The organism is Halanaerobium sehlinense, from assembly GCF_055379485.1.
This window is the reverse complement of the sequence record NZ_AP042443.1, coordinates 1-54,123: the sequence shown is the minus strand read 5'-3', so window position 1 is coordinate 54,123 and position 54,123 is coordinate 1. Positions and strand designations below refer to the sequence as shown.

Annotated in this window: 58 protein-coding genes and 2 pseudogenes; 13 read left to right on the top strand and 47 right to left on the bottom strand. The window is 30.6% G+C overall.

The genetic code is table 11. The features are described 5' to 3' along the window. Positions 1 to 161: 161 nt before the first annotated feature. From ACZ446_RS14095 to ACZ446_RS14050, 10 genes and pseudogenes are all read right to left on the bottom strand, one after another. A complete protein-coding gene (locus ACZ446_RS14095; RefSeq protein ID WP_464394442.1) occupies positions 162 to 356 on the bottom strand; it encodes a UPF0175 family protein in 195 nt (64 codons plus the stop codon). A gap of 5 nt (positions 357 to 361) precedes the next feature. Beyond that, positions 362 to 625 carry a hypothetical protein gene (locus tag ACZ446_RS14090; RefSeq protein ID WP_464394441.1) on the bottom strand — a complete coding sequence of 88 codons (264 nt, stop codon included), beginning with the start codon at positions 623 to 625 and terminating at the stop codon, positions 362 to 364. A 30-nt stretch (positions 626 to 655) separates the two neighbouring features. After that, entirely contained in the window at positions 656 to 1,180 is a 525-nt protein-coding gene (locus ACZ446_RS14085) for a nucleotidyl transferase AbiEii/AbiGii toxin family protein (protein WP_464394440.1), read from the bottom strand. A 91-nt stretch (positions 1,181 to 1,271) separates the two neighbouring features. Beyond that, positions 1,272 to 1,880, bottom strand: coding sequence for a type IV toxin-antitoxin system AbiEi family antitoxin domain-containing protein (locus tag ACZ446_RS14080; RefSeq protein ID WP_464394439.1), 609 nt, complete (start codon positions 1,878 to 1,880; stop codon positions 1,272 to 1,274). 29 nt (positions 1,881 to 1,909) lie between these two features. Continuing rightward, a complete protein-coding gene (locus tag ACZ446_RS14075) occupies positions 1,910 to 2,194 on the bottom strand; it encodes a GxxExxY protein (protein ID WP_464394438.1) in 285 nt (94 codons plus the stop codon). Positions 2,195 to 2,563: 369 nt separating this feature from the next. After that, positions 2,564 to 2,830, bottom strand: coding sequence for a hypothetical protein (locus ACZ446_RS14070; RefSeq protein WP_464394437.1), 267 nt, complete (start codon positions 2,828 to 2,830; stop codon positions 2,564 to 2,566). A gap of 227 nt (positions 2,831 to 3,057) precedes the next feature. Then, positions 3,058 to 3,600 (bottom strand): annotated as a pseudogene (locus ACZ446_RS14065) (HAD-IC family P-type ATPase); the annotation flags it as partial. Between the two features lie 67 nt (positions 3,601 to 3,667). Beyond that, positions 3,668 to 3,823: a hypothetical protein gene (locus ACZ446_RS14060; protein ID WP_464394436.1), complete on the bottom strand. Its 156-nt coding sequence runs from the start codon at positions 3,821 to 3,823 to the stop codon at positions 3,668 to 3,670. Between the two features lie 33 nt (positions 3,824 to 3,856). Beyond that, positions 3,857 to 4,306 (bottom strand): hypothetical protein, encoded by a 450-nt coding sequence (locus tag ACZ446_RS14055; RefSeq protein ID WP_464394435.1) that lies wholly within the window; start codon positions 4,304 to 4,306, stop codon positions 3,857 to 3,859. A 93-nt stretch (positions 4,307 to 4,399) separates the two neighbouring features. Next, the gene (locus tag ACZ446_RS14050) at positions 4,400 to 4,849 is read right to left on the bottom strand and encodes an RrF2 family transcriptional regulator (protein WP_464394434.1); all 450 of its coding nucleotides are present in this window, start codon (positions 4,847 to 4,849) and stop codon (positions 4,400 to 4,402) included. 191 nt (positions 4,850 to 5,040) lie between these two features. Here ACZ446_RS14050 and ACZ446_RS14045 point away from each other — a divergent pair, with 191 nt between their 5' ends. From ACZ446_RS14045 to cysK, 4 genes are read left to right on the top strand one after another with little or no spacing between them, the layout of a single operon-like run. Beyond that, positions 5,041 to 5,832: an ABC transporter ATP-binding protein gene (locus tag ACZ446_RS14045; RefSeq protein ID WP_464394433.1), complete on the top strand. Its 792-nt coding sequence runs from the start codon at positions 5,041 to 5,043 to the stop codon at positions 5,830 to 5,832. Beyond that, positions 5,813 to 6,592, top strand: a complete 780-nt coding sequence (locus tag ACZ446_RS14040) for an ABC transporter permease (protein ID WP_464394432.1) — start codon at positions 5,813 to 5,815, stop codon at positions 6,590 to 6,592. The genes ACZ446_RS14045 and ACZ446_RS14040 overlap by 20 nt, the downstream gene beginning before the upstream one ends. A gap of 58 nt (positions 6,593 to 6,650) precedes the next feature. After that, a complete protein-coding gene (locus ACZ446_RS14035; RefSeq protein ID WP_464394431.1) occupies positions 6,651 to 7,625 on the top strand; it encodes an aliphatic sulfonate ABC transporter substrate-binding protein in 975 nt (324 codons plus the stop codon). Continuing rightward, positions 7,622 to 8,539: a cysteine synthase A gene (gene cysK / locus ACZ446_RS14030; protein ID WP_464394430.1), complete on the top strand. Its 918-nt coding sequence runs from the start codon at positions 7,622 to 7,624 to the stop codon at positions 8,537 to 8,539. The genes ACZ446_RS14035 and cysK overlap by 4 nt, the downstream gene beginning before the upstream one ends. Positions 8,540 to 9,425: 886 nt before the next feature. Here cysK and ACZ446_RS14025 read toward each other — a convergent pair. The 3 genes from ACZ446_RS14025 to ACZ446_RS14015 form a co-directional block, all read right to left on the bottom strand. Continuing rightward, entirely contained in the window at positions 9,426 to 10,226 is an 801-nt protein-coding gene (locus tag ACZ446_RS14025; protein WP_464394429.1) for an ExeA family protein, read from the bottom strand. Then, the gene (locus tag ACZ446_RS14020) at positions 10,219 to 11,481 is read right to left on the bottom strand and encodes a transposase (RefSeq protein ID WP_464394428.1); all 1,263 of its coding nucleotides are present in this window, start codon (positions 11,479 to 11,481) and stop codon (positions 10,219 to 10,221) included. Before ACZ446_RS14020 ends, ACZ446_RS14025 begins: the two co-directional genes overlap by 8 nt. A gap of 156 nt (positions 11,482 to 11,637) precedes the next feature. Next, complete coding sequence (locus ACZ446_RS14015) at positions 11,638 to 12,162, bottom strand: DUF6431 domain-containing protein (RefSeq protein WP_464394427.1); 525 nt, start codon at positions 12,160 to 12,162, stop codon at positions 11,638 to 11,640. Positions 12,163 to 12,530: 368 nt separating this feature from the next. Between ACZ446_RS14015 and ACZ446_RS14010 the strand changes: the two genes are divergently transcribed. After that, complete coding sequence (locus ACZ446_RS14010) at positions 12,531 to 13,439, top strand: nucleotidyl transferase AbiEii/AbiGii toxin family protein (RefSeq protein ID WP_464394426.1); 909 nt, start codon at positions 12,531 to 12,533, stop codon at positions 13,437 to 13,439. Here ACZ446_RS14010 and ACZ446_RS14005 read toward each other — a convergent pair. The 9 genes from ACZ446_RS14005 to ACZ446_RS13965 form a co-directional block, all read right to left on the bottom strand. Continuing rightward, entirely contained in the window at positions 13,434 to 14,324 is an 891-nt protein-coding gene (locus tag ACZ446_RS14005; protein ID WP_464394425.1) for a type IV toxin-antitoxin system AbiEi family antitoxin domain-containing protein, read from the bottom strand. The two genes, ACZ446_RS14010 and ACZ446_RS14005, sit on opposite strands and share 6 nt — an antisense overlap. A gap of 315 nt (positions 14,325 to 14,639) precedes the next feature. Beyond that, positions 14,640 to 15,239, bottom strand: coding sequence for a hypothetical protein (locus ACZ446_RS14000; protein WP_464394424.1), 600 nt, complete (start codon positions 15,237 to 15,239; stop codon positions 14,640 to 14,642). A 363-nt stretch (positions 15,240 to 15,602) separates the two neighbouring features. After that, positions 15,603 to 15,842 carry a DUF2188 domain-containing protein gene (locus ACZ446_RS13995; RefSeq protein WP_464394423.1) on the bottom strand — a complete coding sequence of 80 codons (240 nt, stop codon included), beginning with the start codon at positions 15,840 to 15,842 and terminating at the stop codon, positions 15,603 to 15,605. Continuing rightward, complete coding sequence (locus tag ACZ446_RS13990; protein WP_464394422.1) at positions 15,823 to 16,386, bottom strand: hypothetical protein; 564 nt, start codon at positions 16,384 to 16,386, stop codon at positions 15,823 to 15,825. Before ACZ446_RS13990 ends, ACZ446_RS13995 begins: the two co-directional genes overlap by 20 nt. Positions 16,387 to 16,607: 221 nt before the next feature. Further along, positions 16,608 to 18,317 carry a UvrD-helicase domain-containing protein gene (locus ACZ446_RS13985; RefSeq protein ID WP_464394421.1) on the bottom strand — a complete coding sequence of 570 codons (1,710 nt, stop codon included), beginning with the start codon at positions 18,315 to 18,317 and terminating at the stop codon, positions 16,608 to 16,610. After that, entirely contained in the window at positions 18,290 to 20,338 is a 2,049-nt protein-coding gene (locus ACZ446_RS13980; protein ID WP_464394463.1) for an ATP-dependent nuclease, read from the bottom strand. The genes ACZ446_RS13985 and ACZ446_RS13980 overlap by 28 nt, the downstream gene beginning before the upstream one ends. 301 nt (positions 20,339 to 20,639) lie before the next feature. Next, on the bottom strand, positions 20,640 to 21,575 hold the full coding sequence (locus ACZ446_RS13975) for a hypothetical protein (protein WP_464394420.1): 936 nt from the start codon (positions 21,573 to 21,575) through the stop codon (positions 20,640 to 20,642). Positions 21,576 to 21,743: 168 nt separating this feature from the next. Beyond that, the gene (locus ACZ446_RS13970) at positions 21,744 to 22,223 is read right to left on the bottom strand and encodes a hypothetical protein (RefSeq protein ID WP_464394419.1); all 480 of its coding nucleotides are present in this window, start codon (positions 22,221 to 22,223) and stop codon (positions 21,744 to 21,746) included. Beyond that, on the bottom strand, positions 22,204 to 22,983 hold the full coding sequence (locus ACZ446_RS13965) for a ParA family protein (RefSeq protein WP_464394418.1): 780 nt from the start codon (positions 22,981 to 22,983) through the stop codon (positions 22,204 to 22,206). The genes ACZ446_RS13970 and ACZ446_RS13965 overlap by 20 nt, the downstream gene beginning before the upstream one ends. 1,437 nt (positions 22,984 to 24,420) lie before the next feature. On the opposite strand from ACZ446_RS13965, the gene ACZ446_RS13960 reads away from it, so the two are divergent. Beyond that, on the top strand, positions 24,421 to 25,002 hold the full coding sequence (locus ACZ446_RS13960; protein WP_464394417.1) for a hypothetical protein: 582 nt from the start codon (positions 24,421 to 24,423) through the stop codon (positions 25,000 to 25,002). Between the two features lie 385 nt (positions 25,003 to 25,387). On the opposite strand, the gene ACZ446_RS13955 is transcribed toward ACZ446_RS13960, so the two are convergent. Together ACZ446_RS13955 and ACZ446_RS13950 are read right to left on the bottom strand one after the other, a co-directional pair. Then, a complete protein-coding gene (locus ACZ446_RS13955; RefSeq protein ID WP_464394416.1) occupies positions 25,388 to 25,600 on the bottom strand; it encodes a hypothetical protein in 213 nt (70 codons plus the stop codon). A 1-nt stretch (position 25,601) separates the two neighbouring features. After that, positions 25,602 to 26,426: a hypothetical protein gene (locus ACZ446_RS13950; protein WP_464394415.1), complete on the bottom strand. Its 825-nt coding sequence runs from the start codon at positions 26,424 to 26,426 to the stop codon at positions 25,602 to 25,604. A 257-nt stretch (positions 26,427 to 26,683) separates the two neighbouring features. Between ACZ446_RS13950 and ACZ446_RS13945 the strand changes: the two genes are divergently transcribed. The 3 genes from ACZ446_RS13945 (at position 26,684) to ACZ446_RS13935 (ending at position 28,606) form a co-directional block, all read left to right on the top strand. Continuing rightward, entirely contained in the window at positions 26,684 to 27,016 is a 333-nt protein-coding gene (locus ACZ446_RS13945; protein WP_464394414.1) for a YolD-like family protein, read from the top strand. A 152-nt stretch (positions 27,017 to 27,168) separates the two neighbouring features. Then, positions 27,169 to 27,762 (top strand): type IV toxin-antitoxin system AbiEi family antitoxin domain-containing protein, encoded by a 594-nt coding sequence (locus ACZ446_RS13940; RefSeq protein ID WP_464394461.1) that lies wholly within the window; start codon positions 27,169 to 27,171, stop codon positions 27,760 to 27,762. Positions 27,763 to 27,826: 64 nt separating this feature from the next. Next, positions 27,827 to 28,606 carry a nucleotidyl transferase AbiEii/AbiGii toxin family protein gene (locus tag ACZ446_RS13935; RefSeq protein ID WP_464394460.1) on the top strand — a complete coding sequence of 260 codons (780 nt, stop codon included), beginning with the start codon at positions 27,827 to 27,829 and terminating at the stop codon, positions 28,604 to 28,606. Between the two features lie 104 nt (positions 28,607 to 28,710). On the opposite strand, the gene ACZ446_RS13930 is transcribed toward ACZ446_RS13935, so the two are convergent. Further along, entirely contained in the window at positions 28,711 to 28,953 is a 243-nt protein-coding gene (locus tag ACZ446_RS13930; RefSeq protein WP_464394459.1) for an AbrB/MazE/SpoVT family DNA-binding domain-containing protein, read from the bottom strand. Positions 28,954 to 29,749: 796 nt separating this feature from the next. Then, positions 29,750 to 29,899 carry a ribbon-helix-helix domain-containing protein gene (locus tag ACZ446_RS13925; RefSeq protein WP_464394458.1) on the bottom strand — a complete coding sequence of 50 codons (150 nt, stop codon included), beginning with the start codon at positions 29,897 to 29,899 and terminating at the stop codon, positions 29,750 to 29,752. A gap of 305 nt (positions 29,900 to 30,204) precedes the next feature. Between ACZ446_RS13925 and ACZ446_RS13920 the strand changes: the two genes are divergently transcribed. Continuing rightward, positions 30,205 to 31,449: an RNA-guided endonuclease InsQ/TnpB family protein gene (locus tag ACZ446_RS13920; RefSeq protein ID WP_464394457.1), complete on the top strand. Its 1,245-nt coding sequence runs from the start codon at positions 30,205 to 30,207 to the stop codon at positions 31,447 to 31,449. A gap of 44 nt (positions 31,450 to 31,493) precedes the next feature. Here ACZ446_RS13920 and ACZ446_RS13915 read toward each other — a convergent pair whose 3' ends face one another. From ACZ446_RS13915 to ACZ446_RS13865, 11 genes are all read right to left on the bottom strand, one after another. After that, positions 31,494 to 32,234 carry a hypothetical protein gene (locus ACZ446_RS13915; protein ID WP_464394456.1) on the bottom strand — a complete coding sequence of 247 codons (741 nt, stop codon included), beginning with the start codon at positions 32,232 to 32,234 and terminating at the stop codon, positions 31,494 to 31,496. A gap of 4 nt (positions 32,235 to 32,238) precedes the next feature. Continuing rightward, positions 32,239 to 33,045, bottom strand: a complete 807-nt coding sequence (locus tag ACZ446_RS13910; RefSeq protein WP_464394455.1) for a hypothetical protein — start codon at positions 33,043 to 33,045, stop codon at positions 32,239 to 32,241. Between the two features lie 1,025 nt (positions 33,046 to 34,070). Further along, a complete protein-coding gene (locus ACZ446_RS13905; protein ID WP_464394454.1) occupies positions 34,071 to 34,517 on the bottom strand; it encodes a hypothetical protein in 447 nt (148 codons plus the stop codon). Positions 34,518 to 34,692: 175 nt separating this feature from the next. Then, positions 34,693 to 36,639, bottom strand: coding sequence for a copper-translocating P-type ATPase (locus ACZ446_RS13900; RefSeq protein WP_464394453.1), 1,947 nt, complete (start codon positions 36,637 to 36,639; stop codon positions 34,693 to 34,695). A 210-nt stretch (positions 36,640 to 36,849) separates the two neighbouring features. Further along, entirely contained in the window at positions 36,850 to 37,152 is a 303-nt protein-coding gene (locus ACZ446_RS13895) for an SHOCT domain-containing protein (protein ID WP_464394452.1), read from the bottom strand. Positions 37,153 to 37,154: 2 nt separating this feature from the next. After that, positions 37,155 to 37,826 (bottom strand): hypothetical protein, encoded by a 672-nt coding sequence (locus ACZ446_RS13890; RefSeq protein WP_464394451.1) that lies wholly within the window; start codon positions 37,824 to 37,826, stop codon positions 37,155 to 37,157. A 126-nt stretch (positions 37,827 to 37,952) separates the two neighbouring features. Then, positions 37,953 to 38,849 carry a PepSY domain-containing protein gene (locus ACZ446_RS13885; RefSeq protein WP_464394450.1) on the bottom strand — a complete coding sequence of 299 codons (897 nt, stop codon included), beginning with the start codon at positions 38,847 to 38,849 and terminating at the stop codon, positions 37,953 to 37,955. Positions 38,850 to 38,881: 32 nt separating this feature from the next. After that, positions 38,882 to 39,271 carry a DUF302 domain-containing protein gene (locus tag ACZ446_RS13880; RefSeq protein WP_464394449.1) on the bottom strand — a complete coding sequence of 130 codons (390 nt, stop codon included), beginning with the start codon at positions 39,269 to 39,271 and terminating at the stop codon, positions 38,882 to 38,884. Between the two features lie 131 nt (positions 39,272 to 39,402). Further along, a complete protein-coding gene (locus ACZ446_RS13875) occupies positions 39,403 to 39,693 on the bottom strand; it encodes an SHOCT domain-containing protein (protein WP_464394462.1) in 291 nt (96 codons plus the stop codon). A 565-nt stretch (positions 39,694 to 40,258) separates the two neighbouring features. Further along, a complete protein-coding gene (locus tag ACZ446_RS13870; protein ID WP_133960326.1) occupies positions 40,259 to 40,492 on the bottom strand; it encodes a type II toxin-antitoxin system MqsA family antitoxin in 234 nt (77 codons plus the stop codon). Between the two features lie 243 nt (positions 40,493 to 40,735). After that, on the bottom strand, positions 40,736 to 40,948 hold the full coding sequence (locus ACZ446_RS13865; protein ID WP_133960327.1) for a hypothetical protein: 213 nt from the start codon (positions 40,946 to 40,948) through the stop codon (positions 40,736 to 40,738). 395 nt (positions 40,949 to 41,343) lie between these two features. Here ACZ446_RS13865 and ACZ446_RS13860 point away from each other — a divergent pair, with 395 nt between their 5' ends. After that, positions 41,344 to 41,964: a recombinase family protein gene (locus ACZ446_RS13860; RefSeq protein ID WP_464394448.1), complete on the top strand. Its 621-nt coding sequence runs from the start codon at positions 41,344 to 41,346 to the stop codon at positions 41,962 to 41,964. A gap of 161 nt (positions 41,965 to 42,125) precedes the next feature. Here the strand turns inward: ACZ446_RS13860 and ACZ446_RS13855 are convergent. The 3 genes and pseudogenes from ACZ446_RS13855 to ACZ446_RS13845 all read right to left on the bottom strand — a co-directional run. Further along, a pseudogene (locus tag ACZ446_RS13855) lies at positions 42,126 to 43,128 on the bottom strand (HAD-IC family P-type ATPase); the annotation flags it as partial. A 241-nt stretch (positions 43,129 to 43,369) separates the two neighbouring features. After that, a complete protein-coding gene (locus ACZ446_RS13850) occupies positions 43,370 to 44,716 on the bottom strand; it encodes a dihydrolipoyl dehydrogenase family protein (RefSeq protein WP_464394447.1) in 1,347 nt (448 codons plus the stop codon). Positions 44,717 to 44,792: 76 nt separating this feature from the next. Continuing rightward, a complete protein-coding gene (locus ACZ446_RS13845; protein WP_114489565.1) occupies positions 44,793 to 45,206 on the bottom strand; it encodes a (2Fe-2S)-binding protein in 414 nt (137 codons plus the stop codon). Positions 45,207 to 45,338: 132 nt separating this feature from the next. Here ACZ446_RS13845 and ACZ446_RS13840 point away from each other — a divergent pair, with 132 nt between their 5' ends. Continuing rightward, on the top strand, positions 45,339 to 45,746 hold the full coding sequence (locus ACZ446_RS13840; protein WP_464394446.1) for a MerR family transcriptional regulator: 408 nt from the start codon (positions 45,339 to 45,341) through the stop codon (positions 45,744 to 45,746). 155 nt (positions 45,747 to 45,901) lie between these two features. On the opposite strand, the gene ACZ446_RS13835 is transcribed toward ACZ446_RS13840, so the two are convergent. The 4 genes from ACZ446_RS13835 to ACZ446_RS13820 form a co-directional block, all read right to left on the bottom strand. Then, positions 45,902 to 46,270 carry an ArsR/SmtB family transcription factor gene (locus tag ACZ446_RS13835; RefSeq protein WP_073158292.1) on the bottom strand — a complete coding sequence of 123 codons (369 nt, stop codon included), beginning with the start codon at positions 46,268 to 46,270 and terminating at the stop codon, positions 45,902 to 45,904. A gap of 112 nt (positions 46,271 to 46,382) precedes the next feature. Next, positions 46,383 to 47,003: a class I SAM-dependent methyltransferase gene (locus tag ACZ446_RS13830; protein WP_108138729.1), complete on the bottom strand. Its 621-nt coding sequence runs from the start codon at positions 47,001 to 47,003 to the stop codon at positions 46,383 to 46,385. 107 nt (positions 47,004 to 47,110) lie between these two features. Next, positions 47,111 to 49,339 carry a heavy metal translocating P-type ATPase gene (locus tag ACZ446_RS13825; protein ID WP_464394445.1) on the bottom strand — a complete coding sequence of 743 codons (2,229 nt, stop codon included), beginning with the start codon at positions 49,337 to 49,339 and terminating at the stop codon, positions 47,111 to 47,113. Between the two features lie 148 nt (positions 49,340 to 49,487). Next, complete coding sequence (locus ACZ446_RS13820) at positions 49,488 to 50,618, bottom strand: LysM peptidoglycan-binding domain-containing M23 family metallopeptidase (RefSeq protein WP_464394444.1); 1,131 nt, start codon at positions 50,616 to 50,618, stop codon at positions 49,488 to 49,490. A 244-nt stretch (positions 50,619 to 50,862) separates the two neighbouring features. On the opposite strand from ACZ446_RS13820, the gene ACZ446_RS13815 reads away from it, so the two are divergent. Beyond that, complete coding sequence (locus ACZ446_RS13815) at positions 50,863 to 51,630, top strand: undecaprenyl-diphosphate phosphatase (RefSeq protein WP_076544514.1); 768 nt, start codon at positions 50,863 to 50,865, stop codon at positions 51,628 to 51,630. A gap of 39 nt (positions 51,631 to 51,669) precedes the next feature. On the opposite strand, the gene ACZ446_RS13810 is transcribed toward ACZ446_RS13815, so the two are convergent. From ACZ446_RS13810 to ACZ446_RS13800, 3 genes are all read right to left on the bottom strand, one after another. After that, positions 51,670 to 51,807, bottom strand: a complete 138-nt coding sequence (locus ACZ446_RS13810) for a hypothetical protein (RefSeq protein WP_159437152.1) — start codon at positions 51,805 to 51,807, stop codon at positions 51,670 to 51,672. 190 nt (positions 51,808 to 51,997) lie between these two features. Further along, a complete protein-coding gene (locus ACZ446_RS13805) occupies positions 51,998 to 53,086 on the bottom strand; it encodes a cysteine desulfurase family protein (protein ID WP_464394443.1) in 1,089 nt (362 codons plus the stop codon). Between the two features lie 113 nt (positions 53,087 to 53,199). Further along, a complete protein-coding gene (locus tag ACZ446_RS13800) occupies positions 53,200 to 54,000 on the bottom strand; it encodes a cation efflux transmembrane domain-containing protein (protein ID WP_114489542.1) in 801 nt (266 codons plus the stop codon). Positions 54,001 to 54,123: the final 123 nt, after the last annotated feature.

Here is a 54,123-nt window from a genome sequence, read left to right as displayed (position 1 = left end):
TCTTATCATAAGGCCATAGTTATAAAAACAAAAAGCCCCAGAACCCCAGAAAAGCTCCATCAATAACTGAACAAAATGAAGCCTCTCTAAGGGTAAATCATCTCCAATTGAAATGCTGATTTTATTCGATTCTCCACCGTGATTTCACCGCAGTAAGACTCCTACCGGGGGCACCATTTGTTTATATCACCTCGATCCATACCTACCATTTCTGCAGCTATTCCAGAAGATAATCTTTTTAATTCAAAAAGTTTAACCACCAATTCCATTTCAGCTTCTCTTTCAAATTCTTCAGAACTCTTCTGAAGTAAATCAAGCAGATTATCAGGATATTTAATTATTATTTTATTAAACATCTATACTATTTTGTAATCCATCTACTTTTCTCATTATTCCAGTAACCTGTGAAAACTTCATCATTTAATATACTTTGATAAACTGGCTTTAAAAAAGATCTAATCTGTTCCATTACTAAGTTAAAACCAATACTTTCCTTCCCTATTTTCCTTAGATAACCCTGCCACAATCGATTTCTACTCTCATCCTGAGCAAAATCCTCATTAAAGATTACGTGGTCTTCCTCAATAACAGTTCCTCTATTTTTTACAGTAGCTGCAATAGCCATTGACAGAATTTCACCCTCAAAAGACTGTGATTATGATAAAGTTAAAATATCATAAAAATCTTTCATCCTACTATTGATCACTGATAGGCTGAGCATAGCTTCAAATTTTTCTGCAATCACTGATTCTATGGAATAAGCTTTAACGCTGGGAATTTCAAAATCAAGCAGCCCGGGATACTCCATATTAACTTCACCAGGTACAATAACATCTCCAAAACCTAAATCAAGCTGAAGATTCTTGCGCGCATTACTAATAAAACCTGTTATCTTTATCCTCACTCCATCATAATCTGCTCCTTCAGTTATCTTCTCTACTTCTATAGAATCTTTATCATAACTAACACCATCATTAATTGGAATCTGACTTATCTGAGTAAATAACTGTTGGATCTTCTCCAGATCATTTAAAACATTCTGAGCTAGAAAGTCAATATCTCTTGTTGGTCTTGTTTTTATATTTAAAGTACTTAAGATTAAAAGTCCACCCTTTAATACAAATTGATCCCTATATTCAGAAATAGATAACCTGTATAATAGTCTTTCCTGCATAAACATTAGTAAAATGAAATCAAAATTAAGCTTTTCTTCTTTTGCTATGTTTAAAGTCTAGCTCTAACAGATGTTTCCATATTTTTAACATTATCACTCATACAAGTACCTCCAGGTATCTTTTTACTATATTCTTAACCCCTGTAACCTCTGCATACTTAAGTAGTTTGGAGATGTTCTTATCCTTCCTCTTTAAATAGTTCTGCATTGCCTCTTTTACAACATCAGTACCCACTTTGTTTCTCAGTCTAATACAATCACAGATTGTTTTCTCCTCATCATATATTTTAACCTTACTACAATCAATATTAACCTCTTTAATCCCGGTATTGAACTGTTTATCAGCAAAATAGAAAATAGAGATCGGAGGATAATCAGGCAGTTTAGGCCTGTGTTCATCTCGGTGAATGGCAATATAATATTCCCGGGGGTTGGTTGTAGTGAGATCATAATACGAAAGAGCTGAAAGCAGACAGATTACACCATTAGGAACTATATTACTTACTTCGATTAGTTCTGTATTGCTATTAGATTCATCATCATTCCAGCGGTACAGCCCTCTTTTGATCCTGGTGATCTCTTCCTCATCCTGAAGTTTATATAGATGTGATGTATGAATATCTGCCTCAAGTATGTCTTTAGTTCGAGCATATCCATTGTTTCTCTCAAATATATTTTTTATCTTGTTGTAAATAGTAGGATCCATAATAACACCTTCGTTATAATTATCCGCACTTATAGATAGATGCGGAGGTTTTTAACACTTTTCTCTGTTTTAAGTTTATCATTAAAAATCAAACGATAACCCTGATCCATATTCTGGCTTTCTAAATAATCAGCCAGCTGCTGTAATCCCTGCTGGTGATATTCTTTACCCCGCCAGATTTTTAGTTCTACTATATATTTCTGATCCAGATAGGTAATTACCACATCAAGCCTTTTTTCCTGAGAAATCTGCACTTCTTTAAAATCAAATCCTTTACCATTAATAATTGGCTTTAAAAAAGCGAGGAAGATCAAACGACCATTTCTTTCTAAAAATCATCTATCCCGATCACTATATTGTTCTATTATGAAAACCTGAAAACGATCCATTACAGCTTTTAAATTCAGCTGACCATTGTCTATAAAGCTGTCTCTGAAATCAAAGGCATCACTTTCCAGAGAATTCTCTATTTTAGAAATTAAATAATTTATATTCGCTGTTCATAAATTCTGTTATGAATTTTTAAGCTACCGCCATCTGGATAGGGTATAATCTTGTAATATTCTTAAATTAAGTTCCAGGGGGCCTCACTCCTTTCTTTTTAAATTATCCCTGTGAGGCTCCTTCTTTATTTATCTTAAAATTCCTGCATATTTAAATAAATCAATTCTTAAATCCCACTTTTATTTTACACTAACAATAATATAGTCTTTTCTTTCCCACTTCTCCAGAAACCAGTTATTGCGGTGATTGACAAAAGCCAAAATAAAAAAGAGTCCCAAAGCAATCAGAAGATCACCAAAAGTTGCCTGAATCATTAATAGCTGATGCTCGATAAACTCCTGACCTTCCATTGTATAAAAAATACCGCAGGCAGTATATTCCCAGATTCCATGAAGTATAAGTTCGACTATAGAAAAAATTGAAATTAATTTAATTGTTTTTGACAAAATATTCTCCTCCCATTGTTAATCTTTGCAAACATATTTAAGCGGTTACTAATCCTGAACAGGTTTAAGCAGAAAAAATTATTTCAATATACAGCAGTTCCGGTCAAAGTCTCAACTTTATAAAAAAACACCCCGGTTAATTTCAGATTTTGGATCTATGAAATTAACTGAGGTTATTATCCATTAATTAGCTCTACCTATTTAATTGAATAAATTCCATTATTAATTTAAAATTTAAGCAGTTTGGCATTAATAGCAACAATAACAGTACTCATAGACATTAAGACTGCACCTACAGCAGGGGAAATCATAATTCCATAACCTGCAAGAACTCCGGCAGCCAGAGGAATAGCAAAGGCATTATAACCTGTAGCCCAGAAAAGATTCTGGATCATCTTTTTAAAGGTTAAACTCCCGAAGTTAACAAGCTGGACAACATCTTTGGGATCACTTTCTACCAGAATAATATCAGCAGTTTCGGCTGCTACATCTGTACCGGAACCGATTGCAATTCCAATATCTGCTCTGGCAAGGGCAGGAGCATCGTTGACTCCATCACCTGTCATTGCTACAAAAGCGCCCTCATTCTGCAGTTCTCTAACCTTCTTTTCTTTCTCATCAGGTAGGATTTCAGCAAAATAATCTGTTAGATCAAGTTCATTACTTACATAATCTGCAATCTTCTGATTATCTCAGGTCAGCATTTTAGCTTTTATTCCTCTATCTTTTAGTTTTTGTACTGCATCATAGAAACTTTCTCTAATCTGATCTCCAGTCTGATCATACCGATTAAGTTTCCAGCTTCTAAAATAAAGATTTAAGTAAATGGATCTTCCCTTAAAGCAGAAATAAAAGATACTGACTACCTGTAAATTCAAGACTGTAAGCAAAAAAACTTTGAATCATGGGTGAAAGTACTAAAATCGGTACAGTTATAATTAAAGAAATTTTAAATCGCTTTTTAAAATCTTCTAACATCTTCTGATGATCCATTTTAATACCTCCCCTTAATTCCTTTAACAAATCTTAATTTAAATATTTAAATTGATAAGCTTTTTTTGTAAGATAAAAAATTAAAGGAATTAAAATAATAAGAAATAATACAGGAATCAGACCAATAGATGTTCCAAATACTAAAGGCATTGATTGATTATAACCCCAGCGTCCAGTATGCAGAGCATGAGCCTCAAAATAAAAGGCAAGTAAAGTAGAATATAGAAGGTGTATCACTATATCTTTGCGCTCCCATTTATCTAAAAACCAGTCACTTCTTTTATTAACAAAGGCCAGTAGCAAAAATAGTCCCAGCGCAATAAACATATCACCTGTAAAAGCAGAAAACATCAACAGCTGATGTTCAATGAACCCCTGACCTCCCATCGAATAAAAAATGCCACAAATAGCATACTCCCCTGCAGCAAAAATAATTAAAGCTATCGCAATAAATATTAAAATCAATCTAAATGTTTTGTTCAAAATATCCCCCCCTGCTACCTGATAATAAATCTTTTATATACCCCTGCAATGTATCTTAAATGCAGTATAACACTTATAATTAAATGAATCAACTCAAATATAATACATATAACCATCACTTTTTTCTTTTTTAACTTCCTTGGTTCTGTTTTTTAAATCAGCAAGTGTAATAGAATCCATTAATTCTTTCATTCTAAGTTCTAACTTCATCCAGATTTCCTGAGAGACAGCTTTGAAAATTGCTTCCTCACTCTGATCATCTTCAATCTGTACTTCAGGAACCAGTTTTCCTTCTAATATAATTAAAATATCTCCCAGACTTATTTCCTCAGGTGGTTTATTTAGTAAATATCCCCCATGGGCCCCTCTGACACTTCTGATTAAACCAGCCTTTTTTAACTCAGCAAAAATCTGTTCCAAATATCTCTCTGATATATTCTGTCTTTCTGATATTTCACGGAGTGAAACTGCATTTGAACCATCATTGACTGCTAGATCTATTAAAGCTCTAACTCCATATCTTCCCTGAGTTGAAATTTCCATTTTTATCAACACCTCGTTATTTATTATAAATGATAAAATTAGTCTTTTATGTAAGTACTTTTACTACTAAAATTTTACTACAGCAGGAAATTAAAATCAAATTAGACTTGACAAATTATAACACTCTATATATAATTTAAACAGTATAATAGTTAATTCCTATAGACTTACCGTAGGTTAGGAGAGATAAAATGAATTTACTAAATATCAAAGGTTTAAATAAAAATTTCAAACAGGAAAATGGCAGTCAATTAGAAGTACTGAAAAATATTGATTTAAAGATAAAGAAAAAAGAATTTGTAACTTTTATAGGTCCTTCCGGCTGTGGTAAATCCACCCTTTTAAATATTCTGGCAGGACTAACACCAGCTTCTTCCGGTCAGGTAATGCTTAAAAATAAAATGATAGATAAACCTGGAAATGACCGGGTAATGGTTTTTCAGGAAGCAGCTCTTTTTCCCTGGCTTACAGTTATAGAAAACGTACTCTTTGGTTTAAAGATAAAGAAAACGGAAAAAGATAAGGCATATCAAAAAGCTTTAAAACAGTTGAAAGCGGTTCATCTTGATAATTTTAAAGATTCTTATCCTCACCAGCTTTCTGGAGGTATGAAACAGAGGGTTGCAATTGCAAGATCTCTGGTCTTAGATCCAGAAATTTTACTGATGGATGAACCTTTTGGAGCTCTTGACGAACAAACAAGACTAATGCTGCACAGTCAACTAATTGAACTCTGGCAGGAAACTAAAAAAACAATAGTTTTTGTAACTCATAACATTAGGGAAGCAGTTAAACTTTCTGATAGAATTATTGTCTTTGGCAGTAACCCCGGCAGAATAATTGGAGAATTTAAAATTGATAATCCTCAACCACGAAATAGAGAAAATCCTTCTTTAATCAGAATAGAAAATAAAATTTTAAAATTATTAGAAACAGAAATTAAAAAACAGGGTGAACAAAAATATGAAAAAATTGCAACCTAAAATAAAAAAAATACTGCTTAAAACAATCTTTATTCTTTTTATTCTAGCAGTCTGGCAGTTCCTATTTCAATTAAATATCTGGCCTGACTTTCTCTTCCCCTCTCCTCAAATGGTAACCTCAACTCTGATTGAAGGTTTTAGAGATGGTAGTTTTACTTCTGCTATTACAACAAGTTTTAGAAGGCTGCTGATTGGTTATAGTATTTCTATTCTTTTTGGAATCACACTCGGTATATTAATTGCAAGTTTTCAATTAATTGAAGATACTATTGGTCCTTTTATTCTGGCTTTACAGAGTGTTCCCAGTGTTGTCTGGCTTCCTCTGGCCCTACTCTGGTTTTCAATGGGAGAAAAGGCAATTATTTTTGTTGTAGTTCTTGGTGGAACCTGGAATATGGTGATTAATGCCAGTACGGGAATTAAAAATGTACAGCCTGTTTTAATAAAAGCTGCTAAAACAATGGGGGTTAACAAAATCCAACTTTTCTGGAAAGTTATTTTACCAGCAGCTGTTCCCCATCTTATAACAGGTATGCGTTTATCATGGGCATTTTCCTGGCGGGCTTTAATGGCTGGAGAATTAATTGGTAGTGGAGATGGCCTTGGACAAATATTAATGTGGGGAAGAGACATGGGTAACATGAGTCTCGTAATTACAGTTATTTTGCTTATTGGAACTATTGGATATTTAACAGATAATTTTTTATTTAAAAAGGCAGAATCAGTAGTTCTTAACCGCTGGGGATTAAACACTAACTAATTATCTGGGATTGAATTTAAAAATTATCAATAATTTAAATTATAAAGGAGAATTTAAAATGAATAATCTTAATATGAAAAGTAAACTATTTGTATTAATAATTTTAACTCTTATGATTTTCACAAATCCAGGAGCAGAAGTTTCTGCAGAGGAAGAAATCACTCTTGGTTATTTTCCCAATATTACTCATGCACCAGCAATTGTCGGCGTGAGTGAAGGAATTTTTGTTGAACAGCTAAATGGGATTAAGATTAAAACTAAAGTTTTCCCTAATGGCTCTCTCTTTATGGATGCTTTAGCTACAGGACAGATTGATCTCGGCTATGTTGGGCCTGGTCCAGCAATTAATCGCTTTCTGCAGGGAGCCGATGTAAAAGCCCTGGCAAGTGCAAGCACAGGGGGAACAGTTTTAGTTACTCGTAAAGATTTTAAATATAATTCTGTGACAGATTTAGATAACAAAATTATAGCAACTCCTGCTCTGGGCTGTACTCATGATCTGCTTTTTAGACAGTTAATTAAAGAACATAACTTAGATACTAATCGGCGTGGTGGAAATATTGATCATCGGGCCCAGAAACCTGCAACAATGGTCGGTCTTTTTGCAACCAGCCAGCTTGATGCAGCAGTTGTCTCAGAACCATGGGCGGCAAGAATGGAAGCTGATCTTGATTCGAAGGTAGTAGTTAACTGGGACCAGATGCCCTGGGAAGGTAAGTTACCTGCAACTTTAGTTGTTTCAACTAATAATTTTATTGACAATAATCCGGAATTGATGGATAATTTTATTAAGGCACACCAACAGGCAGTAGATTATATTAATAATAATCCAAAGCAGAGTAGTAAAATTCTTCAGCAGGAAATTAAGAATATAACCAGACAGAAATTATCTTTAAATATAATAGAACGTTCAATGGAAAGAACTAACATTACATCTGAGCTTGATAGTTCTGTAGTACAGAAACTAGCTGATCTTTCTGCAGAATTAGGTTTTATCAAAGGGGATTCAAATTTGAGGGGGTTTATAGAATGAAAGTAGTAGACAATATCACAGAACTAATTGGTGAAACTCCGGTGGTTAAATTACAAAATTTAAATGATAAAAATGGTGCAGAGGTTTATGTAAAACTGGAATATTTTAATCCAAGTGGAAGTGTTAAGGACCGTCCGGCTTTGAATATGATTAAGGAAGCTGAAAAAAGTGGTAAACTAAAGGCTGGTGGTACTATAATTGAACCAACAAGTGGAAATACCGGAATTGGTCTGGCAATGATAGCTGCAGCAAGAGGATATAAATGTATTATCATTATGCCGGATAGTGCTTCTCAGGAAAGAATAAATATTTTAAAAGCTTATGGTGCAGAGGTAGTACTTACTCCTGCTCAAAATTTAATGCAGGGAGCAATTGATAAAGCACATGAAATAGAGAATGAAATAGATAATTCTTTTATTCCTAATCAATTTGAAAATCCAGCCAATCCTGCGGTTCACAAAAAAACAACTGCTCTAGAAATTTTAGAACAGATGAATTATCAGCTCGATGCATTTGTTGCTTCAGCAGGTACAGGTGGTACTATTTCTGGTACCGGACAAAAATTAAAAGAAGAACTGCCTGAGTTAAAAATTTATACTGTAGAATCAGAAAATTCGCCTGTACTTTCTGGAGGAAAACCTGGTCCTCATAAAATACCCGGAACAGGACCTGGATTTATACCAGGAACTCTGGATACTAAGATATATGATAAAATTTATCATATTTCTGATCAAAAAGTTATAGAAATCACCAGAAAACTGGCAGCTGAGGAAGGTCTTCTGCTCGGCCCTTCTTCTGGTGCAGCTGTCTGGACTGCAATAAAAGTAGCTAAAAATTTAAGCCCAGAAAAGAAGGTGCTTGCAATCGCAGCAGATACTGGCCAGAGATATCTTGGGGGAGAATTCTTTAGTTAATTATCTAGTAAAAAAAATATCAATATATTACTGTGCTTTAGCTTAATCAAAATATAATAATAGGATCTAAGACACCCTAAAAAGCCCTTTTTAATTAAGAAGGGCTTTAAATTTATATATCTGAACTATTTAATTAATATTATGATTGCATTGCAAAAAGTCTAAAATAATTCAAAAAATAAAAATTCAAAAAATTAAAGAGCTAACCTGATTCAAACGGTGCTATTTAGATTTCACAACATTTGTCAAAGAGCCCCTTTATTTCAAATTTTAATTAAATATTTCTTTTTTATTCAATTGATATTCAGTCAAAAGATGATCTTCTCCCTTAAAAATCCTCCCTCTTCAAATTGAATTTATCTCTTTAATACCCGGTATTAGATATTTTATTTTTAAGATTCCCGAAAAGTTTAAATTGACCGGCCCTATTAAATATCTCATAATCAATATTTTCAGAGTTACTGGCTTAAGTTTGAGGTTTACTTTTTTTTAATAATTAACTAATACAGATTCGATATCAATGGTAGCTGTCTTTTTTCAGAAAATATATTGATTATTCTAAAAATATATAGTAAACTTATAATATATTTAATTTACTTAGTAAAATTAAGTAAACTATTGTATATTAAATTTCTATTTTTTTAATTGCAAAAAATAAATTTAAGTAAAATATTATTAAAATAACCTGAGGAGGTCTTATTATGTCAGAAACCTGGAGTGTGAATTAGCATTTTAATCCAGAAAAATTAATCATATTAAATTGAGCATAAATATATTGAATTATAGAATGTTTTTTAAATTAATTTAGTAAATAAAAATATTTTTTGCAGATTAATTAAGTAAGGGACTTAAATTAAGTCCCTTTGATTTAGTAAATATTTTTAGTTTAAAATGTTTCATCCTCACAGGCTTTAAATACGATTTCTTGATTGATTTGTTCTGCCTGCAGCTGATAGCCTAATAGCAAAGAATTGACAGCTATGTTGTTAATTAATCTGGGTAAACCTCTGGATCTTAAAGTAACAGCTTCTAGAGCCTGTTCTGAAAAAATAGGATGATTAGCACCTGCTAAATTTAGTTGATGTTCAATATAAGATTTAACTTCCTCTTTGTTTAAAGGAGTTAAATGATACTTCATAATAATTCTCTGGTTAAGAGATTGGTTTTGATTTAAGTTAAGTTTAGTCATGAAATGAGGCAACCCGACAAGTATTAAAACAAAAGGGTTTTGAGAATCCATTGCAAAATTAAATAAAATACCAAGGTCATTTAAAAATTTATTGGGAGCAAGCTGCATTTCATCAAGGATAAATATAGGAGTAATTTTCTTTTCATTGTAAAACTTTAAGACAGCACTCTGTACCTGATGAAATAAATCAACCTTTCTGAATTTAGGTTCTTCTCCCAATCCAACAGCAAGACCTCGGTAAAAGTCCATTACTGTGCCTGTAGATAAGGGGAAATAAATAACTTTAAATAAGGAAGGATTAAGACTCTCAGTTAAAGCTCTTAGAGCAGAAGTTTTCCCACTTCCAGGTTCACCAACAATAACAGCAATACCTTTAGTTTTTTTAAGATAATTTAATCTTGCAGTGAGTTCTTTAAGATTTCCAGACTGATATAAATCTCTGCTTTTGATCTCTTTGCTAAAGGGATTACGGGATAAGGAATAAAATGATTTATACATTTTTAGTACCTCCTCTGGTCATTTCAGTAAATGAAATGGCATTATCTCTTTTGACATGAGCATTGTCTGATAAAATTACGGGTTCAGCTTTACCAATGCATTTACCATTTTCATAAATAAAAATATCTTCATAATTGTTTGGATCATAGCGAATCTTTAACTTTTGTCCAATGAAGATAGGAGGTACCTGGTAGAGCTTGGTATTAACAGAAATAGTGCCGTCATGTCTGACTTTTCTGCTAGCACGATTGAGAAAAAGCATTTTAAGCTTTTGAGGATCATCATATGTTCTAACCTGGCTGATCTGAGACATATATTTATCAAGTGGAGTCATTTTTAAAGCAGAATGAATACGGCGATGATAGTCTTTTTCTAGCCACTTAAAAAAGCTTTTGTTTAGTTTATCTAAAGAAGATAAATCTTCATCAGTCAATAGAGGTAAAAATCTCTTTCTGACAGTGAGAAAAAATCTTTCAATTTTACCTTTACTCGCTGGATCATAGGGTTTAGTGTGGATTAGGGTAATACCCAAAGAAGCACAGGCAAAATGCAGATTATCAGCCCGATAAACTTTTCCGTTATCAACATAGAGCAATTTAGGAAGGCCTCTTCTTAAAATGGCCTCTGAAAAAACATTTTGTACAGCAGAAAATTTTTCAGTTGTTAAAAATTTTGCATAAGTAATAACTCTGGAACAGTCATCAATAAAAGCAAAAAGATAGGATTGGACTTTTTTGCCATCCAGATTGAGATAAGGCCCATACATTTCATCTCCCTGCCAGAGCATATTAACCTGGTCATAAGAAAAACGAAGTCTGTTTTCTTCTCGGCGAGGTGAGTTAACCAATAGGTTTTTCTTTTTCAAAAATCGATAAACTGTAGAATAAGAAGCCTGAGAAGGCAGCATTTTCTTCTCAGTAATCAACTGATCATAGAGTAAGGATACTGATCTATCAGGATGTTCTTTTCTTGCATTTAAAATGATTTCTTTAAGTTCAGGTGTTAAGATTCTGCTTTGCCCTTTATCATTTCTAGATTTAGGTTTAAGACCGTTAAAGCCATGTTTTCTGTATTTGCGAACCCACTCTTCCATTGTTTTAGGCGAGTATTCTCTAACACCATAATAGGGAACATTATGTTTTTGAGTTGCAATTTCAGCTAAATACTGGCTTTGATTTTCTACCTGTCTGTTTAGAATTGGTGAAATGAGAGAAAAACGAAATAGAGCTATCTCTTCTCTGTCATTATCAGTCATTAAAATCAGCTCCTTTAAGCTTGAATTTTAGCATTTAAGATTAAATTTATCCTTAAACTGCTGATAATAACATTTTAATCAGTAAAATAGCTCTTTTTTAGTGAAAGCTTTTGTGTTTAAAAAAATAGTTCCAAAACTTTAATCTTTATAGTACAATTAAAGTGCCATAAAACTTTGATTAAAGTGATCCTGATACTCTTTTGAGAGTATCTGAGCGTCCGAGCTCCAAATCATTTTAATTAGTTTTGTGGCTTTTTTTATTCTTGCTAATTTAAAGGGAATCAGTGAGTGGTATTTATCTCTAAAAAAAGCAATCAAACCAGGAATATTGTGGTTAAATCTATGCAGATAAAAATATACCGCCTGTTTGTAGAGAAGCAGTTTTTTCTGCAGCAGATATTCTTTGATACAGCAAATAATATAATTAAGAGACCTCTGAAATTTAGGAAATAAAAAGGCTGGAAGAATAGAAACAGTTTTTTTGCAGTGATGGCATTTGTATCTTCTAATTAGTATCCAAAAGCATTTGCCATCGATTGTAATAACATAGCGGTGGTAAAATCCATGTTTATGGAGTTTGTCATGGCAGTGAGGACATTCTTCAGGGTGAGGAAAATTATTATTCTGGCCAAGTTCAGAATAATTTTTAACAGGTATTTTAAAGTCATGAATGATTTGCATCTGATCACATCCTAAATATTCTGACAATATTCTATCAGATTATTTAAGGAAAAGGAAGATGCAATACTAAAATATTTTGAAAGATATTTATTGTTTTCTAATGAATTAATTTGATAGATAACAAATAATATCAAGTAAAAAAACAGCAACTGAAGTAAATTTTAAATCAGTTGCTGTTCTTTTATAAAATATTTCATTAATATCTGTTCAATATCTTTAGGAGGCATTACAAGATTTTTGCAAAAGTAGGATTTGAAGTAAATATACTTTAGCATATTCAAATTTTTATTAACTTTTATTTTCGAGATTTATTCTGTATAATTAACTTTAGATGACAATTAATCTAACAAAATAGGAGTTAATTAATTATGCAGGATTTCAATCAAGAAAGACTAGATAAAATACGGAAATTAACTATAATTTCAATGTTTGCTGCTTCTGATGAATTAATGGATCTTTTCGCATTAAAGGGCGGTAATGCATTAAATTATATTTATAATCTTAATCAAAGATCATCAATTGATATAGATATTTCAATGGAAAATTCTTTTGAGAAACTGGAAATGAAATTAAAAGAAGTAGAAGAGATTTTGGCAGATTCTTTTGAGAGAACTTTTAAGGAAAATGATTTGAAAGCATTTGATATTATACTGGAAAAGAAACCCCATAAAATGAGTCCTGATAAAGAAGGTTTCTGGGGGGGATATATGCTATCTTTTAAAGTTTTAGAATATGAGAAGTGGCTAAATCTTAAAAACCAGGAAGGTAAAGATATTAATGATATGAGAAGGCAGGCTATACCCTTTAATAAGGATTTTAAAAGAGTTTTTACCGTTGATATCAGCCGTCACGAATATTTTGAGGATAAACAGCTTAAGCTCTTAGATGATTACTACATCTATGTCTATTCACCCCGTATGATAGTTTTAGAAAAGCTAAGGGCTATCTGCCAGCAAACGAAAGAGTATGCAGAAATAATAGAAACACATAAACCCAGGGGGCGTGCTCAAGATTTTTTTGATATCTATATTATTTTAGAGAATTTTAGTGAGATTGATTTGAGCTCAAAAAAAAGTTTAGAAGAATTAAAAAAAATTTTCAGTATCAAAAAAGTCCCTCTTTCCCTATTGAACAAATTAGAAAATTACAGAGATTTTCATCGTGATAGTTTTACTGCTGTTCAAGATACAGTTTTCAATTCTGATCAACTAGAAAGTTACGATTTTTACTTTAATTATATTTTAGAGAAAGTAAGGCTAATTATTCAAAATCTATAAATGCTGAGGATAATATAATTTCCATCTTTTTGAGAAAGATGGATTTTCCATGTTGTAATTTAAATAAAAATCATATTCAATATCCATGCTTTCTAAAAGTTTTAACTGACTTTCTTTATATCCGGCTCTTTCCAAATAAAAACCAAGCACCTGATGGTAAGGATAAATGTAATCTACTTTTCTTAAATAAGCTAAGAGTCTATTGATTGATATTTCACCTTTAGCATTGGTGAATGCTTTCAAAATTTCTTCTATTCCTCCACCGTACCCAGGTCTGATGCTTACATCAAGCAAACTCCTTTCAATATCTGTTACAGGTAATAGTTCACCATCAACTTCAATTTCTGTAACTCCCATTCTTTCTGTATTCTTTCCATTTAGCATATATGCACTAAAATTATCGAAGAAAGCTATATTGTTAGTTTTCCTCATTGGCTTAGAAAATGCCCTATTAATACTTGACTGCTGCAGATCATAACTTTTATTTGAAGGCTTTTTTGATTGTTCCTGGTTAGTGTAAACATTTTTTGGTACATTTTCAGTCAGATTATGAAGATACATGGCCGTATAATGACTCAAAAATGATTTCCCTCTTAATTTTAACGGTGTTTTATATTTATGAATTTCTCTAAAAGCATATTTGGTAGTCGATTTATTTTTAGATAGCTGATGCTTAAACGGTATTAAGATTCTATTTTCAACTAAAAATTTTATTAGATCTTTAACCCTTGTAACATTCGGTAAGACAGAAAGTAATTTATTATATTTGAGCATATTGTTTATATCTTTAAATAGAACAATATCTCCCTTATTGAATTTTTCATCAAATTCATTGATTAACTCTTTTTTTATAATCTTCATCATCTCAAATCTGCTTCTAGACATATTTTCACCCTTTCGATACATGTATAAGTATATATACTTATACATGTTTAGTTTAAATCAATTAAATTATACCATGTTATTGCTTATTTGACAAGCTTAGTTTAATATAATATAATATAATTACTCATTGATATATATAGTATATATACTATATATATTAAATTTTATATTTTTTTATGAATTTTAACGCTGAAATAGTAACCTTTGAAATCTAACTGATACAGCAAGGTATCTAACTTCGCTTATCGGCTCTTTTGCGAAGATTTAATACCCTACTATCTGATCAAAAATAAGTTGTTCTAATTGGGCTATAAGTTAAAACAAATTACTTAGTATATTTAAAAAGCCATTCCATATTTTTTTTAATTCAAAAACTCCTTCTAGTAAAGTTAATAGAGTTAATAAGGTTATTAATTTGTTAGTATTTTTTTGGTGTCTTTCCATTTCGCCTTTGATTAAAAAGAAGTCCCCCCACTCATTAGGAGAGCTTTCGTAAAGTTCATCTTCTAAATTTTTTTGATAGGTTTTAATTTGCTGATTATCATTTATTGGTTTAACATCACACTCAAACCATGCCATTCCTTTTAGGGGAGAACATTTTTTACCAAGCAAAATAGTTGTTTCTTCCTTAGGATTCAAACTTTTTATTTTAAAATCTTTTTTTATTGTTTGAGTTAAAGTTCCTATTCCTTCACCTCTAAACTTTATATTTTTGATTTCCCCTCCCGGAAAGATTTTATCACTTTTATTTTTAATTTTTAATTTTAATTTGAATTTTTTGTTTTGTCTTGGGATGTAATTATTATTTAAAAAGTTTAGATTGTAAAAGAAATTAAAAATTTTATTTGCAGGAGAAAAAGCAAGCTGTATTAATATCTTATCAATTTTAATATTTGATTTTTTTTCTTCAGTCAATATATCACTCCTTAAATTAATTTTTAATACTTTCAAAGTTTCACAAAACAATTCTTTTCTGATTAATTTCTAGTAAATTTATCATTGCAATTTAAGTTTTAAATTTAACATACTAATTTAACATGTTAAATTTGGCGTTAGTATATGGCGTTAGCTCATACTAACGGTAATCACTAACTTACTTATTTATTTTATTTTAATTTATATAAGATCTTTGAAATAACAACAAGTATAAGCTAACTCAATTTACCGACTTTAATTACTAACGCCATATAATAAACTTATATTTTAAATCAGGTGAGATAATACTAAATTTTAAAAATTAAATAATCAATGTTTCTAGTAGATCTTTATTTTTTCCATTTAACCTTTAGAAGAGGTTGGATCATCTTTTCTTTGGTAAGTTCTTTCTTCTTGATATTTTCCATCTTTTTTATGAATTTTAATAGAGCCTACTTTATCATCCATAAAATCTTTCATATAATCTACTACTTCTTGTTTAGTCTCTGTATTTTTTATAGAACGTTTAGAACCTTGCTTTTTAAAAGCATTATCCCACCTAAATATGCTATTAAATATAAATTTATTCGTCTTCTTTTGCAACTTTAAATTTTCCTTTTTTTATCCTACTTTCTATTACTTTTTTAGCGTCATTAATTTTCCTTTGATTTATCATTTCAAATCTTTTTTGACAACTAGGACAATATAAATAATATTTATCTATTAAATTACTGTCATCTATTCCTTTTGACAATTCACAATGGCAATCTGAACATATAGGTTTTAAATTATTAATTTTATATTTATTAAACTCCTTAATATAATTCCATTCAAACCATATACCGTTAACATAATCTCTCTTATAATCAAGCCATAAAGGTTTTGATGACTCTTTTAATCTCAAAATAATTTCAATTATAATTAATATTCCAAGAAAAGTTAATAGATAAATCCATACCGCTACTTTAAATAAAAGAATAGATGTAACAAAATCAAATAAAGAAAAGTAAACAAATTTTACACCTTCAACAAAATTTATATCAGCTTTAAATGATTTTAAGGCTGATATAATAAAAAAAACTATTATTGGTGCAATTATTGCTATTAACCATGGATTTTTTTTATATTTTTTTAATTTATTCTTCATATATTTTCTCCCTAAAAAATTTTAATAATTTCATAAAATATAGATTTGAAGCAAATAAAACTAAACTTTTAAATATAAGCACTCATTTAAATTAAAAAGATGATCCCCACAAAAAAATTTTTATATAAAAGTCTATAATTTTTAAAATAAAGCTTATATTAATAATTTCTGTAGAACTATTTATTTTTACAAATTATTTGAATCGCAATTTACTTCTTCTTTCATTCATGAATATCAAAACCAATTTTAGATAATAAACTTTCTTCTTCATCATTAATTTTAGGCAAATTAACAAACAATTTCTTCTTTGCCCTACTCAAAGCCACATAATAAAGACGATGATATTCTTTTTCCACCAAATTAGGTTCTTCAACAAAATTAATAAATTTATCTTTTTCATCAAATGGAATAACTAAAAGTATATTTTCAAATTCATCACCTTTAGCTTTATGAATAGTTCTATAAAAACTATTATCATTATCTAACTTAAAAGATAATGCCAATTCGAAATAATTTATATTATTATATAACTCATGAGGCCTTCCTCTACTTCCAATTTTACTGCTAAATTCATCAGTCTGATAACTCCCATGGATAAAATTATTATAAAATTTTTTTAATGTAAATTCACTAAACACAGCATACTTGTTTATAAGTTTATGGAGAAGCTTTAAAGCATCTTTCTCATTAAAATTTTTATTTTTTCTATAAGCTTTTAAAATAAATTTTATTGCATCCTGATAATTATTATCTCTTGCTACTTCAATAGCTTTAACAATATTTACAATTAAAAGTTTTCTGTTATAACATCCATCCTCCCCCAATAGCTTCTCTACACTTACAACATCATAATCATCTTCAAGATTTAATTTCATCCTGTTTACTATACTATTGGTATAACTTAAAGTATAAAAATCCTCATCACCCAAACATTTTTCTGAAATTTTATAACCTTTATGAAAATCACCAACTATTACTTCCGGTTTAGGACCTTTAGTTTCCTCCGGACTACTTTGTTTAAAATCTTCATTATTTCTAATATTATTTAAAACTTTAATTATTTCTTCTGTACTTCGGTGATTATTTTCCAGTTTATATAAAATCATATCTTGTAAATCAAAGTTAATAAAGCTTTTTACATTGGCTCCAGTAAAAGAAAATATTGACTGTGCTGTATCACCAATAACTCCAACAACTATTTCTTTTTTAGCTAAAAGATTTATTATTGCTGCCTGTACAGGATTAGTATCTTGGAATTCATCAATAAACATATATGGAAACTTTGCTCTTAAGGTTTCTCTTACTCGCGGATATTTTTCTATTAGCTGGTAACTTAAAAATAGAACATCATCATGAGTAAGAAGACCTTCCTGCCAACACATTTTTTTATATTCAATTATAGTTTCAAATTTAATTGCAGATTTACAAGGTTGTTTTATTTCCCATTTAGGATCATCATCTTCATAACGCAAAATAATACTTCTCATATCTTTTTGAACTTGAGTAAAATCAGTATCACTTCCATAATATTGGCCAGTCTCAAATATCCAATCCTTAATTATACCCATTCTGGGAAGAAATTCTTCATGGCCATCAATTTCTGCAAGATTGAGATTATATTCATCCTCCAGTAACCAGGCAAATGGTTTAATCACATTCATATATAAAAAACTATGAATAGTAGAAATTTCAACATCATCAAGAGAATTTTCTAACCTTTCTGATAAAGTATCTACTCCTATATTCGTATATGTTATACAGGCTATTTTTCGAGTCTTTTTTAATCTATTAGAATTAGCAATTATATTTTTAATATGGTTAACTAAAAATCTAGTTTTACCTGCTCCAGGTCCAGCGCAAAGTTTAAAATGTTTTTCAACCCCAATTAACTGATCACTATCTTCTAAGATTTCTGCTCTGGATAAATCCATCGTATCGCCTCTTTTATATATTCAGGAATTTCAATTTTTAGATTATCTGCAACTAATTTAAAAGCTATTTCTTGTGCTGCCTCTGCTTTACTGGTTGAATCAAGGTATCTAGCTGCTATAATATGCTTTTTTATCTCAACATCATCCAAATCCGAATTGAAAATATCTTGTTTCAGTTCTTTTTTGAACGAATTACTTTTCATTTTAACTAAGATTTTATCAATTGAAGATCCCTTTTCAGCTAATTCCATTATTGTTCCAACCTCATTTTTATTGCTCATTGATTCAGTTATTAAATCCTGATTAAAAGGATTTGCTAAAAGTAAATCATATTCAAAAGTAGAACTTTCTTTTTCTTTCTGAGAAAAAACTCTAATATGATATTCTTCATCATCATAATTACCAACTAAATCATTAGAACAAGCTTTATATTCGAAATTTTCATTAGTATCAACTGCAAAAGGATTACAAGCTTTCCACCTTGCATTCTTTTCATCTTTTTTTCTAACAGGATCTAAATCAGTAATACAGGCAATCTTTTTAATAAGTGCATTAGGGTTTTTCTCAGTATCAAATAATTTTAGAAAATGTTTGAAATATCTGCCCCCTAAATTAATTATAGAAATATGTTTATCCGTTAAATCTTTACCCATTATTTTTGCAAACTCAGGAATTAAGATTTGCTCAGATATGCCTTCTACAAAAATAATACTTTCCGCAAAAAATATGTCAGATTTTGTAACATCTAAAAATCGCTCAATATATTTTTTTGAAGCTTTATCTTCTTTTTCTTCACCAAAAACTTCTGCAGGATAGGAAATAGCAACATGTCTTTGGGTCTTATTTATAACTATAAGTTTATCTAAATCAACAGCAGCAGTAATATTTGGAGAATGAGAAGTAATAAAAGTCTGTCTTACTTTATTTTTTTGATTGTCATTTAAAAATTTCAAAAATAAATACTGCATATTCGGATGAAGATGTGCTTCTGGTTCTTCTATTGCTAAAATAGAATAAACTTTAGCATTACTGCCGAGATATACACCTGAAGCATCTTTCTGCATCTTAGCGAGTAATAAGGAAATATAAATCAAGTTATTATAACCCAGCCCATTTTGATCTGCTGGAATTTTAATACCTGTTTTATTTTCAACCATTAATTTTAAAGCGGAATAAAGTTCAGTATCCAAAATTTTTCCAGCAAACTCGGGTTTAGAATCATCAAAGGAAGCTCCTGTTCTTTCTGCATATTTAAGAATTTCTTTTTTGCCCGCTTTCATTCGTTGATGAAGTTGATTAATTAGGGGTTTAGTTCCTTCACTAAATTTATTTTTATTTTTTTTAATTTTTTCTTCCTTTTCTTTATTAGATAACTTATCATTAGTCTTGATATCATAATCCATAAAAAAATCTATTATTTCTTTTAAAAGAGTATTACTACCAGTATATAAGTCCCTCTCTACATCTCTAATCGGTGATAGAAACTGAAAATCAAATTTTTTTAAATCTGAGCTCTCAAGTGAATTTTTATGCTCAGGATTACCTACATATCTTTTATATTTATATTTTTTCAAAAATTTTCTTTCAATTTCCTTCCAATATTCATCAGGATCTTCTACAGATATATCTTTTATACTATCCATATAATTATCTATTTCTTTTTCTGGTAAATAATAATGATAGTTGATTTTTGCTTTATACGGACTCTCTAAATCAACCAACCAATCAGAAACTGTTACCAAGTCATCAGAATATTTTTCTTCATCATCTGATTCTTTTATAACTGCACTAATTTTAATTTCTGGGGGCTTTTCTTTAAGTTCTTCAATAGTTATATTTTTAGAAAAATCATTAATTGTCATAGATTTACTAGAACTTTGATCAAATAGAATAGAAAGAGCCTTTATAATTGTTGTTTTACCAGAATTGTTTTGTCCAATTAAAACATTCATCTCAGAATTAAATTTTATTTTAGTTTTCTCTTTAAAAATCCTATAATTTTCTAAGTAAAGCTCAGCAATATAAATAGTTTAACCTCCCTCAGGAAAATTGAATCTAGATTCTTTAAAAGTTTAGCAGTATAAAATTCTCCAAATTAAATGTTTTTGAAAACTGCATGGGTGAACAAAAGAACAAGTATGGCTAATTAAGTGGTGTGTAGCGGGAATTTATAGCCCTTATAGACCTCTTGTTTTATTTTATGTAATAAACTATATCTCATCAATAACCCCTTCTAAAATCGATTTTCAGCCTTTTTGGTCGGATTAAATAAACACATAAGAATGATTGTAGAGTTTTGTTTTAAATTATCGAAGTGTTTGGTTATTCTTTGTATTTATCAGGATCTATAAAAAAATCTTTCCACTTGTAATTAGATTCATTTGATTTCTTTTTGACTTTAGTTTCTTTTTTTGAGCTGCTAGAGTTATTTTTTAAAGACTTACCCTGAGATAAAACAGATTTTAGCTGATCAACGGTGTAAATTTCATCTTCTACAAGCATAGATAAGCGGTTAAAGAAAAAAGATTGATTATGTCCTCCAAGGCCACAGTGTTCAATTGTTTTTAAAACAAGATTCTTAGATACTCCCTTAAGCATGTATTCTTTTATTTTTTCTAGCTGAATATGGTTAAGTGAGGTAGAGAATGATTTTTGAAATTCCTGGTTTATTTTTTCAAGCTGGCTTTTTTTATTATTTTTTTTATTATTATTAATTTCTGTAGTAATTTCTGTTAATGTTTCGTTGGATTCAACGATTCCATTTGTTGATTTCAACGATTCCATGTTATCACTGGGAATATCCGTCTCAAATCCATTTGTTGATTTCGAAGATTCCATGCTATCACTGGTTTCGTTGATTTCAACAAATCCATTTGAGGAATCCTCTTCATTTTGAAGAAATTTCATGAATAATTCAGTGAATTTTTGTTTTTTCAGCTTATAATGAGTAGTTGGAGCACCGTTAGCTTTGATCAGTTTAGTTTCAATAATTCCTTTATCTTCTAAGCACTTTTTAGCCTGACGAATAGCATAATCACTTAAGAAATAATCTTTTTTCCATTCTTTGTTTGACTTATAGATAAATCCATCTTCTCTACTCCCTTTATCCGATAAGTAAATTATTTGAGATAGAAAAAGACCAGTATAGAGATTTTCGTCACAAAAACGGATAAAACTTTTTGGTATTGCTAATATATTTTTCTCGCCTGCAAATGATTTGATTGTCTGAAAAATTTGGCTTTGATATGTAATACTCATTTATAGTTGTCACCCCATATAGAATCTGAAAGTTATCAATATACAGCCTAATCTTATAATTGAGAAATAGATTAGTCAAAAAATTGTATGTAATTACATAATTATGCATTTACGTAAATATGCCATTACATAATTACGTAATTAAATATTTTATAAAATTCAAACAACTTAATAATATTCTTCGATAACTTCTTTTAGAGCTTCAACGAGATCATCATCAGGAGAAGAAGTTTTTCTTACTTTTTCAAAATCACTATCTTTTAATTTTTTTAATAATAGCCAACCTAATTCTATTGCATTTTGTTTACTCAGGTTCATTCTTAATTCTCTTCTGAATTTTCTTTTACAATCTTCAAAATTAGTTTCCATTTTTGGCTTAACTATAAATGAAGATCGATACGGTTCTTGTTCATCAAACCAACTATCTTCTGAAGATTCATCATTTGAATCATTTAATTTTGTATTTTGACTAAATTCATATTCAGTCTCTTTTTTATTTGTAGAGTATTTAACATCATTTTTACTTTCGTCATTCTTAGAAGAATCTTTTTCCTTTTCATCATCTTTGCTTTTCTCTCCACCTAATCTCTTTCCAATATTTTTTATTAGATCACCAGAGTTACCAGTCCTATTCTTCTTTTTCGACATACTCCATAACCTCCTTAGCCAGACTCATATAATTTTTAGCACCTCTTGCTCTACCATCATATTCAAAAACAGTCTGGTTATTGCTCTGAGCTTCTTTTAAAGTGGTATTAGTCTTAATAATAGTTTTAAAAACTTTCTTTTTGAAATACTCATTAATTTTTTCTGTCATTTCTTTATGTAAGGATAGTCGAGCATCATGCATGGTTATTAGAACACCCATTATTTCTAAATCATGATTAACCTCTTCCTGGACTTCCTCATAGGTTGATAAGAGCATTTCAATACCATATAAACCGTAGACCTCAGGCTGCATGGGAATGATAACATAATTTGAAGCACTTAAAGCATTAATAGTTAATATTCCTAAAGATGGTGGACAGTCAATTAAAATAAAGTCATAGTCCTCTTTAAGTGAGTTCGAAAAAGATCTGGCTAGTAAAGAAGCAGAACTGATTCTCCTAGCAAATTCAAGTTCGGCACCTGTAAGTTCAAATGCTGATGGAATAATATCTAAATTTTTATGTTTGGTAGTTTTAATAATGCTGCTTAGTGGAAGTTCTTTATCATTCAATACATCAAATATAGAATTCTTTTGAGCGTAGCAGTCTATCCCGAGTGTTGTTGATAAATTCATCTGTGGATCTAAGTCAATTAATAAAACCTTGTTACCTTCTTCAGATAAAGCATATCCAAGGTTATGAGTTGTAGTTGTTTTGCCAACTCCACCCTTCTGATTTACGATTGAAATTATTTTTGCCATTTTATAGCCTCCTAAATGCAATCTTATCTTATCTTTTATGCTATCATATTAATTCTATACAGACAACAAACTTCCTGCTTAAAATGAAATAAATTTTCTTTTAATAATTTATATTTCATGTATTATCACTATCACAGCAGTTTTTACAGCTATAAATTTTAGAATGATAGCTTAAATGATAAGAAAGCAACTGTGCATTTTTAGAGTTTAAATCAGAAAGACTATATCAATACTTGCAATAATACAATGCAAAATATGAAAAGATATAATTAAACAACTAAAAAATGAAGAAACTATCTTAAATTACGTAATTATGCTAATATGCTATTATGTAATTATTTATTTACGTACTTACGTAACTACGTATTTATGCTATTACATATTTTATAATATTCAGAAAACAATTCTGTTTTATAGGTATATATTATCTATTTTCCTAAAAACAGCGAACAATCAGGTGATTTTATTATGCTAATACATAATTATTTAAATATGCGATTACGTAAATACATTTTTTATAATATTATAAAAAATGTATTTACGTTAATATGCTTATATGTAATTACGCAATTATGCTATTGCATATTTTGTAATATTCAGATAATTAGTCAATATTGAGTTAATTATCAAAAGAAAACTCGGTATTGTTAATTAGTACTTAAACTAGTTTTGGTACTAATACTGACACTAATATTGAATTTAATATTAAAACAAGTGTCATCTATAGTACTTGATCAAAGATTAATTTCAATATGGATGATGACATTTAAATTATAATTGGTATTAATGGTGATAAAAGTAATAATATTCTGAAATAAATAATTATGCTTTTATGTCAGTATGCGAATACGTATTTACGTAACTATATATATTATAATATTCTGAATATTTATTATGGGGAATTTAATTTCTAAAGTTTATCTTCACAGTAATAATTAGTACTAATATTGGTACTGGTACTAATACTGACACCAGTATTAAATTAAAACTATAATTAGTTTTGTCTACAGGTATAATCCAAATATTAGTATGCGAATAGTTTAGTAGTTAAAAAATATTATAATAAAGTTAGAAAACACATAAATAATTGCGATGGAGAGAGTTTAATAAATAGTTTTATTAAATTGGGTTAGATTAGTATAACTCAGTTATTCTTCGTATTTTAGATGTTAGACGAAGTTTGACTAATTAAATGTTTTATAAGGTAGCATGTTAAAATTCTAAAGAAGATGTTGAATATTATGGAGAAAGGGATCAAAATAATCAATTTCATCATGCTAACCAACTTAACTCAAATAATAAATTTCAGGTCTTAAAATTAAAACCAGATAAAAAAACAGGTATCAGCAAAATTTTAGCAATTTGAAGGAAAATAATTATTCAATATAAAGGGAAAAAAGTCTTTATATTGAATTAATTAGTAAAGGAGATGATTTTATGGAAAAATATTCAAAAGATAATATTATCTATAATAAATACCTACCTATTATTTTTCTCACTATTGTTTTGTTATTTTCAATTAACCTTTTTGCTCAAGCTCAAGTAAAGGAAGGTGTAGGAGATTGGTTTATTAGGACAGAAGAAGATCCAATGACAGATGAAAAAGAAATGTATTTTATTTTGGCTGATGAAAAAAGTTTAGAAACTTTTGATAGAATGATAATGAAATCTATAGTTATTCGAAAAATACCAGATAGTTCTCCAGAACTTATAATAGAATGGTCAGATTATTTAGCAGACAATAACTCGATCAGATGGAGATTGGATAAAGGAGATATTAATAAGGATAACTGGACAAGTAGTGAAGGCGGTGAAGCACTTTTCTTTCCTGATTATAGAAAAGATTTAGTGGAGTTTGTAGAACAATTAATTAAATCAGAAAAAATAGCTATTGAATTAAAACCATATAATCAAAAAGCAGAAGCTGCAGTCTTTAACTTAAGTGGTTTAGGAGAAAATTTAAAACCACATTTAGAATATTTAGGTTGGGAAGAATTAAAATCAATAATTAATAAATAGAAAGATAAAAAGAAGGAAATATACCTTTAGTTATTGAGAGGAATAATTGACCATTGTAAAAGATAGATATTTATGATTTGATAAAAGAGTTATTATAAAAATATATAGAAATTTAAGCCTCTGAATTTATTCAGGGGCTTTTTAGATGTCATTTATATTAATCTTCGCAAAAGAGGCAATTAACGAATTTAGTTACAAAGACAAAAAACCCACTCCAGGGAAGGTAGTGGGTTAAAAAGTAGGGAATTATCGAGCACATAAATATATATAATAGTTGCCTCTAGTGCATCTTCAAAAGGGGATCAAATTTTTTCATTTATTCTATTTATAATAATATCAGCAGGCTATTAAAACTCCTTTAAAGACAAATTAAAAAATAATTAGATTAATAATCATCCAGTGAGTCTTTATTTTCATCAGTAACTTCTATGATTTTTCTGATATATACATTGCTTGAGTCAACAGTCCCTGGTTTTACAAACTGCTTATAGAATTCGTCATAAGCCTGGTCCTTGTTTTCCGCCCAGACCATCTTTCTTAACTGGTTATTGCCATGCTTAACAGCTGAATTATATGCTTTAATATAAAACTGCTTCACCTTAATTGTCTCCTTTTTCTTGCCGGCCTAAAAGGACCTGGACCTTCTCATTATATTCATCTCTAACATCCTGCAGCTGCTTTTGGAATTCTTTTTCCTGCTCTAACAGCGCCCGTTCTTTTTCGTTAGTTAGTTTTTCCTTCATATTCTCCATAGCAGAATCTTTATCATCAAGCTGTTTATTAAGTGACTTAATTTCACTTTCCAGCTTTTCATTCTCTTTCTGCTGTTTTTCTAACGACGATCCAAGTTCTTTTAAACGGTCCTTCATTTTAGGCAACTCTTCCAGCTGATCATCTTTGCGGTGGATCTCATATTTCAGTTCTTGTTTTTGCTCTTTAAGATTAAATATCAGTTCATCTTTAGTTTCGACAGAATTTTTCAGCTGTTCATTGTCCTTTTCTAATTCCTCTAAATCATCTTGAAGAGAAGAGATCCTTTCCGATAATAAATCCTTTTCTTCTTTAGAATCTTTTTTTAGTTCCTGACGCTTTTCTTCCAATTCATTAAATTCATTCTTTAATTCTTCTATTGTTTCATCTTTCTCTGCCAGCTGCTGAAGGTAATTATTATCTTTCTCCCTTAAAGCAACAGCCATTTTTTCTCCCATACCGGTAAATATATTGGTAATCTCTTTGGTAATAGTCTGAAGAGAGGACAGATCACCACTTAACTCAGGCACCTCATCCTTAACAGCATTGATATTGTAAAGTCCCAATAAGTGCTCTACAAAGTCACCTCGGTTGTCAAAACCACTCATATCAGCCAGTTCATTAATCTTTTCTTTAGTTTCCTTGCTTACTTTAGCACTCCAGGTTTCTGACATAATAATACCTCCTCAGGTTATTTTAATGATATTCCATCGAAACTAAATTTTTGTAGTCAAAACTTTTAATTTTTAAATATACTATAGTTTACTTAAGTTTACTTTGTAAACTAAATTATAATATAAGTTTACTAAATATTTTTACAATAGTCAATATAAATATGGAATGAGGTATAAATAACCCAAATATGATATTATAACATAGAAAAACGAACACATGTATGATAAAATAAAGGGGAGAAAGGAGCTGAACAGATATGAACCTGAAGGATAGAGGCAACAAGAAATGGACTGCTATGATGCTGATCGAACACAGAAAGCGGTTAAAAGAACTGAAGGAAAGTGAAAAGGACAGAGAAAAGCCAATTTTAGATGACCAGGAAAAAGAAGAAATAAACTATAAGCTGCAGCAGGCTGTTCAAAATAATCTGCCGGTAGAAATAAAGTATTATGAAGATAAGAGATTTAAAACAGTCTCAGGGGTGATCAAAAAAGTTAATTCAAATCGAAAAGAAATAATTATCTTAGAAAAAGGAGGTGAGCAGCAGAAGATATCTCTTAATAATCTATTAGATTTAAGACTGAAATAGAGAAATTAAATTCTGATAAAGCAAGAAGTAATATCAGCTATAATCCAATTAATCTTTAGAATCAGAGGTTTAGATGTTAGCAAATATATTTATTTTTACTTTTAAACTAAAATAAGATATAATATTAGTATATTAGTAAAAGAGGTGGTATGATGAATTATCGTCAAGATTTAAATAATTTGATTAGAAAGAATGACGGCCTTATTTTAACTAAAGAATTGAAAGAAGAAAATATCCCTCGAGAATATTTATCGATTTTTTTAGAAGAAGATAAGTTGGAGAGAATCAAAAGAGGAGTTTATACAACTCCTGATACTTTTAGTGATGAAATGTATATTATCCAGCAAAAAAATACCAGGTTAATTTATTCTCATGAAACAGCTCTTTATCTACATGATTTAAGTGATAGAGATCCTCTAGAATATACAGCAACTGTTCCGTATGGTTATCATAATCCTTATTTAAAAGACGAGAATATCAAAGTTCACACAGTTAAAAAAGAACTTCATTTATTAGGGGTCATGGAAAAGGAAACTATCTACGGCAGGAAGATTAAAGTATATAATAAAGAAAGAACTATCTGTGATATTTTAAAAGATCGCAATAACATGAATATTTCAACGGTGAATGGAGCTATTAGAAAATATTTAACTGGTAAAGATAAGGATATTCATTTACTTTTAGATTATGGAGACGAGTTAAAAATCAGTAGTGTCTTAAGAAAATATTTGGAGATGTTTGTATGAAAAACTTAATGCAATTAAAAGATTTAATTAAGAATTTGGCCAAAGAAAAAAAATTAATAGCCAGGTGCTTTTAAGAAATTACATGATGCAGCGATTATTATTAAAAATTGCTAATTCTGATTATAAAAATAATTTTATTCTTAAAGGTGGTATGCTGGTTGCTGATCTAGTAGGTATTGAATCAAGAAGTACAGTAGATATGGATCTAACTATGAAATCTTTTAGCCTAAGCAAAGACAATATTACAGAAGTTTTCACAGAAATATTTTCAACCAAAACTGAAGATGGAATTGAATTCAAACTAAAACAGGTAGATAGTATAAGAGAAGAATCTGAGTATAAAGGGTTTAGACTAACTATACTAGCATTAATGGGTAAAGCAAGAATTCCTTTGAAAATAGATTTAACAACAGGAGATAAGCTCACCCCATCTGAAATCAATTACAGATATCAGTTATTATTTGAAGATGAGAAAATTGAGATTTTATCTTATAATTTAGAAACTCTACTGGCGGAAAAATTAGAAACTATTGTTAGCAGATCAAAAACAAATACTAGAATGCGTGATTTTTATGATGTTTATATTTTAGCTTTGGAGTTTAAAGAAAAGATAAATACAGAATTATTAGCAGCTGCTTTAACTGAAACTTCTAAAAATCGTAAGACTTATAAGGCTATTAAAAATGGTAAGGAAATACTCATTGAAGTTTTCAAAAGTGAAATTATTTTAGACCATTGGAATAGGTATAGGAAAAAATTTAAATATGCAGAAGAAATTGAGCTTTCAAATCTGGAAGAACAGATAATTAAGTTGTGGAATGAAATTGAAGATAATGGTATTTAAAATAAAAAAAACTGGATAAATTAAAATAACTCTAATTTAATTAAACCCCCAATATTATCTTGATAAGATTTTATAACTCAAGATTTATTGAGGGTTTTATTATTTTATTTTTCTGCTATTTTTTCTTTGCAGCTGCCACAAATAGTTCTTCCTTCAAACTCAATAACATCATCAGCACTGTTACAAAAAATACAAGCAGGTTCATATTTACTTAAAATTATCTTATCGCCATCAACAAAAATCTCCATAGGATCCTTTTTACTAATATTCATTGTTTTTCTAAGTTCAATTGGAATAACCATCCTACCAAGGTCATCAATTTTTCTAACAATACCTGTAGATTTCATTAATTATCATCTCCTTAACTAAATTTGTTATTACTATAGTTCACGAAAAGAAAAATATTTCCTTTATTTTCTTTAAAATATATATTATTTACTTTTATGTAATAAAAATAAATTATACCCTTATATTCTTACTAATAAGGGCTTTCAAATCGCAAAAAGTTTTTCTTTTGTCGGGGAATTGGTAAGCTTTTTATTTCTAATCGTTGTTCATTTCTGAAATATTACTATTAATCATCAAATTTTATTCCAACATCCGGTCTATCTATGCTACATTTAGGACAAAACTTTTTCAGGTTTTTATTACCTGGATCACCGAAGTTATTATAGATAGACTGAAATTGAGTTCCAATTCTGAAATAAGGTTGTTCAAATGAAATGTTACTAAATAAATTTTTCCTGAAGCAAAATAAAAAGCTTAAAAATGTAACCTTTTTCAAAGCCTAATTTTTCTTCATAAATAGAATTAAATTTTTTTATTAATAAGCAAATAAAAAAGATCTATATAATACTATTATGCAAAAACTACACACCCTTTTATTATATTGTGGATAACTTTTTTAGTAAAAAATATAATCAAATGATATTTTAAAATTATGTGTGAAGGTTTATAAGAAAGTTAAGATAAATTAGCAAAAGTATTAATACGGGGCAATACCTAATAATCTGAATCAATTTATTATGATTAGCATACTAAACTGTCAGCTCCGCTGCATCAAGCCAGCAAAATTGAAGAATATATATTTTTTTAATTAAGTTAAAAAACCAAAATATATAAAAAGAACTTAACTCAATATTCTTATTCAGAAAGCCTATCATATTTTTCTAAAAGATCTTCAATTGCTTCCTGCATATATTGGGCTATTGGCACTCTCGTATCGTCAGATAACTTTTTTATTTTTTCATAAGCTTCTTCTGTTACATAAGTGGTAAATCGCTTTTTAGACATACTATCAACTCCTGGAAAAAGCATAACATACAATAAAATGTTTGACAATGTCATAACTTTATGATATCTTATGACTATAGAGAAATAATCTGTTCGAAAATACGGTGTATATTTAAATAAGTTTTCAGTTTTTGAAAAAGGAACTCTCAAAAATGGAGAGAGTATAAGCATTCTTTCTATGCTATCAGGGCTTATAGCTCTGTAAAGATACTAAAAATAATTTTTTAATTTTAAATTAATAGAGTAGTATCATGAAAGATCGCTAATCCAAGTCAAAATTATTTAATTTATAGAAGGAGGCAGGTATGAAACTAAAGGTAAGGGTAGAAACTCATCAAATAACTAAAAGTCATAAATTATATGAATTTTGTGATAGAAAATGCTATGAAAGTAAAAATTTATATAATGAAGTTAACTATATTTTGAGACAAAGGTTTACTAACCAAAAAGAATTCAATAAAAATAAATTCACCTCGAACTATTATGATCTTATAAAAGAATTTAAAAATTGTGATGCTTCAGAACATCTAACTAATCAGTTTTATGAACCAATTTTAAAATTACTGGGAGAGGATTGGAAATCATTTTTTAAAACAATAAAAGATTGGAAAGAAAATAAGAATAAGTATAAAGGCCGGCCCAATTTACCAGGTTATGCTCCAACAGGGGAAACCGGAAGAAAAATAGCTATTAATAGAAAGATATATAGAAGAAAAGATGGTAAATTTAAATTTGCGGGAGAACCAGTAGATTTCAAGCCACAAACTGAAAATAAATTAAAACAGGCTAGAATAGTACCAAAACCTAATGGTAAAAATGTTGAATATTACAATCTAGAAATAGTTTATGATAAAGAAGTACCAGAAACAAATGAAAAACGAGAAAATATTGCTGGTATTGATTTTGGCCAAGATAGGTTAGCTTCAGTAGTTAATAATATAGGAGAAAAACCCTTTGCAATTAATGGCAAGCCTATTAATAGTATAAATGCCTATTTTAATAAAAAAAGAGCTAAATATATGTCTTATGTAGATAATAGAGGAACAAGTAATAAAATAAAAAAATTAACTAGAAAAAGAAATAATAAGATAAAATACTTTTTTCATAATGTCAGTAAGTATATTGTAGACTGGTGTGATGAGAACGATATAGACACTTTAGTGATTGGCAAAAACAAAAATTGGAAAAATGAAAGTAATATGGGTAAAAAGAATAATCAAAATTGGATCTCAATACCACATAATATGTTAGTAGAACAAATAGAATATAAGTGTGAAGATATTGGAATTGAGGTCTTAAGGCAAGAAGAAAGCTATACATCTAAGGCTAGTTTTTTAGATAAAGATAAAATTCCAGTATATAAATCTGGAGAAAAAAATGCTTATGAATTTAGTGGAAAGCGAATAAAAAGAGGACTTTATAAGGCGAGTGATGGGACAATAATTCATGCTGATTTAAATGGAGCCTACAATATAGTAAGAAAAAAATTAGGCAATGTATTTAATAAAAAAATATATTTACATCCTGAAATAATTAATATAAATAACTAGAAATAATTTATAGCTGCTCATTTGAGCAGCTATTTTTACTTTAATTAATTTTTATTACCTATAATTAATTTTTCTTTAAGATCTCCCATTATAGTTTCTAATTCAATATAATTTTCTTTGAAATCAGAATAAAGACCAAAATAGTATTTGTCATCACGAGTTGTAAATAATTTTTTGAAGCCTTTAGTTATCCTTGGTCTTTTAAAAATAAAGATAACATTTTCAACTAAATTATTTTTATAAACTGTAACTGCTTTTTTATATCTCCTGTAGCTATTATTGAAATCAAATTCTAAAAAATATCTAGTACCATTGTATTCAAATTTTCCATCAGGAACTAATGAAAAATCTTCTCTATCTCTATTTAATAAAGTTCGACTCTTCCAAAAATCAACACCTAATTTCTCTAGCTTTAATCTTACTTTGATTAATTCTAGATCATGTAATATGGTTCTTACATCGATTCCGTCTGCGACCTTATAATTATTAAGTTCTAAATCAGAAAGTATAGTATTATCTTTTTGATATCCACCTCTAAATACTTCTTTTTTCATATCCAAAACTAATTTAGCCTTTTTAGTAGCTGCTAATAACTTAGCATTTTTTCTAGCAGGATGAAACTCTTTTTTTAGATAATTAGCATTTATAAGTTGAGCCAGGCGGTTATCAATATAAGAATTACCTCTATTCTCCCATATGTATTTTTTTATTGTTTCCCTTTCTAAAAAGTTCTCTTCAAAAAGATATTTAAATAAAACTAAATCATTTTCAACTATTCTTAGCATTTTATCACCCTAAATTTCCCTTTTTATAACTAATATATTTTTCCAGATCTTTTGTGGCATCCTTTTTTTTGTTTTTTTCTATAGGTCTATAAGTTATAAAAATCTCCTTTTCAAAATCTTTATATTTTGCTACAGCATATTTTTTCTTCCATTCTGGACCAGATAATTCAGGAATAAATATTTCTTCTATTAAATCAGATAAATCATGGAAAACCGAATTTTTTGTAGTTATATAAATAATTCTTTTAAAATCAATTTTATCAACTTTATCAAACTTCATAAAATCATCTCTGTATTTTTTCTCTCCTTTAAATTTTGTTTCTAATTCAACAGCATAATTATTACTATCAATTTTAAACGTAGCATTGGGATTTTTAGCATATTCATTATAATACATAGTATTTCTTCTCCAATGATCAACTCCTAAATCTTCCATCATAAATCTTAACTCAGTAAGTTTGATATCTTCCAGAATTGTATTAAAATTAATATCCTTTTTAAGATTGTACTTTTCAGGATTGTTATATCCAACTAAACTATTACCATTCAATATAACTTCCTCTTTTAATTCTTCATATTTTAATTTATAAACTATTAAAGCTTTTTTAGTCGGGAAAATATAATTTCTATGACTAAGTGGATCCCCTATATACTTAATATATCCTTCCTTTCTTAGATCTGCTAATCTTCTTCTATAGGAACTTTCTTCATAATTTCTTCCTAAATATTTTTTTACAATATCAATATGTATAAATTTTTCTTCCATCAAATATTTAAATAAGATTAAATCATTTTTAGTTATTCTAAGCATTAACTCACCCTTTTTTAGGTATTTTAAATCTAATAATCATTAACATAATAAATATTTTATTTCATTTTTGATCATTAAACTCCACCAGCAGCGGCAACAATTAATCATCTGCTTTTATTAAAAAGCCCCCTTCGACTCCAGACCTCAGCCAACCATAAGAGTTTAGCTCGTTGGGTGGGTGAGGTCTGGAGTAAATCATCTGCGCAGCAGTGATTTAGAATGGTGGGGCTTAAAAGCAGATGATGGCTGTTATATAAACAAAGCCGCTGCTGGTGGAGTGACTATTATATAGAACATATTATAACACAATAAACATGAAAACAGTAACACTCATAAATGTGGCCTCTCTTTTACATCTCTTTGTTGCAATTAAACATGAACTATTATTTGCTAAATTTGATTGTTTTATTAACTAGAAATAAGTTTTTAATATCTATTTTTATGATTCAATGATAAAGAATAAATATATTATGTTATTTAATAAATTAAACAAATAATGAAGGTGGATCTTTATAATTTGAAATATAATTTTTGCTTTGAAATGTTTTCTTAAATTGCAATGTTAAATTGAACTAATTTCAAAGATATAAATTTAGGGGTAATTTAAATCCAAAAATCAGTAAATCCAGAGTAACAACTAATTTACTATTAAATATTTATTACCTTCATCTTTAAGAAAAAATTAGACATTGGCAACATATAAAGGCGATTTTTCTAATGAGTATCAATATTAAGTATCAAGTATCATAGTCAATACTTAATAAACAGTATTAATAATGATTGTTAAGTATTATTATTAAGTATCATACTTGATACTAACGAGTTAGACTGAGGTTTATACTAACGAATAATGCTAACGATTACTTTAATAGGTTAATTATTGATTCTAACAATTTTGAATTGCTGGTGATAATAGACTAACGATATAAAGTACAGCAAATATTAATGGTATAAATGTTTTTTGCAAATTAAAATTATTCAATTTTTAATAGTTTTACTAAATCTGAATAAATGCTGGAAGTCTATCAGGTAAATTTAATTTGATAGATTTTTCTGGTTATTACAAAGCCCAGCGGCAGCAGTAGAGCAAGCTGTAAGACTGGTAATACTGCAATGGAAGTGCCATAAACAAGCGGCATATTTTCCTGGTATCCCCAGCGATCTAAGTGCAGAGCATGCACTTCAAAATAAAAGGCAACTAAAACTGAGTAAAGAAGAGAAATTATTAAATCTTTTCTTTCCCAGTGCTCCAGAAACCAGTTACTACGGTGATTGACAAAGGCTAAAATCAAAAAAAGGCCTAAAGCAATCAGAAGATCGCCAAAAGTTGCCTGGATCATTAAGATCTGGTGCTCTATAGAACCCTGACCCTCCATTGTATAAAAAATACCACAGGCAGTATATTCCCAGATTCCGTGAAATATAAGTTCTACTATAGAAAAAATTGAAATTAATTTGATTGTTTTTGACAAAATTTTTTCCTCCTATCAAATTTTGTAAAATATATACTAGTCCCGGTCAAAATCTCAATTTTAGAAAAAAAACCTCAGTTAATTTCAGATTTTGGATCTTTAAAATTAACTGAGGTTATTATCTATTAATTAGTTTTCATATTTAATTGGAATATAAATTCCATTATTAATAAATTTAAAATTTAAGCAGTTTGGCATTAATAGCAACAATAACAGTACTCATAGACATCAGTACAGCACCTACTGCAGGAGAAATCATAATTCCATAACCTGCTAGAACTCCGGCGGCTAAGGGAATCGCAAAGGCATTATAACCGGTAGCCCAGAATAAATTCTGAATCATCTTTTTAAAGGTTAAACTGCCAAAGTTAATCAGCTGTACTACGTCTTTAGGATCACTTTCAACTAAAATAATATCAGCAGTCTCAGCAGCTACATCTGTACCGGAACCGATTGCAATTCCGATATCTGCTCTGGCAAGAGCTGGAGCATCATTGACTCCATCACCTGTCATTGCTACAAAAGCTCCCTCATTCTGCAGTTCTCTAACCTTCTTTTCTTTCTCGTCAGGTAGAATTTCGGCAAAGTAGTCAGTTAAGCCCAATTCTTTGCTGACATAGGCAGCTGTTTTTTGATTATCACCGGTCAGCATTTTAACTTTAATACCTTTATCTTTAAGTTCTTGAACTGCCTCATAGGAACTTTCTCTAATCTTATCGGCCAGTCTAAGCATACCAATAACCTGATCTTTAATTACTAAAAAGACCTCTGTAAATGGACCTTCTTTTAAAGCAGAATCCGGTATTTCTAAATTATTTTCTTCAAGATAACCGGGTGAAACTACAAACATTTCCTGACCATCAAGTCTCGCTTTAACTCCTTTTCCTTTCATTATCTCAAAATCCTGAACACTATCTATCTTTAGATTTTCCTCTTCTGCCTTAGCCACAATTCCGGCCGCTATTGGATGTTCTGATTCCTGCTCCAGTGCTGAAGCTATTTTCAGGACTTTTTCTCTATCATAATCAGCCGCAAAAATCTCTATATCCTGCACCCCAAATTCTCCTTTAGTCAGGGTTCCTGTTTTATCAAATAAAACTGTATCTATTTTGCGTGCATTCTCAAAAGCTGTTCTATTTCTAATCAAAAGACCATTTTTGGCAGATAAAGTTGTAGAAACCGCAACTACCAGTGGAATGGCAAGACCAAGAGCATGGGGACAGGTAATAACCATTACAGTCGCCATTCTTTCAATAGCAAAAGCAAGGTCACCGCTAATCCCATACCAGACCCCAAAAGTAGTTACTCCGGCAGTAATTGCGATTAGTGTCAGCCAGAAAGCAGCTCTGTCGGCAAAGCCCTGGGTTTTTGATTTGGCTGCCTGTGATTCTTTAACCATATTAATAACCTGTGATAGATAACTATCTTCACCGGCCTTTTCAATCTTTATTTTAATTGAACTATCACCATTTACTGAACCACCAATAACCTCATCATCAATTTCTTTTTTTACCGGTTCAGATTCTCCGGTCAGCATTGACTCGTTAATATAACTATTACCTTCGAAGATAATTCCATCTGCCGGAATTTTTTCACCGGGTTTAATTAGCACTTTATCTTCTTTTTGAAGTTCTTTAATTGGAGTGTCCTTAACCTCACCATCAACCAGCTTATGAGCTGTATCGGGCATCAATTTGGCCAGTTCTTCTAAAGCCCGGGAAGCACCCATAACCGATCTCATTTCTATCCAGTGTCCGAGTAACATAATCACAATTAAAGTTGCCAGTTCCCAGAAAAAGAATCTACCCTCAAGTCCAAATACAACAGCAGTACTATAAAAATAGGCAACAGAGATAGCAAGAGCAATTAAAGTCATCATACCCGGATTTTTATCTGAAAGTTCGTCTTTTAAACCACTTAAAAAAGGCCAGCCTCCGTAGAAAAATATAATTGTAGAAAGCAAAAATAAAACATATATACTTCCAGGAAAATCAAAACTGTAGTTAAAAAACCCCTGGAGCATTGGAGAAAGAATCAAAATGGGTATAGTTAGAACCAGTGAAATTTTAAAGCGCTTTTTAAAGTCGTTTAACATTTTTTGATGACCATCATGATGTTCCATTATTATCACTCCTATTATCTTATTATGTTCTCTTTGTAAAATTATATCAATTTGATAATTTTTTTCAACTTTTTTTCCTGCTGCCGGAGCATTACATTAATTCTATCAGCTTTGATTTTACTTCATTATTAAATATCAGTTTTTATTTAACAAGAACTAAAAACTATCCCTAAATAGAGGCAGGGATAGTCTCAAAAATATCTGCTATTTTTATTTCAAGTCATTCAATATTTTATCCAATTCTTCTTTGCTAATTTCTCCTTTAGCATAACGTTCTCTGGCAATATTAACAGCGGAATCTTCTTTTTGGTAATTATTCTTTATTTGCCGATAATTATTATCCCTGCCGGTATTATCATTCTTATTGCTTATATTTTTAACTAAATAGACTATCCCCACTATAATTAAAGCCCAGAATACTATCATTAGAATACCACCCAAAAAACCGCCACCAGAGAAACCATTCATCCCAAATCCATTCATTCCCCATCCATGACCAAAACCGCCCATCATAATTATTCCTCCTTTGAATGTTCTTCTGCTAATTCAATTATTTTTTCCAGATTACCATGCCAGTTATGATACCAGATCTCACCTGTTATTGCATTTACACTTAACATTCCACTTGCTTTATCGTCTCTAAAGGTATGAAATGTATAATAGCCATAAAATTCGTGACCTTCATTATCCACCTTTATCTCCCGGTTATTTCTGGCCAGATATTGTCTGGCATTTTCTAAGGCATTCTGACGTGAAATTTGATTATAATTATTATAGTCATAGTGTATATAATCACGATTTGTACCCCTCCAGCTTCTAACCTGCCCCATTCCGTATTTCCGGTTCCAGATCATATTTGGCCCCGGTTCTGGCTGAAATCGACCGCTGTTCGGGTTGAAAAGAAGCTCAAAGGCTCCCTTTCCACTTTCTTTTTCCACAACAGAAATATAATAGGGGCTATTGCTAAAAATAAAGATATCAGCTGCCTGATAATTATTTCCAAATTGCCTGCTCACAAATTCCTGCACATAATTTATTAATTCCTGATCAGTTCTTACTCTCTGATTGGCTGAAAAAGAATTGAAATAATTAGTTCTATTTTGATTTAGGAAAAAATAAGTCCCCGCTATTCCAATAAGCACTAATAAAATAATTAGTACTATAGAGGTATTTCTACTAATTTTCATTTAGTCATCACTTCCTATCATTTGGCTGTGATTTAAAGATATACTGTCAATAACTAAAAACATTAGGAATTAACCCGACACTGAAGCTGAAAACTTTCTCTGCTCACAGTGCCAGGTTGATTCTGACTAGTTCTTCAGTTCCATAACTTCAACCAGATTACCATGCCAGTCATGTGACCAGACTTCTCCTGAATATGAATTGATACTTACAATCCCTACAGTTTGGTTGTTATTCTCAACATAAAAGGAATAGTAACCTGCAAATTCATAACCATCAGCTTTAACATTTAAACCACTGGCTGCGGCAAAGTCTTTTGCATTTTCCAGAGCCTGTTCTCTATTGATTTTTTGACCTTTTATTCTATTATTCCAGCCCATCATAAATCCCATACCATAATTTTCATTCCACATCATATTGGGACCATACTCCGGATAAATTATTCGGCGGGCAGGGTCAAACATTAATTCAAAAGCAGTCTGATCTTTATTTTTTTCCTTAACTATCAGATAATAGGGACTGTTACTGTAGACTGCCATTTCCATTATTTCAAATTGACTGCCGTAACGTTCTGCTACTAATTTTTGCGCCATATTTACTACTTCATCTCTATTCATATTTAGATCACTATAATGGTAATTTCTATTATTTTCACTCGGTCCATAATCATTCATAAACTGATTATAGTTATTCATCATGCCAGGATAAGCATTTTGGCTGCCATAGTTATTAAAGCCCATCATGCCGTAGCCCATCATTGTACCCATCATCTGATTAAATTGGTGACCAATTGAATTATTCCAGCCTTTATTAAAATCACTGCCGTTACCCATCATTCCCTGTTGATATTGGTCATCATCCATCATTTCCTGTTCATATTGATCATCATTCATCATTCCAGATCCCTGCTCATAGTTATTGTCATGCCCATCATTATTGCCACCACCGTGTGCCATAATTGCTGAAGAGAGAGTAAAAACAAAAGTTAGTGCCAGAAACAACGCAATATATTTTTTATTAAACATTATTATTAACCTCCTGTTGTCTTAAATTCTATTTAAAGTTTAGAAATAACCCTTTCAAGTCTGTCAGATACCTCATCAGCTATTGGTTCTAACTGTTCATTATGGGTAATTCCAAGCGCTTTACTGGCATCTATTGCTGCTGCAATGGTATCTCCTTCATCATTTTGATAGACAATTACATTACAGGGTAGTAATAATCCCAGCTCGGTCTCCTTTTTTAAAGCTTCAAAAGCAAAGTTAGGATTACAGGCGCCCAGAATCAAATATTTATTAAAATCCTTATCCAATTTTTCTTTTACAGTCTTTTTAACATCAATTTCAGTTAGAACTCCAAATCCTTCTTTTTTAAGCGCAGCTTTCATCTTTTCAACTGTTTCGTCAAAACTCATATCAACTTTTTTACTAAAACTATAGTTACTCATCATAAACCTCCTTAGATTTTTTGAATCACCTTTATTTTTACCCATTTCTTTCAAAACACCTACATTTTAATAAAACTAGACTATTGTATTATATACCCTAATGGGGTATATTTTTATTAAAAAAATTTTACTTAATCTAAATTTCTTTTTATTTCTTTAAACTCTTCTTCTGTCAATTCCCCGGCTGCATATCTCTTTCTTGCAATTTTTAAGGCCTGATCATCATTATTATCATAAATTATTTTGTTACGATTGTGTTCTGGATTCTGGCCGCTGTTAACAAAGCCGGAACCATCTTTTTGATGACCAGAGTGATATGGCCGCTGATTATGATTGCGATTGTTGTGGTGTGAGTTAAAATATCCACTTTCTCTACCGAGATAATAAATAACTGCTATAATTAAAACAACCCATAAAATCATCACAATTTAGCCTCCTTTAATTTTTGCAGGACAATTTAACATCTCCTCGTCAACTGCTTAACCACAGTATAATATTAAAATATGAAGGAAATATGAATTTTTATAATTTAATCAAAATACCATGTAGGGGTATATAAAGTTTAAAATTTTTACTGTTTTTAAGTCTATATATAGAATAGCACTTCTGAATTCCTATTATTAGTAAATAGTTTACATTTAAATTAGCGTCTGTTCAATATCTTTATGGGATGTTACAATAGATTATTTAATCTAATACATTAATTTTATAAACAATATATTTACAAAATACTTGACGTTACAGTTATGAAGATAATTATTAATTTTGCTGATTTAAACCGGATTCAAGCGGCAGAAAGCCGTCAAAAGTCAGAATATTGGTTAATGAAATGAATAATAAAAAAAAATTAAAAACCCCTAAAATTGATAGGGGTGTTAAATTATTAAAATCAATTTGACTTTTTACTTACCGAATTCAAGTTAAAATAAAAAGAGAGCAGTATACTTTTTATAATCACCGCTCTCAGCCATCTATCATATTAAATTACTAAGCAACTAAATCAAAATAATTAATAATTATTACTTCCACAGCATTTTCTCTATAATTATCAATAATCTTTTCAATTTCTAAAGCAACTTTATGCTCTAAATAATATTCACCACATTGTTTACAAACATTACCAGGAACATTTTTAATAATAATAATGAAATTATCAAGATCAACAATATGATTTACATTTCCTTTTTCTAAATCACCTTTGCACATCAAGCATTTTTTCATACTGCTTCTCCTCCAATTTTAAAAATTATCTTTCAAGATTTCTTCATCTATGTTAACTTCTATTGATTTTTTCAGATTCTAATAATTGAATTATTCTATATATTATGCCCTTAACAATAAATTTAATTAATGATTAGATATCTCAAGATGTATAAAAAAGGGGCTTAAATCTTAGAAAGTTTTTATTTTCCCGGCTAAACTAGTCAGCTTTTCATTTCTAGAAACCGTTTATTCTTCGTATTTTTAATATTCATCAAGTTTTACTCCAACATCAGGTTTATCTATGCTGCAGTTAGGGCAGAACCATTTTAATTCTTTAATATTTGGAGCATCAGGGTTATCATAAATAGTCTGGATCGGAATAAAGTTTCTATTCTCGGGTATATGTTTTCTTGTGGCTATATTCCACTCCATAGCAGACAAAGATGAACCACATGCTTTGCATTGAAATTTCATATTCTAAAAACTCCTGTCGTTTGTAGATTGTGTTTATTATAAATTTATAATGATAACTGCTATTAGAATATCAATTTTTATTGCACTTTACAATAATTTCTTTTAATATCTTCAACTTTGGATTTAGCTTTCTCCCATCATATTTATTAATATTTTTGAAAAAAGAAATTATATTGCTTCTCAAAACCTATACCTTTAGAAACTCTTTTATTAGTAGAACTTTAAACCACTAATAAAGCCAATGATAGCAGTGAATCTAACCTGCTATTTTCTTTTTGTTAAATTCGTATCAAAAGGTGTTAAATAAAATTTTGAGATATTCCAAAATAGCCATGTACCTTTTGAAACTTTTATGATATACTATAACTAATAATTGGAAATAGAGGTGGAATAATATGAGTGGTAGAAAATATGGTTACATTAGAGTTTCCAGTAAAGAACAGAATCCTGCCAGGCAGGAAGATGCACTTTTAAAAGCCGGAGTTGAAAAAGATTATATTTTTATGGACAAAATGAGTGGAAAAGATTTTGATAGGCCTGAGTATCAATTAATAAAAAGATTGCTCAAAGAAGATGATGTTTTATTCATTAAAGATTTAGATCGCCTGGGAAGAAATCATAGAAAGATTAAAGAGGAATGGAAAGAAATCACAATGGATATCGGTGCGGACATAGTTGTCTTGGATATGGACTTATTAGATACCAGAAAGTTTAAAAATGGAATGGAAGAACTAATTTCTAATATTGTTTTGGAGCTACTCTCGTATATGGCTGAAAAAGAAAGAGAAAAAATCAATAAAAGACAGGCTGAAGGTATAAAAAAAGCTCGCCAAAATGGAATCCATCTTGGCAGGCCTAAGATTGAAATAGATGATTTTGAATATTATTATGATCAGGTTTACAACAAAGAAGAAATGACTGCTGTCGAAGCTATGGAAGAACTGGATGTTAGTAAGAGTACATTTTATAGAAGAAAAAGTGAGTATGAAAAACATTTCAAACAGCAGAGCTTTTAAATAAATTTTTATAAGATTATTATTAAAAAAATTTTTAACTAAATGCGATAACTTTCTTGACAAATACCGCTAATGTAGGAATTCTATTGTCAAATTTATTGATAAATACTATAACAGAATACCACCAGCAATTTACCATAGAAATATTTTAAACAACTTAGTTTCAGGACTTTTTCTCTATCATAATTATCTGCAAAAACTTCTATATCCTGGACTCCAAATTTACCTTCAGTTAGAGTACCTGTTTTATCAAAAAGAACAGTATCTATTTTGCGGGCATTCTCAAAGGCCGTCCGATTTCTGATCAAAAGACCATTTTTGGCAGAAAGTGTTGTCGAAACAACAACCACAAGTGGAATAGCAAGACCAAGAGCATGAGGACAGGTAATAACCATTACAGTTGCCATCCTCTCAATAGCAAAGGCTAAATCGCCTCTAATTCCATACCAGACAGCAAAAGTGGCCACTCCGGCGGTAATGGCAATTAAAGTCAGCCAGAAAGCTGCTCGATCGGCAAAATTCTGAGTTTTCGATTAGCCGCTTGAGATTCCTTAACCAGATCTATAACCTGAGACAGATAACTCTCATCTCCTGCTTTTTCAATTTTAATTTTAATTGAGCTGTCACCATTAACAGAACCACCTATTATTTCATCATCAACTTTTCTTTCAACCGGTTCTGATTCTCCGATTAACATTGACTCATCTATATAGGAATCTCCCTCGTAGATTTACTCCACCTACCGGGACTTTTTCTCCCGGTTTAACTAAAACCTGATCTCCTTTTTTTAACTCTTTTATTTTAATTTCTGTAACTTCTCCATCTACAATTTTTATGAGCCTGATCCGGCATTAATTTAGCCAGTTCTTCTAAAGCATTAGAGGCTCCCATAACCGAGCGCATTTCAATCCAGTGACCTAAAAGCATAATTACAATTAAAGTCATCATGCCCGGATTTTTATCAGCTAACTCATTTTTCATTCCACTTAAAAATGGCCAGCCACCATAAAAGAAAATTACTGTAGAAAGTGCAAATAAAACATATTTACTGCCTGGAAAATCAAGACTGTATCCCAAAAAATTCTGAATCAAAGGTGAAAGCACTAAAATAGGTACTGTGATCACTAAAGATATTTTAAATCGTTTCTTAAAATCATCTAGCATTTTTTAATGATCCATTTTTGTACCTCCTTTTATAACTACACACTATCAAAATGTCCATATTTATAAATATATTCAAACATTTTGATATTTTGTAATTTGAGTATATCACTATAATTAAATTTATATAAATTACATTCAGGACAAATTATGTCAAGTAGATTTCGGATATAATATAGGCCATAAGTATCTATCTACCTGATAGTACTATATTATTTAACTCGGATCCTAAAACTGCTAACTTTTACAGCATATAAGAAATATCGGAAGCTAAAGTTGGATAAGAAAATATCATTTTCTTGATTTCTGTCACCCTCATCTCTGTTTTTATAAACACTGCAAACAGGTTAATTATTTCTTCAGCATTTGGGCCAATTAAATGAGCACCTAAAATGGTCTTAGTTTCTTTATCTATAATAGTTTTAAAAGCATACTCCGGCGCCTGCAGTCGGCGTGCATTAAACCAATTTTCAGCCTCTTTATAATTAACACGGTAATTATAACCTCCTGCTTTCGCTGCTGCTTCAGTTAATCCTACCGAAGCCATTGTAGGTAGAGTAAAAACTACAGTAGGCATAGGAGGATACTCCACTATTTTTTGCTCTGCTTTAATTATATTACTGGCAGCTGTATATCCTTCCAGAACTCCAACAGGGGTCAGAGGTAGTCCCGGAGAGTCAGCGGCATCTCCTGCAGCATAAACTCTAGGATTAGTTGTGCTCTGAAGATACTCATTAACTTCAATTCCTTTTTTAGTATAAGAGATATTAGCTTTTTCTAAATCCAGATCAAAGATTTTAGGAGGTCTTCCGGCTGAATTAATCACCATTTCCGCCTCAAAAAATTCAAATTCTCCGTTTGTTTCTCCTTTTACTTGATAACCCTGTTCTAACTTCTCTATCCCGCAGACTTCTACCTCCAGAACGAGATTAATTCCCAGTTCTTCAGTGGCCTTAACCAGGTGGTCAACAATATCCTGCTCAAAGTTTTTCAATGGAGCTTGACTGCGGTGGACAATTGTCACTTCAGCACCACAGCGAGCAGCTATATGAGCAAATTCAAAGGCAATATAACCACCTCCAATAAAAAGTAGAGACTCCGGCATTTCCTTCATATTAAGAAAGTCTGTGCTGGTCTGCGCATACTCTGCTCCTAGAAAATCAAGTTCTCTCGGTTTGGCACCGGTAGCAATCGCAATTTTATCAGCTCTGATCTTTTCCTGCCCAACCTGAAGAGTGTATTCAGAGAGAAAACGAGCATTTTCATGATACATAGCTATTCCCTTGTTCTCATAACCAGCCTCGATCTTCGGTGGCATTTCATCTACAAATTTCTGCTTAAATTCCATCACATCTTCCCAATTTATTTCAGGCACCTGGTTAATTCCTTTACCCAGAAGGTGGTCAGCATGGTAGTGAGCCTCAGTCGGCCCAATTAATACCTTTTTGGGGTCACAGCCCCGAAGAGCACAGGTTCCACCATAAGGTAGTTCATCAGTAATAGCTACCTTTAGACCTTTAGCCGCTGCTTTCTGAGCAATACTCATCCCCGCCATCCCTGAACCAATAACAAATAGATCGTAATTTTTCATAAATAATCTCCCCCTTATTCAGTTTACTAAGTTTATTAAATTTAATATTTAAACTCTGATCAGTTTAGAAATTATTTTAATTAGAATATCTTGCTATTTCATCAGCCAGCGCCCGATGACAGCATTTACCAGTCGGATTTTCAGTTAAACAATTTCCTGTAATTGATTTCCCGGTATATTTTCTGATTTCAGCAGTAGTTTTATAACCTTTATCAACTGCTTCCTTTATTTCTCCTCTGGTTAAATTAGAACAATAACAGATTGGAACCTTATCATCTTCTAAATCTTTATACCAAACTGCTACTTTTAAATCTTCTTTACTGTAGTAAATCGTTCCAGAACTATTGAAATAGGCAACTTCGCAATCAGAATTTAAACATATTTGATAAGATCCATTCTTTTCAACTTCTTCCTCAACCAGACTTTCTACTGTTACTACATTAACTTTTTTTCCTTTTGTTCCGCATTGTGGACATGATATCTCTTCCATTTGCCTTTCCTCCCCTTAAAATGCTATACTTTCATTATAAACCATGTAGTATGGTACAGAGTCAAGGATTTAATGAATTTTTCTTGTCAATATTATAAACTTTTTGGAATATAAGAGTTGTAAAAAAGAAGGGTGATTAAAATCGAAAAAATGACCACTGGTAAATTAGCTGAAAAAGCTGGAGTAAATGTTGAGACAGTTCGTTATTATGAACGGGAAAAAATAATTCCTGAACCTCCAAGAAATAGCTCCGGGTACAGACAATACTCATCAAAAGACCTGAAACGCCTTAAGTTTATTAAGTCAGCTCAAAAATTAGGGTTCTCCCTAAAAGAAATATCAGAATTACTATCTTTAAAGGCAAATTCTAAATCTGCATGTCATGAAGTGAGAATTATGGCCGAAGAAAAAATAACATTAATAGAAGATAAGATTAAAGAATTAGAACAAATGAAGAATATATTTGTCAATCTAACTGATGATTGTATTAAAGCAAAAGACAGTGATAATTGTCCAATAATAGATATTATTAACAAATAACCCCCCCAGAAAAGCTCCATCAATAACTGAACAAAATGAAGGTTTCTCTGAGGGTGAATAATCGCACCCAAATTTATAGTTCAATAATAAAATGCATTGTTTCTGAAAAATCCAGTAAGTTTAATTTTTATAAACTACATCTAAAGATAAAAATATTAATCCTCTAAAACGTGATTCAAACCCTGTCCAAACAAACATAAAACATGATTATCATCCAGAGAGTAATAAACAGACCTACCTTCCTTTCGATATTTAACTAGGTTATTGTTCCTAAGAACTCTTAATTGATGAGATATTGCAGAAGAACTCATTTCCAGTATTTCAGACAAATCACAAACACATAACTCCCTATCTTTTAAAGCATATAAAATATTTATCCGTGTTGGATCTCCTATGGTCTTAAATAGTTCTGAAAGCTGATAAACAATATTTTTTTGAAGTTTACGGTCTTTCATTAAATTTACAACCTGCTCATCCGGGTCAAACACTTCACACATATCACAAAAATTTTTGTCTTTTGCCATTAAATCATCTCCCCCAAATCAAAACTAGCACCTTATATTTATTTTAACATAGATTAATTTCTAATAGAAGGCATTTACTTTAATCTAAATTATACAGCAGCAATTATTGGGGTTAAACTTTATATCCTGAAGCAACAAAGACACCGCCATTTTTAAAACTGTGATTTAAATTAAAATCTTTCACTTCTTTTCTGCTTTTTAAATACTCCCAGGTTGGTCTAGTAACATCAGCATTACCAATTAAGTCTATAAAACGGCCCCATAAATTGGGTTCTTCCATATACCAATCCATAATAACAATTTTACCGCCAACCCTTACAAGCGAAAGACTTTTATCAATAACTTTTTGCCATTCAGGCATAGCTGATAAACCCAATTCGAGATAGATAGCATCAATATTTAATTCTTCTTCTGAAATAGATGCAATATCAGATTTATTAAATCTAGCAGCATCTTCATGTAAAGTTATTATATTATCCCAACCTTTTTTTCTAATTTTTTTTCTGGCTTTTGTCAACATTCCTTCAGAATAATCAATACCAATTATTAAACCATTACTTTTCAACTGATTTTTAAGATATTTAAAACTTTGTCCAGTTCCACAGGGTAAAACTATTATATTACTGTTTTTTTTAAAATCCAGTTTTTCAATAGCAAATTTTCGCGGCTTGTGATAATACCAGTCAGGTGCTAGTAGATCATATAGATAAGAAAAGATATCATAATATTTCATTATAATCCCCCCACAGCCTTATAAATGATTTCCCCCTGAAGATTTTATCCAAACATATTTCTGATGAAATTATTTTTAAGCTTCAGAGGGATTTTTTACTTGCTTAATTAAACATTACGGCTAATTCTCATAGCATTAAAGACAGCAATTAATGCCACACCTACATCGGCAAAGACTGCTCCCCACATGGTTGCTAAACCCACAGCACCCATTATAAGTACTATACCTTTTACACCTAAGGCCAGAATAATGTTCTGCCAGACAATTTTTCTTGTTCTCCGGGCAGTATTAATAGCAGTAATTAATTTTGAAGGCTCATCTGTCATTAAGACAACATCTGCCGCCTCAATAGCTGCATCTGAACCAAGTCCTCCCATAGCAACACCTATATCAGAGCGAGCCAGAACAGGTGCATCATTGATTCCATCTCCTACAAAGATAAGTTTATCATTTTCTTTCTGTCTGCCAAGTAATTCTTCAATTTCATCTACCTTCTGATCCGGTAGAAGTTCAGAATAATAATTATCTAAGCCAAGCCGCTGGGCTACTCTCCCGGCAACTGCCTCCCGATCACCAGTTAACATAGTTAACTGCTTAATACCTAATTCTTTTAAACCCTTAATTGCCTTTATCGAATCCTCTTTTAATTCATCCGTAATTGTTATATAACCTGCGTATTTATTTTCAATCGCTAGATAAACAATTGTTCCATCTGCATCAACTTCCTGATATTCAATGTTATTTTTATTCATTAATTTGATATTACCTGCCAGAATTTCTTTGTCATCAACCACAGCTTTAATCCCGTGTCCAGAAATTTCCTGATAATCTTTTATTCTTTGATTATCAATTTTCTGGTCAAACGCTTCGACAATGGACTTTGCTATCGGGTGGGTGGAATGACTTTCAGCATAAGCAGCCATAGTTAAAATCTGCTCATTATTAAAGCCATTATATGATTCCACCTTACTAACAGCAAATTCTCCTTTAGTTAAAGTTCCAGTTTTATCAAATACTATTTGACTAACATTGTTCAGTGCTTCCAGATAATTACCACCTTTAACCAGAACGCCCTGTCGCGATGCTCGACCTATTCCTCCAAAAAATCCTAACGGAATGGATACTACAAGTGCACAGGGACAGGAAATAACTAAAAAGATAAGAGCTCGATAAAACCAGTCTGCAAAGGCTGCTCCCTGTAAAAATAGTGGCGGTAAGACCGCAATAGCCAGAGCCGAATAGACTACAACCGGTGTATAATAACGGGCAAATTTAGTAATAAACTTCTCAGTTGGTGCTTTTTTTCCACTGGCATTTTCCACAAGTTCCAAAATCTTAGATACTGTTGACTGACCATATTCTTTTGTCACTTCTACTGTTAATAAACCATCTTTGTTAATTGTTCCACTCAAAATTTCATCACCAGTTTCAACTTTACGCGGAACAGATTCCCCGGTAAGTGCTGAAGTATCCACCATAGAACTTCCTTCAAGCACTTCTCCATCAAGTGGTACTTTTTCACCAGGTTTTATAATTATTATATCACCTATTTGAACATCTTCAGGGTCAACCTCTTTTGTTGTATCTTCAAGTTTTAAATTAGCATAATCAGGTCTTATATCCATTAATTTTTTAATTGAGCGTCTGGAACGGTCAACTGCTCTTTCCTGAAAAATCTCACCAACCATGTAGAAAAGCATTACTGCTACACCTTCAGGAAACTCCTGAATAGAAAAAGCTCCAATTGTTGCTATACTCATTAAGAAGTTCTCATCAAAGACCTGGCCTCGCTTTATATTTTTGAAAGCTGCCATTAATACTGGTCCACCGATAAGCAGGTAACTGGAACCAAAAAGTAGCCATTCCAGATATATTGATAAACTTCCCAATTCTACTTCCAAAAATGGTAGTTCGAATAGTATTATTGCCAGAGCAAAAATTATTGTTCCCGGCCAGAATCGTTTTTTAAGATAAGAATTTTCATCGTCAACCCCATGGTCGTGACTCTCTTCGTGATCATTTACACGACCTTCCTCGTGATTATGTTCATGGACATGGTTGTGATCAGACTTTTGATTAGCTCTTTTTCGTCTATTTCTAGACTCCTTAACAGTTAAGCCAGGTTCTATTCTATCTGCAATTTCTTGCAATTCATTTTCAAATGAATTATCAGCACCCTCTCCTTCAACAGTAATCGTGCTGGTAGCAAAATTCAAACTCACCTTTTCTATATCCTCTAAATTATTAACTTCTTTCTCAATCTTACCTGCACAATTAGTACAGGCCAAACCTTCTAGTTCAAATTTCTTTTTCTTATTTTCTGCTTTTTCTGGCATAATAATCCTCCCTAGTTATAATTTAATATATGATTAATTGAATAATTGTTCATATATAGCATACAATAAAATTCGATTTTTGTCAACAATGATTGAGCAATTATTCATATATTGTTTAAATAAAAAGATTTACCCTTAGGTAAACCTTTTAAATATATGATAAAGGATCAACTGGTCTTCCATTAACCTGAACCTCAAAATGCACATTTGGTCCTGTTGTATTACCGGTATTACCGGATTTTGCTATTAAATCACCTTTTGAAACTCTATCTCCAGTATTGACTATCAACTTAGAATTGTGTGCATAAAGTGTTCTCATTCCTTTTTGGTGTTCAATAATAATAGTTTTACCATAACCTCTAGCCCAACCACTATATACAACTCTACCTTCACCTGATGCTTTCACTTTCGAACCTGAAGGAACTGCATAATCAATACCTTCATGCATTCTTCCCCATCTCCTACCAAAATAAGACGAGATTCTTGCATATACTGGTTTAGTAAATACTTTTTCAAGGCGATCACGATAACCAAATTCAGGTTTTGCTCCAGGTAAGATTAATGTATCACCAGGTTGAACCCTATTTGGATTATTAATTAAATTACTGGCAATAATTTTGTTTAAACTTATATTAAACTTATCAGTAATAGATGAAAGATTCTCCCCCGGACTTATTTTATATAAGATCCCTTTTACTGGAAGAACCTTTATCGTTTGACCGGGTTTTATTTTATTAATATTATTAATATCGTTTGCCCCAATTAAAGTATCTAAATCCACATTGTGCTTTTGAGCAATATCCCAAAGAGTTTCACCGTTTTCTACTCTGTGCTTTTTTATTTGATTAATTAAACCAATTCTACTGCCCGGCTTTCGACTATTTTCTTTAACTAATTCTTCAGTAAAACCCTGACTGGAGCTTTCAATATTATACTTTGTGTCTTTATCTTTATATAATTTTTCTATGTATTCTAACTTATTATTAAATTCTAACTGATTTTCTGCAAAATTAAGTTCTGAATTCTCTGAGAGGTTAAATTCTTCTTTGATTTTAACAAAATCGGTCTTTCTCTCCAGTACATTTTTTCGCTTTTCCGTTATAATCAAACTAAAATCTGAATTTTCTTTTGAGTTTTGCTTAAGATCAAGTTCTTTTTTTACAGAAATAGATCCTCTGGGAACTCTTGTGCTTTCCAAATGCTGCTCTCCCAGAACAAAGTTTTTGTAAATTATTGTAAATGCAATTAATAAAAGAATAGCTATAAATCTTTTTTTCATATTTCAGATTGCTCCCTGTTTTCATTAGTATTGTATAAAAATAGTAAAGAATAGAATAAACTTTTAATGTATGAGTAGATGTTCAAATATATTATACTATATTTCTTCCCTAGCGTCAAAAAAATCTTTCACCCTACTATTCACCGGACTTAATTAAATTATTGAAACAGGAGTAAAAACTCAATTTGTTAAAATGAGAACTATATGCTATAATAATTTAATAAAATTATATTGGAGGTTATTTATGGAAATTATTAAGTACTTAGTTGTAGGCGTAATCCAGGGAATAACTGAGTTCTTACCAATCAGCAGTTCAGGGCATATTGTGCTTTTTAAATATTTTTTAGATATTAAAGCTGGACTGACAATTGACATCTTTTTGCATTTTGGAACTTTACTGGCAATATTTTTTGTGTATTACCAGGATATACTAAATATGATTTATTTTAAGGATGACTATAAGACTTTTAATCTATATATCATAATCGGCTCAATCCCTGCTGCAGTTGTAGGGATATTTTTTGAAGATTTTTTTGAAAAAATGAATTCTTCTTTAACTGTTGTCGGGTTTTTTTTAATAATTACCGGTATAATACTCTGGCTAACTAATAAAATAACAATCAATAAACGGAAGATAAAAGATATGTCGGTTTTAGATTCAATTTTTATAGGACTAGCTCAGGCACTCGCAATTTTCCCCGGTTTATCTCGCTCTGGATCTACTATAGCTGCCGGCTTATATAAAAATTTAAACAGAGAACTTGCTACCAAATTTTCGTTTATTCTTTCTATACCTGTCATAGGAGGAGCAACTCTTCTCAAACTAAAAGAATTAACTTTAAATGGTACAACTGACCTAAATTATTTCTATCTATTTTTAGCTACTATATCATCAATGATCACAGGTTATCTTGCTATTAACTTTTTCTTAAAAATGATAAAAGAACAAAAACTTCATTATTTTGCCTATTATTGTATTCCACTTGGATTAATATTAATATTTTCTTTATAATATCAGATTTGACAAGAGTTATTCCTTTCAACTTCTTTTTCAATCAGTTTTTATTGTTACTACACTAACTTTTTCCCCTTTGTTCTGCATTGTGGACTTAATATTTCTTCCATTTGTCTTTGATTGTATTAAAGCAAAAGACAGTGATAATTGTCCAATAATAGATATTATTAACAAATAAAACCCCCAGAAAAGCTCCATCATTAATCGAAAAAATGAAGCTTCTCTGAGGGGATATCATCTCTAAGTTCAGTTTACAATTATAAATTCACTAAAAATTAATTACCTTATCAGCCTCAATAATCCACTGAGTAAATTCTGTCATATTACTTAACTCTACCCCATCAATTATCTCCTCCTCTAAATATTATAATTCACGTAAAGATTCTAACTTATCTAAAACATGTTCAATTTCATCCCTGGTTGTATATTTACCAAGACTAAATCTCACAGCACCTCTTCCAGTTTCCATAGTTACAGACATAGCTTTTAAGACCGAAGAAATTTCTACTAAATCAGAATGACAGGCTGAGCCTGTAGATAAAGCTACATTATCTAAATGATCCAGAATTTCCTGACCACTGTAATCTAAAAAACTAATATTTAAAGTGTTTGGTAAGCGTTTCGTCGGATGGCCATTCAGAATAACTCGATCTTTAAAGTTTTTCTGCAGCTGCTTCTGAAAATAATCTCTCAATTCTTTAATTTCCCCGGGAGTATTATGCTCAAAGTCAGCTTTCTTTCCCTGAAACAGATCTTCCGCAAGTTCACAGGCTTTACCAAGAGCAACATCAAAAATTACATTTTCTGTCCCCGCTCTTTTTCCCATTTCGTGTCCTGCTCCATGAATTAAAGGTTCTATCTCAATTCCATCTCTTATATAAAGTGCACCGATCCCTTTTGGGGCATAAACTTTATGGCCGGCTACTGATAGAAAATCTACTCCCAGCTTTTTAACGTCTGTTTCAATTTTACCCACAGACTGAGCAGCATCGGTATGCAATAAAATGTTGTTTTCTGAGGCTATTTCAGCTATTTCCGCCAGTGGCTGAATTGTTCCTGTCTCATTATTTGCATGCATGATGCTAATTAAAATTGTTTCGTCAGTTAGAGCAGCTTTTAATTGCTCAATATCTACTACTCCATCCTGATCTACAGATAAATAAGTAACTTCATAACCGTTTCCCTCAAGAAACTTACAGGGAGAGATCACGGCAGGATGTTCTATTTCAGAAGTGATAATATGCTTACCACGATTTTGATAAGTATATCCAACCCCCTTGAGCACCATGTTATTTGACTCACTTCCTCCAGAAGTAAAAATAATCTCCTCTGGTGAAGCATTTAATAAACTGGCAACTTTTTTTCGAGCTTCTTCTACAGCCTGTTTTGTTTTTGATCCCAGTTCATGACTGCTTGAGGGATTACCAAAATTTCCATAAATATATTCTTCCATTGCTTCAGCTACTTTCTTATCAATTGGTTCTTATCAATTGGTGTTGTAGCATTATAATCAAGATAGATCATAGATTAACACTTTCCTTTCTGAACTTAAATATAAAAACATTATTATTTAGCTAAATTCAAAATCTTTCTAGCTCCATTGATTACTACAATAAACACAATACCTCCAATTATTAAATCAGGCTTATTTGAGTCAAAAAAATAAACTAAAAGTCCTGAAATAATTACTCCCGAATTTACAATTAAATCATTTGAAGTGAAAATCCAACTTGCTTTCATATGTGCTTCTTTGCTATCTGATTTTTGGAATAAGTAGAGACAATACAAATTAGCAATAAAAGCCAAAATAGATACAATTATCATTGTACTAAAATCAGGCATTTTTCCAAAACCAAAAAACCTTCTTAATACTTCAATAAATCCAAAGGATGCAATAAAAATTTGAAAATATCCTGCAAGTTTTGCAACTTTCTTCTTAAGAAGAATGCTCCCACCTACTGCAAAAAGGCTAACTAAATAAACTATTGAATCTGAAAACATATCTAAACTATCAGCAACAAGCCCCATTGAATTTGCAATTAACCCTGCAGTCATTTCAAAAAGGAAAAAACCAAAATTAACTAAAAGAACAGTTTTTAGAAGTTTTTTCTGACTCTGAGAGTCATTTGTAATCTCATTATTTTCATCCTGGATTTCAATAACTTTTTCTAATCTGGAATCCAGTTTTAGCTCATCTAAATAATTTTTTATTCTTTCATCTTTTTGTGAATGAAAAACAATAAGTTTCCTTTTTTCAAGATCAAAATCAAGTTTTTGGATTAATTTAATTGACCCAAGTTTTGTTTCAATTAGATTTTTTTCCGAGGGACAATCCATCTTTTTCACTTTAAAAATACTTTTATACATATAAACCTCCTTTGATAGTTAATATATAAACCGCAGGGCAAAAACAATTTCAGACTCAACAAATTAGTTATATGGGAAGAAAAAAACCGGATTAAAATTTCCCTTTATTACTCTCTACTTTTA

Coding starts and splice junctions, on each gene's coding strand:
- ACZ446_RS13830 (WP_108138729.1), bottom strand. CDS start 47,003: ATGAAATATTATGATATCTTTTCTTATCTATATGATCTACTAGCACCT.
- ACZ446_RS13960 (WP_464394417.1), top strand. CDS start 24,421: ATGGAAAAATATTCAAAAGATAATATTATCTATAATAAATACCTACCT.
- ACZ446_RS13910 (WP_464394455.1), bottom strand. CDS start 33,045: ATGCTTAGAATAACTAAAAATGATTTAATCTTATTTAAATATTTGATG.
- ACZ446_RS13870 (WP_133960326.1), bottom strand. CDS start 40,492: ATGAAAAAATGCTTGATGTGCAAAGGTGATTTAGAAAAAGGAAATGTA.
- ACZ446_RS13835 (WP_073158292.1), bottom strand. CDS start 46,270: ATGGCAAAAGACAAAAATTTTTGTGATATGTGTGAAGTGTTTGACCCG.
- ACZ446_RS14020 (WP_464394428.1), bottom strand. CDS start 11,481: ATGACTGATAATGACAGAGAAGAGATAGCTCTATTTCGTTTTTCTCTC.
- ACZ446_RS14035 (WP_464394431.1), top strand. CDS start 6,651: ATGAATAATCTTAATATGAAAAGTAAACTATTTGTATTAATAATTTTA.
- ACZ446_RS13940 (WP_464394461.1), top strand. CDS start 27,169: ATGAATTATCGTCAAGATTTAAATAATTTGATTAGAAAGAATGACGGC.
- ACZ446_RS13930 (WP_464394459.1), bottom strand. CDS start 28,953: ATGAAATCTACAGGTATTGTTAGAAAAATTGATGACCTTGGTAGGATG.
- ACZ446_RS13970 (WP_464394419.1), bottom strand. CDS start 22,223: ATGTCGAAAAAGAAGAATAGGACTGGTAACTCTGGTGATCTAATAAAA.
- ACZ446_RS14060 (WP_464394436.1), bottom strand. CDS start 3,823: ATGGATCATCAGAAGATGTTAGAAGATTTTAAAAAGCGATTTAAAATT.
- ACZ446_RS14045 (WP_464394433.1), top strand. CDS start 5,041: ATGAATTTACTAAATATCAAAGGTTTAAATAAAAATTTCAAACAGGAA.
- ACZ446_RS14025 (WP_464394429.1), bottom strand. CDS start 10,226: ATGTATAAATCATTTTATTCCTTATCCCGTAATCCCTTTAGCAAAGAG.
- ACZ446_RS14085 (WP_464394440.1), bottom strand. CDS start 1,180: ATGTTTATGCAGGAAAGACTATTATACAGGTTATCTATTTCTGAATAT.
- ACZ446_RS13945 (WP_464394414.1), top strand. CDS start 26,684: ATGAACCTGAAGGATAGAGGCAACAAGAAATGGACTGCTATGATGCTG.
- ACZ446_RS13860 (WP_464394448.1), top strand. CDS start 41,344: ATGAGTGGTAGAAAATATGGTTACATTAGAGTTTCCAGTAAAGAACAG.
- ACZ446_RS14015 (WP_464394427.1), bottom strand. CDS start 12,162: ATGCAAATCATTCATGACTTTAAAATACCTGTTAAAAATTATTCTGAA.
- ACZ446_RS13990 (WP_464394422.1), bottom strand. CDS start 16,386: ATGAAGAATAAATTAAAAAAATATAAAAAAAATCCATGGTTAATAGCA.
- ACZ446_RS13820 (WP_464394444.1), bottom strand. CDS start 50,618: ATGAAAAAAAGATTTATAGCTATTCTTTTATTAATTGCATTTACAATA.
- ACZ446_RS14005 (WP_464394425.1), bottom strand. CDS start 14,324: ATGTCTAGAAGCAGATTTGAGATGATGAAGATTATAAAAAAAGAGTTA.
- ACZ446_RS14095 (WP_464394442.1), bottom strand. CDS start 356: ATGTTTAATAAAATAATAATTAAATATCCTGATAATCTGCTTGATTTA.
- ACZ446_RS13845 (WP_114489565.1), bottom strand. CDS start 45,206: ATGGAAGAGATATCATGTCCACAATGCGGAACAAAAGGAAAAAAAGTT.
- ACZ446_RS13920 (WP_464394457.1), top strand. CDS start 30,205: ATGAAACTAAAGGTAAGGGTAGAAACTCATCAAATAACTAAAAGTCAT.
- ACZ446_RS13900 (WP_464394453.1), bottom strand. CDS start 36,639: ATGGAACATCATGATGGTCATCAAAAAATGTTAAACGACTTTAAAAAG.
- ACZ446_RS13865 (WP_133960327.1), bottom strand. CDS start 40,948: ATGAAATTTCAATGCAAAGCATGTGGTTCATCTTTGTCTGCTATGGAG.
- ACZ446_RS14090 (WP_464394441.1), bottom strand. CDS start 625: ATGGCTATTGCAGCTACTGTAAAAAATAGAGGAACTGTTATTGAGGAA.
- ACZ446_RS13800 (WP_114489542.1), bottom strand. CDS start 54,000: ATGTATAAAAGTATTTTTAAAGTGAAAAAGATGGATTGTCCCTCGGAA.
- ACZ446_RS14040 (WP_464394432.1), top strand. CDS start 5,813: ATGAAAAAATTGCAACCTAAAATAAAAAAAATACTGCTTAAAACAATC.
- ACZ446_RS14080 (WP_464394439.1), bottom strand. CDS start 1,880: ATGGATCCTACTATTTACAACAAGATAAAAAATATATTTGAGAGAAAC.
- ACZ446_RS13950 (WP_464394415.1), bottom strand. CDS start 26,426: ATGTCAGAAACCTGGAGTGCTAAAGTAAGCAAGGAAACTAAAGAAAAG.
- ACZ446_RS13815 (WP_076544514.1), top strand. CDS start 50,863: ATGGAAATTATTAAGTACTTAGTTGTAGGCGTAATCCAGGGAATAACT.
- ACZ446_RS13965 (WP_464394418.1), bottom strand. CDS start 22,983: ATGGCAAAAATAATTTCAATCGTAAATCAGAAGGGTGGAGTTGGCAAA.
- ACZ446_RS13880 (WP_464394449.1), bottom strand. CDS start 39,271: ATGAGTAACTATAGTTTTAGTAAAAAAGTTGATATGAGTTTTGACGAA.
- ACZ446_RS13890 (WP_464394451.1), bottom strand. CDS start 37,826: ATGAAAATTAGTAGAAATACCTCTATAGTACTAATTATTTTATTAGTG.
- cysK (WP_464394430.1), top strand. CDS start 7,622: ATGAAAGTAGTAGACAATATCACAGAACTAATTGGTGAAACTCCGGTG.
- ACZ446_RS14010 (WP_464394426.1), top strand. CDS start 12,531: ATGCAGGATTTCAATCAAGAAAGACTAGATAAAATACGGAAATTAACT.
- ACZ446_RS13885 (WP_464394450.1), bottom strand. CDS start 38,849: ATGTTTAATAAAAAATATATTGCGTTGTTTCTGGCACTAACTTTTGTT.
- ACZ446_RS13925 (WP_464394458.1), bottom strand. CDS start 29,899: ATGTCTAAAAAGCGATTTACCACTTATGTAACAGAAGAAGCTTATGAA.
- ACZ446_RS13805 (WP_464394443.1), bottom strand. CDS start 53,086: ATGGAAGAATATATTTATGGAAATTTTGGTAATCCCTCAAGCAGTCAT.
- ACZ446_RS13915 (WP_464394456.1), bottom strand. CDS start 32,234: ATGCTAAGAATAGTTGAAAATGATTTAGTTTTATTTAAATATCTTTTT.
- ACZ446_RS14050 (WP_464394434.1), bottom strand. CDS start 4,849: ATGGAAATTTCAACTCAGGGAAGATATGGAGTTAGAGCTTTAATAGAT.
- ACZ446_RS13875 (WP_464394462.1), bottom strand. CDS start 39,693: ATGATTTTATGGGTTGTTTTAATTATAGCAGTTATTTATTATCTCGGT.
- ACZ446_RS13985 (WP_464394421.1), bottom strand. CDS start 18,317: ATGGATTTATCCAGAGCAGAAATCTTAGAAGATAGTGATCAGTTAATT.
- ACZ446_RS13825 (WP_464394445.1), bottom strand. CDS start 49,339: ATGCCAGAAAAAGCAGAAAATAAGAAAAAGAAATTTGAACTAGAAGGT.
- ACZ446_RS13895 (WP_464394452.1), bottom strand. CDS start 37,152: ATGATGGGCGGTTTTGGTCATGGATGGGGAATGAATGGATTTGGGATG.
- ACZ446_RS13975 (WP_464394420.1), bottom strand. CDS start 21,575: ATGAGTATTACATATCAAAGCCAAATTTTTCAGACAATCAAATCATTT.
- ACZ446_RS13850 (WP_464394447.1), bottom strand. CDS start 44,716: ATGAAAAATTACGATCTATTTGTTATTGGTTCAGGGATGGCGGGGATG.